Here is a 57,318-nt window from a genome sequence, read left to right as displayed (position 1 = left end):
CGAAGCCGTCTTCGAGTCGTGGCACAGTCCGCGCGCCAAGACCTACCGGGAACGGGAGGGCATCGACCCCACGCTCGGCACGGCGGTCACGGTGCAGGCGATGGTCTTCGGCAACCGCGGTGAGCGATCGGGCACCGGTGTGGTGTTCAGCCGCAATCCCTCGACCGGCGCCGACGAGCTCTACGGCGACTATCTGCCGATGGCGCAGGGTGAGGACGTGGTAGCCGGCACCGCCACGACGCTGTGCATCAGCAAGCTCGCCGAACTGCATCCGGAGATCGATGCCGAGCTGCGAGAGACATTGCGCCGTTTAGAGATTCGATTCCGCGACATGTGCGATGTCGAGTTCACCATCGAAGAGGGCCGGTTGTGGCTGCTGCAGACCCGGCCCGGCAAACGCGGAGCCGCCGCCGCGGTGCGCATCGCGGCGGCTCTGGCCCAGGACCCGGAGATCTCGCTGACTCCCGCCGAGATCGCTGACCGGGTACCGGAGGAACTCCGCGAGCGGGCCCGCACCGAGGCGCTGGTCCATACGGCCGACGAGACCGGCATGCCACCGGTGGTGACCACAGCGCTCGGCGCCTCCCCCGGACGTGCGGTCGGACGCGCGGTGCTGACCACCGACGCCGCCGCCGACGCCGAGGACGACGTGATCCTGGTGCGCCCGGAAACCAGCCCCGAGGACGTCGCCGGCATGGCCGCTTCGGTCGGCCTGCTCACCACCAAGGGTGGGCTGGTCAGCCACGCCGCCGTGGTGGCCCGCGGGTGGGGGATCCCCGCGGTGGTCGGCGCGCACGACCTGCGCTTCGACTCCGATGGCGTGATCAGCACCGACGGGACGCGCATCCGCGCCGGTGACCTGATCACGATCGACGGCAGCACCGGTTGCGTATGGCTCGGCGCCGCCACTCCTCCCTCGGCGGACGCGGCGAACCGCGCCGTCGAACACGACCTTCCCGAACTCTTGCTGATCGAGCGACTGCTCGAGGAGTACACAACGAATGGAGAGAACTGATGCGAGTTTCGGTCGACATGGACAAGTGCACCGCGCTGGGCAATTGCGAGGCGATGGCTCCGGACTTTTTCGAGGTCGGCGACGACGGTGAGCTGGAACTGCTGCGGTCGGACGTCGGCGCCGACGAACTGGCCGAGGTGAAGCAGGCCATCGCGTCCTGCCCCACCGCCGCGCTGAAACTGATCGACGGCTGAGCATGGACAGGAACCGAATGGACGTCAACAGAACAGGCGTTGACCGAGTGGTGATAGCCGGCGCGTCCCTGGCCGGCATGAAGGCGGCGCAGGCCGCCCGCGCCGCCGGCTACGCCGGTCGGATCACGATGATCGGCGACGAGAAGCTCGCCCCCTACGACCGGCCGCCGCTGTCCAAGGAGTTCCTCACCGACCCCGGCTCGGGACAGCCGCCACATTTCGACGGTGCGCTGAGCCTGGCCACCGACCTGGATCTGGAACTACTGCTCGGCGAACCCGCGACCGGGGTGGACACCACGATGCAGCGCGTGACCGTCGGCGAGCGCGAGATCGCCTACGACGCATTGGTCGTGGCCACCGGGGCGGTGCCCCGGCGGTTGCCGACCACCCTGACCGGGGTGACCACCCTGCGCACCGCCGACGACGCCCGGCAGGTGGCGGCCGGTCTACGCCGTGGCGCCCGGATCGTCGTCGTCGGCGGCGGATTCATCGGCTCGGAAGTGGCCTCGGCCGCCCGTGCCCACGGACTGCCGGTGACGATCGTCGAAGCCGCACCGGTACCGCTGGTACGTGCCGTCGGCGCGGTCGCCGGCGAGTGGCTCGGCGAGCTGCACGGGCGTCACGGCACCGAACTGATCCGCGGCGTGGGTGTGGAATCGCTTGACGGCGACGGTCATGTCCGGGAGGTACGCCTGACCGACGGCCGGATACTCCCGGCCGACCTCGTGGTGGTGGGCATCGGCGCCGACCCGGCCACCGGTTGGCTGGCCGACTCCGGGCTCAACGTGTCCGACGGCGTGGCCTGCGATGCGACGTTGCACGCCGGCCACAATGTGTGGGCGGCCGGCGACGTGGCCCGATGGTGGAGTCAGGATTTCGATCGTTCACTGCGCATCGAACACTGGACCAACGCCGCCGAGCAGGGGACACTCGCGATGCGCAACCTGCTCGGCGGATCAGATGCGTTGGCGTACCGGCACATTCCCTACGTCTGGTCGGACTGGTATGGCTCCCGGATTCAGCTGGTGGGCCTGGCCGGTGGCGCACCGGAAGTCGTCACCGGTTCCCCGGACAGCGACAGGTTCGTGGCCCTGTTCCGAGAGGGGGACAGGTTGATCGGCGCGCTGGCACTCAATCGTCGTTCCGACATCATGAAATACCGCGCGCTCATCGCCCGCGGGAGTTCCTGGTCGGATGGCTTGGCCCTGGCCGAACAGCGCAACCGGCGCACGGTCGCGGTCTGAGGCGGTAGCGGTGTTCACCGAGCTGACCCGTTTCCAGATCGACCACTCCCCCGCCGAGCTCGATGATCTGCATCGGCGGATCTGCGGGGGCCGCTGGCCCGAGCGCGCCACCGACGATTCGCAGGGTATCTCCGTCGAGTTCCTCCGCGAGGTCACCGAGTACTGGTCACAGTCCTACGACTGGATGGCCACACAGCAGCGGCTCAACGACCTGCCGCAGTACACCGCGATGGTCGACGATCTACGAATCCACTTCGTCCACAAGCGTTCTGATCGTTCTGATGCGATCCCAATGATCCTCACCCATGGATGGCCGGGCTCGTTCGTCGAGTTCGAAGGTGTCATCGGCCCACTCACTGACCCGCCGCCCGGACAGCCGGCTTTCCATGTGGTCATCCCGTCGCTGCCCGGCTACGGCTACTCGGCCAAACCGGCCGAGGCCGGGTGGGACTTCGAACGGACCGCTCATGCCTGGGGCAACCTGATGCGCGGCCTCGGCTACTCCGAATATGTTGCCCAGGGCGGTGACTGGGGAGCGTTGGTGACGAGCGCGATGGCCTCGGCCGGAGCCGAAGGGCTGCGCGCGATTCACCTGAATCTGCCACTGGTGTTCCCCGCGGAGCCACCCGCCGAGCCGACCGATTCCGAGAAGCGAGCCATGACGGCCGCAGCCCAGTACTCCGCCAAAGGCACCGGCTACTACGCGATCCAGGCGACGCGGCCTCAGACCATCGGTTACGGGTTGGCCGACTCGCCGATCGGTCAGGCAGCCTGGATCCTGGACAAGGTGCTGGAATGGACCGATCATCGCGGTGACCCGTGGGGATACCTCGATCTCGACCGGATGCTCGACATCGTCACCATCTACTGGCTGACCAACAGCGCGGCGTCGTCGGCCCGTTACTACTGGGAGAACGCCCGCGGTCGCGGGTTTCGCGGGCCGGTGCTCGATCTACCGGTGGGGGTGTCGGTGTTCCCCAAAGAGCTCTACACGCCACCTCGAGAGTGGGCAGATGCGTACTACCGCAGGATCATCCACTGGGGCGAGCCGGATCGGGGTGGCCACTTCGCCGCATTCGAACAGCCGTCGATCTTCGTCGACGAGCTGCGCTCTTGCTTCGGCTGACGCCGAAGTCCTTGTGCGCAAGAACTGATGATCCTGGCAGGAAGTGGCGATCCTGCGAAGAAACGTCGGGCGCTCAGCGCGGACCCCACGGCAGACGCCAGGTCGACGGCTGGAGGAGGTTCGGCGCCGGACGCTCGACCTTCATGGCCGGCGCTTCCTTGGTGACCGGAGTCTTCGGCGCACCAACGGATTTGGGCGCAGGAGCCGACTGCGGCTCAGCAGCGGTCTTCGACGACGGCTGACCCGATTCGAGCGCCCGCTCGACCTCGCGCGCATCGTCTTCCGACTCGGCGCCCCAGGCGTACCAGTTGTGTCCGCCGTTGCGGTACTTGAACTTGATGGGCAGCCCGAGCTGATCGACGGTCGACTGGAGAAGACCCGTCGAAGCGAACGCGCCGGCCTCCAAGCCGATGCCCAGCGCCAGAGCGGTCACGGCCTTCTGGACCAGCTCCGGCCCGGCAGTCGGGTCGGCGTCGAGCTCGCGCTGGAAGAGGGCGCCGGCTTCCTGGAGTTCGAATGCCGTGGGGATGCCGGTACCGGTCGAGACGATCACCGTCTGGCCGGTCTCCCCGACCTCGCCGATCCGGTTCATCACGTCGTTGTCGGCCCAGCGATTACCGGGGCTCTGAGGCTTGCCCCACATCGCGGTCTCGCCGTTCTCGATGTCGGCGCGCTGCTTCTGGATGGACGGAATCGCCATCCAGCCCAACGGATTGTCCGTGGGGAAGTAACCCGAGTAGGAACGCACGACCCGGAAGACCTCCGGGTTGTCGAACGCGATGATCATCGCCGGGCCCGCCGACATCGACACGCCGACGATCGCGTTGTTCGACGTCTCGACGTCGAAATTGCTTTTCAGGTAGGTCGGGAGTTCCTCACCGACGAAACTCCCCCACTTCGGCGCCACGGACTGACCGGTGGGCGGCTTCTGCCAATCGGTCGACCACTCGCCCGCACCGCCGACCGGCAGGACGAGGTTGCTCCCCGGGCCGTAGGCGTCGATGCCGGCCTCGGGCTGGGTCCACGTGCTGAACTCGGGGTTCGAGCCGAGACCGTCCAGGAAGTAGATGCCGTGCTCGTCCTCGCCGGCCTTCTTGTCCGACGGACGCACCTGGACGGACACCTCACGTCCCAGCGACTCCGAGTCGAAGGTGCACGTCTGGATCTGCTTTGCACGGTCCTATTCGGTCCGCCAGACGCAGCCAGCGTCCGAGCGCAACCGGTCGGGATCGACCGCCTGCGCGGGTGCCGCACCCAGCAGACCGGCGGAGGTCGCACACACGACCGCCGCAGAAACAGTGGCGAAGCGGCGCCTGGGCGCGCTTCGGTCCAGAACCAGACCCATGAACAAGCCTCCGAAAGGGGGTTGGATCGACGAGGGACACCCAGAACAGGCCCCTGGTGTTTCGCAAACCACACATAGTGGTTGAGGCAACACACTCTGCCGCTCGGTAGCCGACCCGCATGTCGGACGTCGTCGGCGCCGGTGGGCGCGTTGCCTGCTGCTGACCACTTGTCCGGAAAAGCCGGTTCGCCGGACGGATGGTTCGGTGTAATCCGAGGTGGCCGGAAGGTGGCGTCCGCCACAACCCTAGAATTGTCGCCATGAGCGATACCGCAACCGCACCCATCACCCTGCCCGCCGACCTGCTGCCGTCGGACGGCCGCTTCGGTTGCGGACCGTCGAAGGTGCGCCCCGAGCAGTTGCAGTCCCTCGTCGACACCGGCGCATCGGTGTTCGGCACCAGCCACCGCCAGGCACCGGTCAAGAACGTGGTCGGCTCGATCCGCGAGGGTCTGGGCGATCTGTTCTCACTGCCCGAGGGCTACGAGGTCGTCATCTCCAACGGTGGCACCACCGCGTTCTGGGACGCCGCCGCCTTCGGCCTGATCAAGCAGCGCTCGCTGCATCTCACCTACGGCGAGTTCTCGTCGAAGTTCGCGACCGTCGCCAAGAAGGCGCCGTTCCTGGACTCGCCCGCGGTCATCTCCACCGACCCCGGCACGGCCCCCGACCCGGCCGCACTGACCTCTGACGACTTCGGCGGCGTCGACCTCATCGGCTGGGCCCACAACGAGACCTCGACCGGCGTCTCCGTGCCGGTCGTGCGCCCCGCCGGCTCCGACGACGCGCTCATCGCCATCGACGCCACCTCGGGCGCAGGCGGCCTGCCCGTCAACATCGCCGACTCTGACGTCTACTACTTCGCGCCGCAGAAGTGCTTCGCCTCGGACGGCGGCCTGTGGGTCGCCCTGATGAGCCCGCGCGCACTCGCCCGGGTCGCCGAGATCGCCGAGACCGACCGCTGGTGCCCCGAGTTCCTGTCGCTGCCGACCGCCGTCGACAACAGCAGCAAGAACCAGACCTACAACACCCCGGCCGTCGGCTCGCTGCTGCTGTTCGCCAACCAGATCGAGTGGATGAACAACAACGGCGGCCTCGACTGGTGCGTCTCGCGTACAGCCGACTCGAGCTCGCGCCTGTACCAGTGGGCCGAGGCCAGCGAGTACGCGACGCCGTTCGTGACCGAGGCAGCCAACCGCAGCCAGGTCGTCGGCACCATCGACTTCAACGACGACGTCGACGCCGCGGCGGTTGCCAAGACCCTGCGTGCCAACGGTGTCGTCGACACCGAGCCGTACCGCAAGCTGGGCCGCAACCAGCTGCGTATCGGCATGTTCCCGGCCATCGATCCCGAGGACATCACCAAGCTCACCAGCTGCATCGACTACATCGTCGAGCGTCTCTGAGCTCGGCCAGAACCAACCGGCACCGGCGCGTCGCACCCTCGGGTCGACGCGCCGGTCGCGTTCGGGCGGACGGGTAGCCTGGACAACACAGACCACATACGACGCACCCATCGCTGGTGTCGCAACGACCCCACGCGTTCTGAACTGCGGTTTTACCGCGTGTCCCACAGTGAACCGGCAGATCGGTGAGTTAATGTGACCCCAATGCATGAACCCACCGGAGGAGGAGCAGATGCGTGAGCTCCGCGTCGTCGGAGTGGAAACCGATGGTTCCCACGTCATCTGCCAAGACCCTCAATCGGGTGAGAAATTCCGGATCGCCTCCGATGAACGCCTTCGCGCCGCGGCCCGCGGCGACATCACCAGGCTGGGACAGATCGAGATCGAGATGGAAAGTGCATTGAGGCCACGAGAGATCCAGGCACGCATCCGCGCGGGTGCCTCCGTCGCCGAGGTCGCCGCCGCGGCCGGGGTGGGTGTCGACAAGATCGAACGATTCGCCCACCCGGTGCTCCTGGAGCGCAGCCGCGCCACCGAGCTCGCCGGTGCGGCCCACCCGATCCGGCACGACGGCCCGGCCGTCGCGACCCTCGTCGAATCCGTGGCGGAAGGTCTTGTCGCGTACGGCCACAACCCGGCCGACGCCGACTGGGACGCCTGGAAGGACGACGGCGGCTACTGGGTCGTGCAGGTCGCCTGGAGCGTCGGACGCACCGACAACCTCGCGCACTGGCGCTACCAGCCCGGCACCCACGGCGGCACAGTCGACCCACTCGACGACCTCGCCGACGAACTGACCCACCCCGAGACCATCGCGCCGCGGCGTCGACTCACTCCGGTCGCCGCACCGGAGGTCGCCGTGGAGACGACGTCCGACGGGCGTGAGGAAGTCACCATCGACGCCAACTCCCTCATCGGAGCGCAGCGTGCACGGCAGGAACGTCGCACGGCGCACGACGACCACGGCACCGTCCCCCTCGATTTCGGATTCGACGACGACGAGAACGCCGAGGGCACACCGCCGGCACCGGTCACCCCGATCTCTGCTCCCGTCGCACAGGCACCCGCCGAAACCGCCCCCGTCGTCGACGACGCGGAGCCTGCCGAATCCACAGTCCGGCAGACCACCGAAGCCGACGCCGAGCCGTCGGCCGCCCAGGACAGCACTCCCGATTCGGCGGAGTCCCCGGCGACCCGCGAAGCCGGCCCGGCGCACGCCGACCGCCCGCGCAAGAAGAAGACCCGTAAGCCCGCCGTGCCCGCCTGGGAGGACGTCCTGCTCGGCGTACGCAGCAACGGGAACAGCTGAGCGATGTCGGCACGTGCCGCCACCGTCTGGTTCATCGATTCCCCCGCCCCGGCCGACGAGCTGCGAACCGTCGTGCGCGCACCGGCGCACGACCATCAGCACGCCCAACAACTCGCATCGAAGATCTACGGCGACAGCGTGCTCGTCCCGCTCGTCGACACCGACCTCGCGACCGCGGCCGCCGCGAAGGATCACCACGTCTACGCCGGGTTCTACGGTTCGCTCGCGGTGATCTCCTGCTCGCTGTTCGAGACCGCGACCCCCTCGATGCTGACCCGGACGCTGACCGCGATCCGACCGAGCGCGGTCACGACATTGCTCTACACCGAGCCAGAGACATCGTTCGGTGCGTTCGCGCGATGGGAGTCGGGCTCACTCCGACGCTCGTTCTCCGCCGACCCGGTGACCATCCACGAGGACGACGGCCTCCCGTTCACCTTCGAGAAGCCGTTCTGGGGCGGCGAATTCCCGCTCACCTACGCCGAGGGTGTCCCGAATCAGGGGATGGCACTGCCGTTCCATCCGGCGCAGCTCGCCGAGGAAGCCAACCGGTCCTGGCTCGGGTTCCGGTACACGCACCCGCTCGCGCCGACGGACCTCGACCCGGCCGACATCACCGTCACCTGCTTCGCGCTTCACCCTGCGGAATACGAACCCACCGCCGACGATTTCGAGAACTATCGCAGGGCCACCGCCGCCCGCGCCGGGGAACGCGCTGCGCCAGAGGGCACTCCACGCAAGCGCGGACGGTTCCGGGAGTACTTCGGGTTCTAGTCGGTCCAGACGGTCACCCCCGGATGCCGTAGTAAAAACAGATGTTCTTGTGTACCCGCTATTCCGTTGTCGCGCAACGGGTATCACAACTCGCCGGACCGCCGGAACTGGCAGTGGTGTTCTGGTCAAGGGACGTTTCAACGTTACCGAAGCGATGTGCCCCGCAGCGGGTCTCGCGGCCGGCGAGTCAAAGCGTCCCCCTGATGGGCTTCGGAGGGCAACATGCCCTCGGAGGGTGCTCACGGGGACGACAGTTTCAGCGGTTCTCCGAACTAGGTAGGACGGCGAAAGAAGCCCTCCCCGTTGAGGTTCGTGCGCAGCGACAGGGAGCCTCGGTTGGCCATTTCGGAGCAGGCGGCGATGGGCGCGTCTCGTTGTGGCGGACCGGGCAGCGATGCGCACGCCGCGTACGGCAAGGAGCCACGAGTGTTCAGCGACCCATGATCAGCAACGCGACCGACGACGTGCCACCGGCGAGGAAGCCGATCAGCAGACCCCAGACGATCCAGCGCCACACGTAGCGATAGCGGAATTCCCAGAGTGTCCAGCCGAGGCCGCCGGCGACGATCAGCACCGCCGCGATGCCGAGGAACTTGAGGATGCCGCCGATGAGTTCGTAGATCCCGACGAGCACGAAGGCGCCGAAGAGCGCACACACCGCGGACACGATGATCCCAAGCGCCCAGGGCGTGGGCTCCGCGGCCCGATCGAACGGTTCGGGGGTGTTCACTCCCCCATCGTGCCCGACCGGACGCGTTCGTAGAACGCAACGGCCGCGGCTGTCGCGACGTTGAGCGAATCGGTTCCGCGACTCATCGGGATGCGGGCCTTCACGTCCGTCGCCGCCATCGCCGACGCGGTGAGCCCCGGACCCTCGGCGCCCACGAGGAAACCGACCTTCGCGGCATCGACCGCCTCGGCGAGCGTGACGGCGTCGGGATCGGGGGTCATCGAGACGAGACGGAAGTCGCGCGAACGCAGTTCGTCGAGTCCGCGCGGCCACTCGTCGAACTTCGCGAAGGGCACCAGCAGTGCGTGGCCCATCGAGACTCGCACGCAGCGCCGGTACAGCGGGTCGGCGCAGCCCTGGCCGAAAAGGACAGCGTCGACGCCGAGGCCGGCGGCGTTGCGGAAGATCGAGCCGATGTTCTCGTGGTCGTTGACGCCTTCGAGGATCGCGACGGTGCGCGCGGTCTCCAGGATGTCGGGCACCGACAACACCTCGGGGCGTCGCGCGACGGCGAGGACACCGCGGTTGAGGTGGAACCCGACGATCTCGGCCATCACCTCGGCCGACGCCCGGAAGAACGGGACGCCCGACAGCGACGGGTCGCGCAGATCGTCGTCGAGTTCCTTGAGGCGCTTGTCGACGCCTAGGAAGGCGTGGGCGGAGAACCGCGAGGCGATCATGCGCTGCGCGACGAGCACGCCCTCTGCGATCACCAGGCCGCGTCCCGGTCGGCCGCCGGGCAGAACCGGGAGGTCGGGTCGGCGGTCCACCGAGTTGAGGTCCCGAAAGTCCTCGACCCGGGGATCCTGCGGGTCGTCGATGTCGATCACTTCCACTGCGAGCCCGGGCACCGCAACAGTGTGCCACCCGCTACCGCCGTGACCTGCGACACCCGGTACAAGACCCGATGACTGCCCGAGGCGCGACGATGTGAAAATGTTGAGGACGTGACCAACAGCGGCTCGACACCTCAGTCACGTCTGTCCCTCAAGCGCGCCACCGATGCCGACTGGGACGACATCATCACCACGGATGCCCGCGCATTCGCGATGCGCAATCCGCTGCCCGACGACGAGCGCGCCGACCTTCGCGGCAAGGTCGCCGACGACGACATCGTCCTGGTGCGCGACACCGGCCTGCCGTCGAAGCCCCTTGTCGGGGTGTCGATGTTCTACCGGATGTCGATGTCGCTGCCCGGCGCGGGTGTCGCCGACGCCGCCGGCCTGTCGTGGGTCTCGGTGGCCTCGACGCATCGTCGTCGTGGAATCCTGCGCACGATGCTGACCGAGCTCTTCGAGCAGTGGGAGGCCGAGAACTACACGTTCGCGATCCTGACCGCGAGCGAGGGCACCATCTACGAGCGCTTCGGGTTCGGTCCGGCCTGCTTCTCCAACACCGTGTCGATCACGCCCGGCCAGGCACCGCTCCGCGGCGATCAGCCGAAGGATGCGACCGTGCGCTTCGCGGACCCCGCCGAGATCGCCGCGGCCGTCCCCGATCTCCACGCACGCTGGACGCTCACCACTCCCGGTGCACTCACCCGCACCCCCGCCTGGTGGGCCCCCATCCTCGCCGACCGTCCGTCCGAACGCCCGCTGCCCGCCAGCGGACTGCACTACCTGCTGCACGACGACGGATACGCCAGCTACCGCATCTACAAGAACGAGAACGGCGGCGTCCGCGGCGAGGTCAACGAGGTCTTCGCCGTCACCGACGACGCCCACACCGACCTCTGGCGCGTACTGACCAACCTCGACCTGATCCCGTCGCTCACCGCGACCATCCCGGTCGACGATCCGTTGCGGCACAAGCTCATCAACGCCCGCGCGGTGTCGATCACCGGTCTGCGTGACGAGATGTGGCTGCGCATCCTCGACATCCCGGCGGCGCTGGGATCGCGGAAGTACGCCGCCGACCTCGACGCCGTCATCGAGGTCACCGACGAGTTCCGCGGTCGCGGTGGGATCTTCACGGTTTCAGCGCGCGGTGGCGACGCGATCGTCGCCCCGGCACCCGAAACCGCCACGCCCACGGTGTCCATGGACACCTCGGTGCTGTCGAGCATCTACCTCGGCGGTACCCGTCCCTCGGCTTTTGCGGCGGCCGGCCGGCTCCGCGTTGACTCCCCGACAACGCTTCGAGCTCTGGACCGGGCCTTCACCACCGATCGAGCACCGTTCTCCGGCACCTTCTTCTAGCCCTTCGAGACGCCCCTTCCCAAGCTCCGGGACTCCGCAGGGAGCGACTACACCGCCCGAGGTCGAGGGAGCTCGGTGTCGGGCTTGGTGAGTATCTTGTTGAAGATCCTCACGCCCTCCCGGAGGGCGTCGCGTTCGCTTGGCGTGAGTTCGCGCAGACGGTTGCTCAGCCAGGCCTCGCGTGCCGCCAGCTCCTCTTTGATGACCTCCACGCCGGCCGGCGAGAGCGTCACGATCGCCTGACGGCCGTCCGTCGGGTGCGGTTCACGCTTGATCATCCCGAGGTCCGACAGCGAGGCGATCACCCTCGTCATGGACGGCGGCCGGACCCGCTCGGCCTGGGCGAGGGCGCCGGGGGTCATCGGGCCTTCGTGATGCAGCGTGTAGAGCGCCGAGAGCTGCGTCAGAGAGACCAACTTGTTCTCGCGCCGCCCTCTCAGACGGCGCGCGAGTCGTACCACGGCGAGGGACAAGTCCCCGGAGAGACTTCCGTCGTCACCATACGGTGAATGCATTGCCCCAGCGTAAGGTATGTAAATCGCCGCCGAACCCTAAGCATTGCAAATTGACCCGGGTGGATGACAAAACCGGTCGCAAATTTTGACTACAAGCGTTAGCCGATGAGGTCGGAGATCGGTCCACGCGCGAAGTAGGCGACGAATACGGCAGCCACCAGCCACAGCAACGGATGGACGGAGCGGGCCTTGCCTGCCGCGGTGGCCATGACAACCCAACTGATGAAGCCGATACCGATGCCGTTCGCGATGGAGTAGGTGAAGGGCATCGTCACGACGGTGAGGAAGGCCGGCAACGCGAAGTCGAAACGGCGGAAGTCCACGGCCGTCAACTGCCCGATCATCATCGCGCCCACCACCACGAGAGCCGGCGCGATCGCCTCGAGCGGGATCACCTCGTAGATCGGGGTGAGGAACATGGCGACCAGGAACAGCACGCCGGTGACGACGTTCGCCAGACCAGTTCGCGCACCCTCGGCGATGCCCGAGGCCGATTCGACGAACACTGTGTTCGACGACGCCGACGCGGCACCGCCGGCGATGGCTCCGGTCCCCTCGACCACCAGCGCACGGCCAATGCCGGGGAGGTTGCCCTTCTCATCGGCCAGGCCGGCTTCCTTGCCGAGGCCGGTCATCGTCCCCATCGCGTCGAAGAAGTTCGACAGGACTAGGGCGAACACGAAGACCGATGCCGCCAGTACACCGATGCGGGTGAACGCGCCGAACAGGTCGACGTCGCCGACGAGGCTCAGGTCGGGCAATCCGCCCAGCGCGGTGGGGATGTCGGGCACGGTGAGACCCCAGCCCGACGGGTTGTCCATGCTCGAGCCGTAGTCGAAGACGCGCTCGAGCACGACCGACAGGACAGTGGTGATCGCGATGCCGATCAGCAGACCGCCGGGGACCTTTCGCACCACCAGAACACCCATGATCAGCACACCGAGCGCGAAGATGAGCGTCGGAATGGTGGCGATCGAGTTGTCGCTGCCCAGCTGCACCGGCACCGTGGTGCCGGCGGCGTCCGGGATGCGTTTGACGAAACCGGCGTCGACGAAGCCGATGAAGGCGATGAACGCGCCGATACCGGCGGCGATGGCCGCCTTGAGTTCGCTCGGGACCGCGTTGAACACCGCCGTGCGGAAGCCTGTCACCGCCAGCAGCACGATGATGATGCCGTCGACCACGACGAGGCCCATCGCCTCCGGCCAGGTCACCTCTGGTGCGATCGAGACCGCGAGAAGACTGTTGATCCCGAGACCGGCGGCGATCGCGAACGGATAGTTGGCGACGAGGCCGAACAGGATCGACATCACGCCCGCGACGAGTGCGGTGACCGCGGCGACCTGCGCCAGTGGCAGCACGTTGCCGAGCACGTCGGCGTTCTTCTCGCCGCCGGGTATGCCGCCGATGATGATCGGGTTGAGCACCACGATGTAGGCCATCGTGAAGAACGTGACCAGGCCTCCGCGGAACTCGCGGTTGAGCGTCGAGCCGCGCTCGGAGATCTTGAAGAAGCGGTCGATCGCGCCGTTCGGCGTCGCCGTCCTAGCTCCCCTGGTGGTCGAGGGGCCGGTGTCCTCGGGTGGCGCCTCGGCAGCACCCGTGTCGGCCGCGTCGGTCGTCGTCTCGGACGAGTTGTCAGCGGGGTCGTCGGCGGGTGTCAGATCGCGGGACTCACTCGGGACATCTTTTGGCACCTGTCGAAAGCTACTCTTTGTCTCATGCCGGATACAGTCGACGTCCCCGAACTGCCCCGCGCGCTGCGTGCGCCCGAGCCGGTGATCGTGGTCGGGATGGTCGCCTGGCTGGTCGCGACGGTGGTCGTCGCGGTCACCGATCTCGGCGGCGGCCACGCGCTGACGATCTGTCTGGTCGGGCTGGGCGTGGGACTGCTGGGTACCACGATCGTGCTGGTCCAGCGGGCGGGAGTCCGACGCGGGGCCCGCGGCGCACAGGAGGGTCTGGACTAGAACGGGCCGTCGACCGCGTCAGTCCGCCGAGAAGAGAATCCACCCGACGTGTTCGCGTCCCCACGCACCCACCTCGGCGCGGTTCGCGAACGGACGTGTCTCGAGCGTGGTCAGCAGGAGCGAATGTGTGATGCGGACCATGACCTCGGCGACCCGCCGCGCCTCGTCGTCGCCGAGCGGGGCATCCCCGGTCGTCAGGCCCACCACTCGGGCGGCCAGATAATCGACGGCGCGGTCGAAGACCGGCGCCGACGACACCGTCAGCACCCGCAGCGTCGTCGCCGGGTCCGCCGCGTACTCGCGGGCCAGTAGTGGGTGGTCGTAGAACGACCAGAAGATCGCCGCGAATCCCTCGATGAGCCGCTCCCGCGGATCCCCTGTTCCCGCCAGTTCCCGGTCGACGCGGGCGAACAACTCGTCGGCCTCACGCGAGAGCAGGTCGGAGAAGAGATCCTCCTTATGCGGCCAGCGACGGTAGACGGTCATGTGGGACACGCCGGCCAGCGCGGCGATCGCCTCGATCGACGTCCGTTTGAGCCCCTTCGCGAGCAACGACGACATCGCCGCATCGAGGATCTTCTGCCCCGTCCGCTCGGCCCGGGACGCGCTCGGCGTCTTCACACCGCCATCATTGCAATGTTAGTGTTCGGCCGAACTACTAACATTGGAGTTTCATGAGCCTCACCGAGAACCCGGACGCGTGCGCCGCCGGCCCCCCGGCACCGCCCGCAGTCGACCTTGCCGACCTGCCGCCGGCCGTCGAGCAGTTCCGGTGGCATCTGGGCAGTGTCCTGTTCGGGTTCTTCGGCGCCTCCTTCTTCGACCAGGTGGCGCTCGTCCCGGTGGCCGCGGCCGTCGACCGTACCGGCCGCTTCGCCGAGAACTTCGTCGATCGTGGACTCCGCAGCTTCAGTGCCGAACAACTCGTACTGTGGGGCGACGAGAGGACGCGGCACGCGTTCGCCGACCGGTTGAAGTTCCTGCATCGTGAGGTCCGGGGCACCGGACGCGACGACTTTGCCGAGATCCGTTACAGCGCACTCGATCCCACGCTGTGGAATTGGATCGCGATGAGCGCGATCATGGGCTACCTCAACACGTTCACGGCGTGCACGGGCATCGAACTGTCGCCGGAGGAGGAAGAACTCGCCTACGCGGTCGCACTCGAACGCCTGGGCATCCTCTCGCTGCTAGGGAAGTCTGCCCAGCTCCCACCGACGCTCGCCGATGCACGCCGCTGGTACGACGGCGTCGTCGGCGAACACCTGCAAGCCAATCCGTTCCTCGACGCCGTCACCGACCAGCTGACCCGCCTCCCCCTCCCGACGATCGGCCTGCCGCCCCTGGCGCGCATCGCGCTCACGCCGCCCTGGTTTGTCATCCGCCCATTTGCCGGCCACGTCGTCAAGGTTGCTCGTTCAGCGTCATGCACCCCGGCGTCCGAGAACTGACGTCGGTTCGCCTCGGCCGCCGCGAACAGTGGGAGTTCCGGATCTACACGCGACTGCTGCAGACCGCGTGGCGCCGGCTCCCCCGTCGGATCGTGCTCACGCCGATGGCGTATCAACGAGTACCGCCGCGAACAGCTGGCACGTACGTACCATTCGATCCAGCTGGACTCGTTCGCACCGACGTGCCCGGTGTAGTTCTCAGCCGCCGACGATCTCGTTCAGCCGCTTTCCGATGATCCCCACCGCGAAGCCCAGCCGTTCGAAGTCCTTGTTGGTGGTCTGCCCGTGGTAGAAGCGGTAATAGATCTGCTGGGCGATGACCACGGCCCGGAAGAGCCCGAACGCCTCGTACCACCGCCACCGCTCCGGTGACATCTCGAAACCCATACGCTTGCAGTACCGTTCGACGAACTCGGCGCGGGTGATCATCCCCGGCATGTTCGTCGGGACGCGCCGCATCAGTTGTAGCTCGTCAGTGTCGTCGGCCTGAATCCAGTAGGCCATCGAGCCGGCGAGGTCCATGAGCGGATCACCGAGGGTGGCCATCTCCCAGTCCAGGATGCCGACGACCTTGGTCGGGTCATCTCTGTCCAGCACCACGTTGTCGAGTTTGAAGTCGTTGTGGATGATGCAGTTCGCGACATCGTCGGGCTGGTTCTCGGCCAGCCAGGCCATCGCCTCCTCGAAATCGGGGACGTCGTCGGTGTGCGCATTGCGGAATCGGGTGGTCCAGCCGTCGACCTGCCTGCGGACATAACCGAGCCCCTTGCCGAGGTCACCGAGCCCGGTCTTCGACGGGTCGACCGAGTGCACCTCGACGAGGGTGTCGATGAAGTTGAAGCAGAGCTGCCGCGCCTGGTCGGCATCGAGCGGGACGTCGGCCGGCCATTCCTTGCGCGGAATGACGCCGTCGATGCGGCCCATGACGTAGAAATCGGCGCCGAGGACCGAGTCGTCGTCGCAGAAGGCGATCATCGGTGCGATGTAGCGGATCACCCCGGCGAGCTCGGACTGGATGCGGTATTCGCGGCGCATGTCGTGCGCCCCGCGGGCCTTGGTGCCGCGCGGTGCCCGACGCAGGATCAGGTCCCGCGTCGGATACCGCAGCAGGAAGGTGAGATTGGATGCGCCACCGGCGAATTGCCGTACCTCGGGCACCGCGTCGAGCCCCTCGACATCCGGCGCCGCGGTGCGCAGCCACGATGCCACCGCCTCGACGTCGAACGCGTCCTCTTCCCGAACCTCGCGCGCCTCGGTCACCTGGTCAGCCATTGCGGGAGTTCACCCTTCTCATTCGTGGATGTGTGGACGCAACCGCGGTCAGCGGTACTTGCCGAGTTCGAGACGCGCAACGACGTTGCGGTGCACCTCATCCGGGCCGTCGGCCAGGCGGAGCGAGCGCGCCCCGACCCACGCCTGGGCGAGCGGGAAGTCGTCGGTCATACCGGCACCGCCGTGCAGCTGGATGGCCATGTCGATCACCGCCAGGGCCATGTTGGGCACCTCGACCTTGATCTCGCTGACCGCCGACAACGCCTCCCGCGACATGCCCTGGTCGAGCAGCCAGGCGGCGTGGTGGACGAGAAGTCGTGAGCGGTTAATCGCGATGCGGGCGTCGGCGATGCGTTCGCTGTTGCCGCCGAGGCGGGCCAGCTGCTTGCCGAACGCCTCCCGCGAGAGTGCGCGCTTCACACCGAGTTCCAACGCACGCTCGGCCAGGCCGATGGCGCGCATGCAGTGGTGGACGCGTCCCGGCCCGAGGCGGCCCTGGGCGATCTCGAAGGCGCGGCCGGGTCCGAGGAGGATGTTCGACGCCGGAACACGCACGTCGGTGAAGGACACCTCGCCGTGGCCGAACGGCTCGTCGAAATAACCCATGGTGGTGAGCATCCGGTCGACCTTGACCCCGGGGGTGTCGATCGGGATGAGCACCATGGTGTGCCGCGACTTGCGGTCGGCCTCGGCGTCGGTGACGCCCATGAAGATCAGGACCTTGCAGTCGGGGTGCCCGACGCCGGTGGAGAACCACTTGGTGCCGTTGATGACGACGTCGTCGCCGTCGAGGACCGCGGTCGCGGCCATGTTGGTGGCATCCGACGACGCGACGGCCGGCTCGGTCATGCAGAACGCGCTGCGGATGTCGGCGCGCAGCAACGGTTCCAGCCATTGCTCGCGCTGCTCCTCGGAGCCGTAGCGCAGCAGGACCTCCATGTTGCCGGTGTCGGGGGCGTTGCAGTTGAAGATGACCGGCGACAGCGCCGACGATCCCATCGCCTCGGCGATCGGGGCGTAGTCGACGTTGGACAGGCCCTCTCCCCCGTCGGTGCCGAAGTCCGCGGCGTATCGGCCGGCGTGCGCGGCCGGCAGGAAGAGATTCCAGAGACCTTCCGACCGTGCTTTCGCCTGCAGTTCGGCGATGATCGGCGACGGCGTCCAGGGATTGCCGTCCCCGTCGCGCCGTTCCTTGATGTCCCGATGGATCTCGGGTTCGACGGGTTCGATCTCGTTGGTGACGAACGCCCGCACGCGCTCGGTGAGTTCGGCGGACCGCGGTGACGGAGAGAAATCCATTCCCCGACCGTATCGTGGAGCCCTCTTCCCGGGGGCTACTTCCAGTACAGCGTCGAGCCGTCCGGACCGGCCGTGGTGCTCACCAGTTTGGCGAAGCAGTGGTCAGGGTCGAAGCCCTGGGTTCGGCACCAGTTGTTCGCCTCGACCGGGCCCGGGAACGTCGCCGCGGCGACCGTTACCCACCAGCCCTGATAGGAGAACACCGGCCACTCGTCACTGTATAGGAGACGAACGTCGTTGAACCGCAACCGAAGTGCGAGGAACTCGTCGAGAATGGCCTGGTCGTTCCAGGTGCGGCCATCCGCCACGAGTCCTGGCCGCTTCGAACTCAACTGCGCGACCCACCGATTGTTCAGATTCGCCAGAATGAACGCGCGGTCCGAGTCAGCTTGGACTCGCAGCGCGTTCACGCTGGTCCCGATGATGTTCGTCCCCGCCGGGAAGGCCGCCCCCGTGGCGACCGAAGACGTCGACATGCCGGAGTCCGGCACGCTCAGCGACGGTGCCGGGCCCGATGTAGGGCCTTTCTCGCAGTCGACGAGGACCTGTCCGCCACCGGCACCCGAACCGCCAGAACCCGACCCCGCGGAACCCGCCCCAGCGGACGTTCCGTCGTTCAGCGTGTCCGGAAGCCGAAAGAAGCTGCCCGGCGGGTAGGTCAGTTCCAGGGTGAGGTCCGAACCGTCGTCGGAGGGAACCGCGACCGGCGCTTGCTGAAAATCGAAATTGCCCGACGCGATGAGACCGTTGCCGTCGGAGATCGTGATCCGGGTCTGCGGCCCGTACAGGACGTCGCCGCCGGGGCATTTCGCCGTGACCTTCATCGTCACGACGAGACCGCCCGCAGCGGTGCGGAAGATCTGCGGCGTGAAGATCGGCGGGGATCCGCATGGGGTGACGTATTCGGTTCCGCCGCTGCGCGAGTCGCGTTCGCTCCCCCGGGTGGTTCCCGGGACGATCGCCCGCGGACCCGTCGGCGCGAAACCGGTGATCGTGGTCGAGGTCAAGGTAACCAGGCGATTGCCGATGGCGAAGGTGCGCGCAGGTTTGGGCGACCCGCCATCCGTTCCGGTGTTTCCGATCGACATTGCGGGTAACGACCACTGCGGCGAACCGTCGGTCAGGTCGACGGCGGCCACGCCGTCATCCGACGGGAAGATCAGACGTTCGCCATCAGTTACTCCGTAGCCCGTACGTCCGCCGTAACCGGCTGACTCCGCGGTCCACCGCTGTTCCCCGGTGGCGCTGTCCGCCGCCACGACATCCCCGCTCCGCACGTAGACGAACTCGCGGTCGTCCGCGACAAGCGCGGCGACCGCGAGATTGTCGGTACCCGGCACCGACCACAGGGACCGACCATCGCTGAGATCGACATAGGTGCCGCCGACCATCGTCCGGTCGCGTTGCTCGGCGGTCGCCACCACGGGGACCTGGACGTCGACACCCGCGTACCGGGCGGTGGTGCCGTCGGCCCGCAGGTGCACCACGGGCCCGTTCTGCGGCTGTCCGCCGTTCAGGCTGCCGCTCAGCAACATCAGCGAGCCGTCCGGGAGACGGCCTATGCCGGTCCGGCCAGGGCTCGTGTAGACCACACGTCCGTCGTCGGCGGACACCACCCCGATGACTCCGTCGGCGCTTGCGACGAACTTGTCCGTCGCCGTGAACTGCGACGAGTCCCCACTCGGTAATGCCTCGGGGAGGGTCACTGTCTTCTGCCACTCGGTGCCCCGTGGCGTCAGCTTGATCAGCGTCATCTGGCCTTGCGCGCCACCGAACTGCCGCACGAAAGCCGCGCTGCCGTTGAATGCGATACCGAAGGCGGACTGCGGCACCCCCACGCTGCCGACGGAGCGTCCGGTTCGCGTGTCGATGAATTGGGCGCTCGCGCTGCCGAGGCACGCAATGGTGTGATCGACGATCTGATCGGAGCATGACGACACCGGTTGGTCGAATATCCATCGCTTTCCCGATGCGACATCGATACCCAGCACACGGTGTCCGAAGGTAGAGCTACCGGGGTCCGCTCGGAGCAGAGTCACGAGTGTCTGGTCGTCGTGTACCGCGCCCAAGGTTCGGTAGGACGATTCCGCCGTCAGCGGTGACACGTACGAATTCGCCCCCATCGACGCCGCACCGATCGTCCATTCCGCACTCGGAGCCGTCGGGTACGACCCGGTGAGCTGTCCGGCAAGCAGGTCGGACTCCTCCGAGGACCGCGTCGACTTCCACCACACGACGCCGCCGGCGACGAGGGCGAGTACGCATGCCAGTGCGATCCCGGTGATGACATACGCCTTGGTCTTCGACCGGCGCCGGGACGGCGGTTGCCAGCCGGGCGGCGGATACCCGGGAGGTGGATACCCGAGCGGTTGCTGCCAGCCGGGCGGTGGGTATCCCGGCGATGGGTGGCCGGGCGGCGGGTAACCGGGCGGTCCCACCGGCGGCGCCATGCCGGTGGGCGGAAAGGGACTCTGGCCGAACTGTGTCGACGCGTACGGGTCGGGTTGCGCCCGCCAGGTTCCGGTCGGCGTCGTGGCGTTCGGGTCCGGGCGACTGTCCTTGTTCAGCGACACCCCGGGCACCACCGTCGGACGTGCGGGTTGGATCGTCGTCGGCGTCTCTTCGGGCGGGGACGCGTCGGAATCACCATCGGACGGAGGCCCCGGATGCGACATACCCCAGTCAATCCCAGTCGCACACGCCCGAACTATCCCCCGCCCGGACGATTTTCATCGGTCAGCCGGCGTCGGCAGCGGAAGCGCTTGCACGCCGCCGTGATTCGTACCGTGCCAGCACCCCAGGTACACAGCGCGACCCACAAGACGCCGAACACCCACCCGGACACCACATCCGTGGTCCAGTGCACCGCGAGCTGAATACGGGTGAGCCCCACCAGGATCGACATCAGCGGCGCGAGCAGCAGGATCCATCGGTGGTCGCGCACCCACGCGAAGCAGCGGTAGGCGGCGACCGCGAACAAGCCGAAGACGACCATCGTCATCATCGCGTGTCCCGACGGATACGAGAACGAGTCGATGTTGAGCAGCCGGTCCTCGATTGGCGGGCGGTTGCGCGCGAACCCGAACTTGAGGCTCTGCATCAGGACGTAACCGAAGATCGTGCCGAGCGCGACGTACGCGGCGTCGACGCGACGTCCGGCGTACGCCAGCCAGACGACGGCCAGGACAGCGAGCGTGGTGATCACCAGAGTGTTGCCGAAGGTCGTGATCACCCGGGCGATCGTGATCCATGGCTCGGAGCGATTCTGGACGACCCAGTCCCACGCGTTCTCGTCGATCGTCGTCGGTGATATGAACATCCGCTGTCGGCCTCTCTCCACCGCGGTCGCGCCGCCCTCGGGCGACCGGTCCCACTTGTCAGCCAGCCTATCCGGGCCTTCACAGACGTTCGTCCGACGGATACCCGACCGGCGGTGACCTGCATGAATCCGACGATCAAGCCGTCCTCAAGTCCGCTGCAAGAGGCCAGACCGACAGTGGTCATCGTCAGCCCGAACCCCAACCTTCAGATGAGGACCCACCCGATGACGACCCATCCCGCCGCCACCGCGTTCCCGATCCAGCTCCGCCTGCCCGGTCAGGCCGCCGCACCCGAGGGGCCGATCGACCCGTTCATGATGTACGTCCTCCACCACGCGTTCCGCCGGGACCTCGCCGACTTCGCCGCGGCCGTCCCGCGTACCAAGCTCGACGACCCCGGCACCTGGCGCGCCCTCGCCGACCGGTGGACGATGTTCGCCACGGCCCTGCATCACCACCACAACGGGGAGGACCTCGAGCTGTGGCCGCTGCTCGAGGAACGCTGCGACGAGACCGAGCAGCGCGTGCTCGAGGCGATGGACGCCGAACACGACCAGATCGACCCGATCCTCGAGGAGTGCACCGCCGGTTTCACAGCGATGGTCGCCCACCCGAACGAACAGACCCGCGCGGAGCTGACCGACGCCCTCGTGCGCGCCCGGCCGGTCCTCGGCGATCACCTCGCCCATGAGGAGACCGACGCGATCGCCATCGTGCAGCGTCGGATGACGTTGCGCGACTGGGAGGACTTCGAAGCGAAGATGAGCAAGCAGTCGGGCCTCGGCGAGATGCTGAAGATGAGCCCGATGATGGTCAAGGGACTGTCCGACGCCGACCGCGAGGTGGTGTTCGCCCGCATCCCCGGGATCCTCAAGCTGCTCGTCAAGCTCGGCGGACCGCGTTTCCGTCGCCTCGACGGCCGCGCGTTCTACTACCTGAACCGATGAGCGTGTGCTTTCCGGGCGGCCCCGGCCGCCGGCAGGATCGCCACCTCGGCCCAGAAGCGCCGGCTGGAAGCAGCGCTATTGAGCGGAGGTCGCAATCCTGCAGCGGGGCCGGGTTCCGCCGAGACGTCACTTCGCGAGCGCGCGCCCGATCACGAGACGCTGGATCTGGTTGGTTCCCTCGAAGATCTGCGTGATCTTGGCCTCGCGCATGTAGCGCTCGACCGGGAAGTCGCGGGTGTAGCCGTAGCCGCCGAAGACCTGCACCGCATCGGTGGTGACCTTCATGGCGGCGTCGGTCGCGACGAGCTTCGCGGTCGCCGCGGCCCGCGAGTACTCCATGCCCGCATCCCGACGACGCGCCGCGTCGAGGTAGGTGGCACGTGCCGAGTCGACGGCGGCGGCCATGTCGGCCAGCACGAACGACAACCCCTGGTGGTCGATGATCTTGCGGCCGAACGCGGCTCGCTCCTGCGCGTAGTCGACGGCCGCGTCGAGAGCGGCCTGCGCCAGACCGGTCGCCACCGCGGCGATGCCCAGTCGTCCGGAATCCAGTGCGGAGAACGCGATCTGCAAACCCTGGCCCTCGGCGCCGAGGCGACGATCCTCCTCGATGAAAGCGTCGTCGTACGACGCGCCGGTGGTCGGGACCGCGTGCAGACCCATCTTGTCCTCGGGCTTGCCGAAGGTCAGACCCTCGGTGTCGCGGGCGACGAACAGGCACGAGATGCCCTTCGAGCCCTCGCCGGTGCGCGCGAAGACGTTGTAGACATCGGCGATGCCGCCATGTGTGATCCACGCCTTGGAGCCGGTCATCGTGTAACCGCCCTCGGTCGGGGTCGCGCGGCACGCGAGGGCCGCGGCGTCGGAACCGGCCTGCGGTTCACTCAGGCTGTAGGCGCCGATCAGCTTGCCGTTCAACAGGTCCGGGAGCCAGCGCTGCTTCTGCTCCTCGGTGCCGAAGTTGAACAGCGGATGGCAGGCGAGGCCATGCACGCTGACGGCGACCGCGACCGACGCCCATCGTGCGCCGAGCTCCTCGAGCACCTGCAGGTACACCTCGTAGGGCTGGCCGCCGCCGTCCCACTCGGTCGGGTACGGCAGGCCGAGGAGGCCGGCCTCACCGAGCTCGGCGAACAGGCCTTCCGGGTACTTCCGCTCCTTCTCGTACTCGCTCGCTATCGGCGCCATCCGCTTGTCGGCGATGTCGCGGACCAGCGCGATCAGGTCGCGAGCCTCGTCGTTGGGGAGCAAGCGGTCGACCGGCATCGGTACCTCCATGTCAAAGAGATCAGGTAACTGAACTAGTACCCAAGTCCTCTGCACAGTACTATCTGAGCAGCGGTCAGTACAGCTGACGTGATCGGTGAGGAGTCCTATGCCACGCGAGGGTTTCGCAACGCGGCGTCGTGCCGCCCTGTTCGACGCCCTGCTCGAACTCATCCTGCGCGACGGCTTCGCCCACCTGTCGATCGCCGACCTCGCCGCCGAGCTGCGCTGCTCCAAGTCGACCCTGTACACCCTTGCGGCGAGCAAGGAACAGCTGGTCACCGCCACCGTCACCCACTTCTTCCGCACCGCGACCGAGCAGGTCGAGGCGAGGGTCGAGGCGTCGGAGACTCCCCGCGAGCGGGTCATCGCCTACCTGGTCGCGGTCGGCGAGGCGCTGGCACCGGCGTCCGAGGCGTTCATGCGCGACCTCGACGCCTTCACCCCGACCCGTTCGCTCTACGAACTCAACACCGCCGCAGCCGCCACCCGGGTTCAGAAACTGATCGCCGACGGAGTCGCTGCCGGGGACTTCCGCAATGTCGACGCCGCCTTCGCCGCTGACCTCGCCGCCTCGATGATGAGCCGCATCCAGCGCCGCGAGGTGTGGGCGGCCACCGGGCTCGACGACGCCGCCGCGTACCGCCAGCTCGCCAGCATCCTCACGGCAGGGATCGACGCGGGATAGAACCTCGCTGCCTCATCCGACGGACACAGTCGATCCGCTACCTGAGGTGTGAGGAGCGCAAGCGACGAACCACGAAGGCCTGGTGACAGGAGACCCGGGCCAGGCACGAAATGCCGTCCCCCTCAGTGCGATTCGAGGGTACATTACCCTCCGCGGGCGCTCAGGGGGACGAGAATTTCGTGAATCAGGCTGCTCCGGGCCAGCTGGAGCCCGACCGACGTCGCGCGTGACATCAGTCTGACGTCAGGACGCGGGGTTTGCGCTGCGTTCGAGGTGTGCCACCCCGGCGTCGACCCACCATCGCACCCGGATCTCGCGATCGGAAGCGTCACCGCGCACGATGATCCACAGCTCGTCGTGCAACCGCACCTGGCCGCGAGGTACCTCGACCCCGCGTTCGGCGCCGAAACGCACCGCTTCGGGGTGGGCCCAGGTCGCGGCGTCACCGGGATCGCGGACGGTCGTGGTGTACTCCTCCGACGCCAGCGGCAGGTCGAGCAGTGTCGCGAGCACTTCGGCGTCGGCCTCGGTGACCGTCGGTCCGGCCAGGACCGCCCCGCCGTCGGGTAGCGCTTGGACGAACCACGCCTGGTCGACGACCACCGCGCGGTCGGTGACGGTGCCCGCTATCGTCCGAACCTGTTCGGGCACCTCGACATCGGCCGGATCGATAACACCGCGACGGCAGGCCGCGACGACCGCTGCGTGCACCATGACGGCGGCACCGGCGGAGACGTCCCGATCGGGATCGCCGAGGCGGGTCAACAGGAGTGCGGCGTCGTCGGCGGTGTCGGGATCGAGTCGCGCGAGCGCACCGCGGAGCGCATCGGCGTGCGGATGATCGAGGGGATCGATGATCCCGGCCAGGATCTCATCCGACGGTGCGCGGTACTCCCCCAGCAACAGCCCGTCGACCTCGGCATGTCGTCGCAACCACCAGGCGGTGTAGCCGTCGCGGTCGACGAGCAGCGGTGCGATGTCGTCGTCGGTCGCCATCATGGTCAGCACCTCGGGCCAGGACCGGTCGTCGATCAGGTCGAGATCGCGGACCGCCGTGAGCCTTTCGGGTGCGTCGGCCAACGTGTCCCACCAGTCCTCCTCGTCGGGGAGGTCATGGTCGGGACCGACAGGGAGCTCGTCGACGACCACAAGGAACCCCCACCCGACGCCCAGACGACGCAATTCGTCTGCACCACAGTCGGACACGACCCCGTCGTCGACGACGCCGAACGGGTGGTCGTCGACGAGAACCGACAGCAGCGGGCTGTCGGGGAGCAGCAGCTCGTCGGCGGGACGGAGCTCGCCGTCGGCATCGAGCAGCGGCAGCTCGGCCAGCCACGCCGGCGCCGCGGCGTCCGGATCGGCGCGCAACACCGCGCAGATCTCGGCGGCCAGTCCGTCGTCGCCGGCACCGTCGAGGTCAACGTCCTCGATCAGCACCCTGAGCCGCGGGTCGGCCAGCGCATCGGTGACCGAGAGTTCCTGAACGCCGAGACGTTCCAGGAGCGGGTGACGGGCATCGGGATGGACGGTGGGAATCCAGCGCATCGGCGTGCCGATGCGATCACTGACGAACAGGCCACGTACCCCGACCGACATCCGTCCGTCGGATCGCGGGATGGGTAGCGCGCCCAGTTCCTCGACCTCGCGTCCCGTGGACACGAGCGGCGCGAGCGCCTCGTACAGGTCGTGCCACCACGACGGCTCGTGGTGCAGTCCGCCGAGCCGCTCCACCAGCCCCGCCAGCCCGAGTTCCTCGACGCCCAGCCGCCCCAGGGTCGGAAGATGTTGGGCGAGAGAGATGTCGGGGTGGACGAGATCCGCGAAGTGTTCGGACAACATCTCGGCCAGGCGATCGGTCAACCCGATCAGGACCACGGCCCGCGACGGCAGAAGCGGCTCGCCGTCCGCACCCGGCAGCCACGCGGTGTCGCGCAGTTGCACGCGCACGGCCTCGATCAGCCTGGCGTCGTCGCGATTTCGCGCGAGGTGCAGCTCCGGCACGAGCTGTAGCCGGCGGACCGGGTCGACCAGCAGCAGGAGGTCCACGTATCCGGCTGCGGCATCGCCGATCTCGGCCCCCGGATGAAGGTGCCGGCGGTCCGGGGTGAGCGCGAGGTCGGTGATGCACCGGCACGGCAGGCTCAGTTCGATGTCGGTGGGCGTGGGCGCGCGCAGCACATCGTGCTCGGGTGCGCGACCGCCGTCGGCGTCGACCAGCCAGCGCGTCCCGCCGCGCGTGACCTCCAGCCAGCGCTGCGTCGACGACGACCCGGGACCGTCCACGTACACGGTGACGACGGCCGAGGAGGCCTCGGCGTCGTCGACCTCGGGTCCGGCCGACCGGTCGACCGAAATCTCCACGTCGCCGACCGTGATCCGTTGCAATGCAGCCAGTTCCACCACGAGGTCGGGCGCTTGGACGAGCATCGCGTCGATGAGCGGACCGGACGGCTCACGCAGACTCAGGACCACCTCGGTGTCGTAGCCCGCTGTGCTGGAACCCACCCCTGCCCCCGGCGCGGCATCGGTCGGCCACACCAGGCGCAAGACGGGAACGGTGTCCGCCGGGAGCCCGGCATCGTCGACGGCTTCCACCGTGGCGGCGCGGTCGAAGACGATCGACCCGGTGCGCGAACGGATCTCGACGCGGTCGGCGACCGTCGCGGTGGCGGTGAATCCGACGCCGAACCGTCCGATCTGGCCGTCGGTGGGCGCCTTCGCCGACACCCGCAGTGCGGCGAGCGACCGAACACCATCGACAGTCAGCGGTTCACCGGTGTTCGCGACATGTAGCTCGCCGTCGGACACCCACACCGCGAGCTCCCCCGCGATCCCCGCCGCGGCTGCGGCGTCGGCGGCATTGGCGGCGAGTTCGGTGAGGAGACGGTCTCGGTAACCGACCGTGACCAGATCCGACTCGGCGGCAGCATCCTCGGCGAGACGCGTCGGCGAGGCCACCCAGGCGTCGAGCGTCGACGACCGCAGTGCGGCGGTGTCAAACGGGTCCGGGCCGAACGGATCGGCGCTCATGGCCGGTGGTGCGTCGCTCAGGAGTTCGCCGGTTCGGCGTCCCGGGTGATGGAGATGACCTCGAGCGCGCCGTCGTCGTAGGCGTCGTAGGCGGGTGAGCCGCCACCCTTGGGCGCCTCGACGTCGGAGTGCGCACCGCAGCCGTACTCGGCGGAGACCACCCGACCGTCGGCCGCGTATTCGTTGGCGCAGACACCGAATCCGGCGCGCAGCGCGCCCGCGAGGGGCACGTAGAAACCACAGGTCCAACACGTGAACGGGGCCGCCTGCGCCATCTCCGACGACGGCCCGAAGTCGCCGTCGTACCAGCGCTGCGCGGCGTCGGCGCGACCGTCGTAGCTCAGCAGTCGGCGGCGGCCGAGGCCGATCTCGCCGGCGATCTGACCGATGTCGTCCGGATCCTCGGACTCGGAGTCGAAACGGAACTCGTCTCCGGTGTCGATCTGGTTGGGTACCAGCCGGGGATCGTCGGGCTCGGCGGCCAGCAGATCGCCGGGCGCGAGGTCGCCGGAGGCGACACGCTCGGCCCACGGCACCCACGGCGGCGCGAGCAACGAGCCCTCGCCCGGCAGCAACACGACCTCACTGAGGGTGATCTCGTCGCTGCCCGGGGATCCGGCCAGCACCACGCACCACTGCCAGCCGCGATAGCCTGCGAGCTCGGCGTCGAAGTAATGCGCAGCGGCCCATTCGCCCTCGGCGACGCTGCGCCGATGCGCGCCGGGCTGCTGTCCTTCGTCGACCAGCGCGGCTCGTGCGATGTCGACGGCCGCCAGCAGTCGTCCGCCCTCACTTACGTCAGTCACGCATCCAGTGTGCAATATCGCCGACGTGTGCCACACAACGACCCGGTTCAAGCGGCACCGGCCCGAGATGAGGAACAATCGTGGGCGTGATCCCACGGAGTTCCCGACACGACGATGGGCGCGGGGCCCCCAGGGGTCCGGCGAGCCGACATCCTCGACCGCCGACAGACGATCGCGGCCAGCGCGCCGCGCAGCACCCCGGGTCGGCCAACTACCCGGCCGACGAGACCCGCCAGATGCGCGGCCGCCGGCCCGCACCCGGCTGGGGACCGCCACCCGGGCCTGGCCCCGGCCGCAATGCCTACCTACCCCCACCCACCCACAATCCCCATCTGCCGCCGCTCGACGAACGCGGGCAGCCGCAGTACGACGAGTCGGCGACCCGCGCGATGCCCACCGACCACGGGCCGCGCACGCCCAAGAAACTCACCGTGATGCGTGTGGCCGCGATGCGCAGCCGCGAACTGACGGGTAAGGGCATCGGCAAGATCCATCGGGCCGCGACCGCCGACGGTGCCGACCAATCCGGCCTCACCGCGCTCACCCTGCCGGTGATCGCGAACTTCGCCGCCGATGCCGCGATGGCCGTCGCGCTGGCCAACACCCTGTTCTTCGCGGCGGCGACGGGTGAATCCAAGACCAATGTCGCGCTGTACCTGGCGCTGACGATCGCTCCGTTCGCACTCATCGCTCCCCTGATCGGCCCGTTGCTCGACCGGCTCCAGCGCGGTCGTCGTATCGCGATGGCCACGACCTTCGGTCTGCGCGTCATCCTGGCGCTGCTGATCATGGCGAACGTCCAGTGGAACGACGCCACGCAGCAACTCGAGTACGACCCGTGGGTGCTCTATCCGTGTGCGTTGGGCCTGCTGGTGCTGTCGAAATCCTTCGGCGTGCTCAAATCGGCGGTCACCCCACGTGTGGTGCCCCCGACCATCGACCTGCCGCGGGTGAACTCCCGCCTGACCACCTTCGGTCTGATCGGCGGCACGATCGTCGGCGGCGCAGTGGCCGCACTGATCGAGATGTTGCTCGGCAAACTGCTGCCGCTGCACCTGCCGGGGGCAATGGTGTGGCTGGCGATCGTCGCCGCGGCCGGGGCCTACCTGTGCATGCGTATCCCGTCGTGGGTCGAGTCGACCGAGGGCGAGATCCCCACGACCCTGACCTATCACGGCGAACCGGCCCGCTCGACCGTGTCCGAACACGAGCCGACCAGTGCCCGCGAGGGCGCCAAGATGCTCGCCGCCAAGATGCGTCAGCCGCTCGGCCGCACGGTCGTGGCCGGCCTGTGGGGCAACGGCACCATCCGCATCCTCACCGGCTTTCTCACGCTGTTCGTGGCCTTCTACGCCAAGGCGCAGCAGGGCGACGCCTCGGACTGGACGCAGCTGCTGCTGCTCGGCGCCGTCGGTGCCGCGGCCGGTATCGGCAACATGATCGGCAACGGCGTCGGCACCCGACTGGAGCTGAAGAACCCGCCGGCCGTCATCGTGTGGGCCACCGCGGCCTGCTTCGCCGTCGCGGTCCTGGCGGCGATCTTCGGCAACATCCTCTTCGCGACGGTCGCCGCCCTGGTGGCCTCGGGTACCAGCGCCATCGGCAAGGTATGCCTCGACTCGTCGATCCAGGACGATCTGCCCGACGAGTCGCGCGCTTCGGCCTTCGGTCGGTCGGAGACGGTCCTGCAGCTGTCGTGGGTGTTCGGCGCCTCGCTCGGCGTGCTGCTGCCCCCGACCCTGTGGATCGGTTTCACCGTCGTCGCCGTGCTGCTCGGGCTGGGCCTGATCCAGACCGTGATGACGACCCGCGGGTCGTCGCTGGTGCCGGGCCTGGGCGGTCGACGCCCCGACCACGCCGCACCGACCGTCGCGTTCCGGGCCGCGCCCTCGGAGGACACCGCGCGCCGGACCGGACCGGGATCGGCACCGACCCGGGCGCATACCCAGCGGCCGACGACCACGCGGATGCCGTCGACGGCACCGTTCCCGAACTCCGGTGACCGGGCCCCCGGTGACCGCCCCACCCCCGACCAGACAGGACATCGCCGACCGTGATCAGCAGTGGTGAGAAGAAGGCTCTTTCGATCATCGCGGTCGTCGTGGTGGCGTTCGTCGCAGTCGTCGGCGTCTCGGTGTTCCTGCTGACCCGCAACTCCACGCACGACGACCGGCCGTACGTCCACATAGCTGTCGGCAAGAACCTCTACACCGTCGAGCCGGTGCGATGGTGCGACCTGCTGCTCGACGAGTGCGACCCGCCGCTCGGCACGTCGCAGCGCGAAGCGCCCCGGGTTCCGGTGGCGGTCGGCGACACGGTGATGCTGTCGGTCTCCGGCGACATCGCGAAGGGACCGTGGAACCTCGCCGCCGTCTACTGGACGCCGAAGGGACTCGTCGAGGACGAGCAGCCGCAGGCGTCGGGTGAGACCTACACGGTCACACTGAAGACGGCACCCGAATACGTCCTGCTGGGCGTCACCGTCTACCCGGCGTCGGCCCGGTTGACACAGAACGACGAGATCATCCCGCGCGGAGTGCTGGCAGCACAGACCGCACCGGAGAACTTCCTGCAGTACCTCGGCTGACGCCTCGGCGACGTCGGGCCCCGCGCGACGAGGCGGAGCTCAGCTCTCGAGTTCGCGGGCGACCGCGCGCACGACCTCGGAGATCCGCTGGGCGGTCTTGCGGTCGGGGTAACGCCCCTTGCGCAGATCCGGCTGCACCTTGCCCTCGAGCAGGGTGATCAGGTCGGCGACCATGCCGTGCAGTTCGTCGGGGGTGTGCCGCTTGGTGTCCTTGCGGGCGGCCTCGCGCACGTTCTTCGACACGCTCGGCGCGGGATCGAGAACCTTCACGCTCAGTGCCTGCGGCCCGCGGCGACCGGCCGCCATGCCGAACTCCACGCGCTGCCCCGGCTTGAGGGCCTCCACCCCTTCGGGCAGGGCGGACGAACGGACGTAGACGTCCTCACCGCTCTCCTGAGCGAGGAAGCCGAAGCCCTTGTCCGCGTCGTACCACTTCACCTTGCCGGTCGGCACTGTGCTCACCCTCATCTGTACGTCGTAGATCTCTTGCGGATCTGCCTGTCACAACAAAAGACGCCGTCACCCATCACACGACCCACGGCGGAAAGTCCGTATGGGCCCAGACGGATGCAAGGCGCCTGCTGCGCCCCATGGTAGCCAACACCCCACCCCGCGGTCACACCATTACCTCGGCGCAACCCGTCAGACCCTCGTGCGGCGTCACCCGCCCGGAGAGTGCATTACCGTGGATGACATGCAGAAGACGACGTCTCCGCGGTTGCTGCATGCGGCCATGGTGATCTTCGCGATCGGACTGATCGCCCTCGTGGCCCTGTTCGTGACCCCGCTGGTCACCGACGGCGACACCGCTCCGACCTTCGTCTACCTGTTGACCATGTGCGCACCCCTGGGTTTTCTCCTCGGCCTGGTGTACGCACTCCGTGCCGGACGCCGAGCCAGGTGAGGACCCGTGACCGCGACCATCGACACCACCCCAGAACTCGCCCCCGTCTCCGACGCCAAGGCCCTCCGGGCGGCGTTCAGCTGCTTCCCCACCGGCGTCGTCGCGGTGTGCTGCCTGCAGGGTGAGGGAGATTCGACCACGCTGATCGGAATGGCGGCGAGTTCCTTCACCACCGTCTCCCTCGACCCTCCGCTGGTGTCCGTGTGCGTCCAGAACACATCGACGACGTGGCCGCAGATCCGTACCGCACCGGCCATCGGCGTCAGCGTCTTCGCCGGCGACCAGACCGATGTCTGCCAGCAGCTCGCCGGTCCGTCGGAGCGCCGGTTCGACGGCATCACGCCGCTGCGTACCGATGCCGGTGCGGTCTTCGTCCCCGACGCCGCCGCCCACCTGTCGTGCACCATCCACAACGAGATCCAGGCCGGCGACCACACCGTCGTGCTGCTGAAGATCAACACCCTGCGCGCCGACCCCGACGTCGAGCCGCTGGTGTTCCACGCCAGCACCTTCCGTGCTCTCGAGGCCCGCAAAGACCCGAACGCCACGTGATCTGTAGGACAGCATGAGCACGGTCGGCCTCGGAATCCCCACGCCACGGTCGATGACGGCCGCGGCACCATCGGACGTGCCCACGCAGGGACCCCTGCGCGACACGTTCGGGCGGGTCGCGAAGGACCTGCGGGTCTCGGTGACCGACCGATGCAATCTGCGCTGTACCTACTGCATGCCGGCCGAGGGACTCGACTGGATGCCCAACGACGCGGTACTCAGCGCCGGCGAGCTCATCCGCGTGCTGACGGTCGCGGTCCGGGACCTGGGGATCGAACGCATCCGCTTCACCGGCGGTGAGCCCCTGCTGCGGCGCGATCTCGAGCAGGTCATCGGCGCCGTCTCCGCCCTGCCCCAGCGGCCCGAGATCGCGATGACCACCAACGGTCTCGGTCTGACGCGGCGGATCGACGGTCTCGTCGCCGCCGGGCTCAGCCGCATCAACATCTCCCTCGACACCGTCGACCGGGAACGGTTCGCCGAGATCACCCGGCGCGACCGGCTCGACGACGTGTTGGCCGGTCTCGCCGCCGCCAAACGCGCGGGTCTCGACCCCGTCAAGGTCAACGCCGTGCTCCCCGACCGCGCCGACCTCGACACCATCCCCGATCTGCTCGCCTACTGCCTGGAACAGGGCTACGAACTCCGCATCATCGAACAGATGCCCCTCGACGCCGACCACGCCTGGCAACGGGCCCGGATGGTGACCGCCGACGAGATCCTCGCGACGCTTCGCACACGGTTCGATCTGCTGCCCGATCCGGCACCGCGCGGCAGCGCCCCGGCCGCCACCTGGATCGTCGACGGCCATCGGACGTCGCGGGGCCCGGCCAAGGTCGGGGTGATCGCCTCGGTCACCCGCCCGTTCTGCGGCGACTGCGACCGCACCCGGCTCACCGCCGACGGGTCGCTGCGCAACTGCCTGTTCGCGTCGTCGGAGACCGATCTGCGCGCGGTGCTGCGCACGCTGCCCGACGACGAGGTCGACGCCGCCATCGCGGCGCTGTGGCGCACCGACATGTGGCAGAAGGCTCCCGGACACGAGGTGAACGCGGCCGGCTTCGTGCAGCCGACGCGGCCCATGTCCGCCATCGGCGGATAGGCTCGGCCCCGATGAACCTCACCGTCCGCTTCTTCGCCGCTGCTCGCGCCGCCGCCGGCACCGAGTCGCGCGTCGTCGACATCGAGCCCGCGGCCACCCTCGGGGACCTCGAGTCGACGCTGTCCGCCGGCAACCCCGAATTGGCGACGGTCCTCGAGCGGTGTTCCTATCTCCGCGACGAAACGGCCTTCACTGACCGTTCACTACCGCTCGGCATCTGCTCGACACTCGACGTCCTCCCCCCGTTCGCCGGTGGTTGACACCACAGCCGCCCTGTGACCTTTCTCACATAACGGAGCGGTAACGAGATGGCCACGGGACCGCATCCGGCGCGATGAACTGCGAGGACGCCGAAAGTTGGTCGGCAGACCAGGTTCTGGAGAAAAAATGAGTTGCGGACAAGCAGGTGAATCGGTCGATCGAAGGACGTACTGTACGAAGCGACCTTCTCGAAGGTCACGGTAAGGAAACAGAACATACGTCCCGCCGGCCGCGCCGAGCCTCGCTCCGCCGGTGGGAACGACCGCACGAAATCTAGGAGCGAGGACGGGGGACCCAACCTCATCCCCTGAGACCGGGCACCACACACGGTGTCCTCGGGGTTAAGTCCCAGGCGCAGAACCGTGGTTAACAAATCATGGTGACGCACTGGGGCCGAGCAGCCTCTCGCTCGAACCCGACAGCTGACTTCGTAGGCGCGTGGAGAGAGGAAATCGATCTATGTCCGGACGTCACCGCAAGCAGACGACCAACTCGACCACCAAGACCATCACCAAGGTCGCCCTCACCGGCGCCGTCCTCGGTGGCGGAGCCGCACTCCTGGGCACCGGTACCGCGAATGCCGCGACCGACGCCGAGTGGAACCAGGTCGCCCAGTGCGAGTCCGGCGGTAACTGGGCCATCAACACCGGCAACGGCTACCACGGCGGCCTGCAGTTCTCGCCGAGCACCTGGAGCGGCCACGGCGGCGGCGAGTTCGCCCCGACCGCCGAGCAGGCCACCCGCGAGGAGCAGATCGTCGTCGCCGAGCGCGTGCTCGCCTCGCAGGGCAAGGGCGCATGGCCCACCTGTGGCGTCGGCCTGTCGGGCCACACCCCGCGCACCGCGCCGAGCGATGTCCCGGCCCCGATCGTCAAGAAGCTCCAGGACGGCAACGGCAGCTTCAGCCTCGTCAAGGCCCCTGAGGCCAAGACCACCGACGACGTCGCCAAGCAGGTCACCTCGGTTCTCACCGACGCCGGTGTGAGCCCCGAGGTCAAGAACCTCTGGAACGCGGCCAAGAACAGCGGTGTCTCGCTGAGCCCCGATCAGATCAAGATGTTCAACGACAACAAGCACCTGCTGCCCAACCCCTGACGAGTAGCAACCCTTACCTGTAGCAGCTCGGACACAATCCGCAGCGCACAGAGGGACCCAGACGAAGGGCCCCGCACGATGACTGATCCGTGCGGGGCCCTTTTCCAATTCTCAGCTGGTTTCCGACAGCCCCGCAGCGTCGGAACCGAGAACCTGCAGTAGGGCGAGCGCCTCGGCGTCCGCCGAACCCGCCGGTGCACTGTAGAGAACCAGATGCTGATCCCGCTCGGCGAGCTCCAGCGAATCGCAGTCGACCGTGATCTTTCCGACGACGGGATGCTGCAGACTCTTCCGGAGCGTCGGTGCAGCTGCGACGTCGTGCTGATCCCACAGCCGGGCGAACTGTGCGCTGCCTTCCCGGAGATCCTCGATGAGACCGGCGACCGTCGGGTCGGAGGGATAGCGGGTCGCCGCGAGCCGCAACCTGGCGACGACGTGGTGACGGAACTCCGCGCCGTCGGAGATCCCGTACAGCGGCGCGGCGTCGTCGGTGAGGAACGCCCGACGCGCGAGATTGCGTTCGGCCGGGCCGAGTTCGCCGAAGTCCTCCAGAAGCGCGGCCGCCAGATCGTTCCACGCGAGAACCTCGAAGATCGCCGACATCACGAACCCTGCAGTCTGCGGCATGCGGCCCAGTAGGGCGACGATGCTCGGACGCACGTCCCGCCGATGAAGGGCGGTGCGGAGTGGGGCTGTCCCGGCGAGCATGTGCAGGTGATCGGACTCCTCATCGGTGAGCAGCAGCGCACCGGCGATGCCGACGAGCACCTCCGCCGACGGCCGGGGTGCGCGACCCTGCTCGAGGCGGATGTAGTACTCGGTCGAGATGTGTGCGAGCACGGCGACCTCTTCCCGCCTCAGCCCGGGAGTCCGACGCCGGGTACCGGCCGGCAGACCGACGTCCTCGGGCTGCAAACGCTCGCGTCGACTCCGCAGAAAGGAGGCGAGCCCGTGTTTGTCCATACCTCGAGTGTGCGTCCGGTCGGCCGGCGGAGAGTAGTACAGCCTGTGCCTGAATGAGGTCGTCTGTCGCGGCCACGCTGAACGGCATGACACAGAACACCGACATCCGGTCCACCCCGTCCATCGGCCTGCTCCGCGGCAAGGTCGTCTTCATCAGTGGCGCCAGCCGCGGAATCGGCGCCGCCGCAGCTCATCTGTTCGCCCACGAGGGCGCCTCGGTCGTCCTCGGTGCGCGCGGCCTCGATGCCCTCGAGCAGATCGTCGACGACATCCGGTCGACCGGCGGCACCGCCGACGCGGTGGCCCTCGACCTGGCCGACGACGCGAGTGTCCACGCCGCGATCGCCCGCGTCGAGGAGCTGTACGGCCGCCTCGACGGCGCGTTCAACAACGGTGCCGTCGTCCAGGAGGTACCCGGTCCGCTGCAGGACACCACGGCAACCGACATCGACCGGCAGTTCGCGGTGAACTTCCGCGCGCACTGGATCGCGATGAACGCCGAAGCGGCGCTGATGCGGCGCAGTGGCGGCGGCGCGATCGTGAACACCTCGAGCATCGGGTCACGACGCGCCAACCCCGACCTTCCCGCCTACGGCGCGATGAAGCGCGCGCTGAACAGCATCACCGAGACCGCGGCCGTCAGCTGGGCCCGCGACGGCATCCGCGTCAACGGGCTCACACCCGGTGGCACCGCCACCGAGATGATCGATGAGTGGGAGGCGGCCAGCCCGGGCGTCTCCCGATGGATCAGCGACTCCACACCGCTCGGCCGGATGGCCGAACCGCGGGAGATCGCCGAGGTCGCCGCGTTCCTGCTCAGCGACCGCGCCTCGTTCGTCACCGGCGCGATCGTGCCCGTCGACGGTGGCGCCGGGGCCTAGGCCGAGTTGATCCACTCCTCGGTGCCGTCGTCGTAGTACTGGTGCTTCCACACCGGGATACGTGCCTTGACCTCGTCGACGAGCCGTGCGCACGTCTCGAACGCGGCGCGGCGATGGTCGGCGGCCACGGCCACCACGAAGGCGACGTCGCCGATCTCGAGTTCGCCGACGCGGTGCGAGACGGCGACCGCGCGGACACCCTCGACCGCCGACACCTCTTCGACGACCTCGGCGAGCACCTTCGGCGCCGTCGGATGGGCGGAATAGTCCAGTTCGGCGACGGTCCGGCCGCCGTCGTGATCGCGGACCGCCCCGACGAAGCCGACGATCGCGCCGGCCTTGCCGTCCGAGGCGTCGGCGACCATCGCCTCGTGATCGGCGAGCCCGATCGGGGTGTCCGACACCGCGGTGAGTACAACCACTGCCATTTCGAGAGTCCTGTCCTGTCGCGGCGATCGGGGGACGATCAGTGATCCCCGCCGCGGATCTGGTCGAGAGCATGGTGCACGACGCCGGTGAGCACGGTCAGGCCGTCCCGCACACCGCCGGTCGAGCCGGGCAGGTTCACCACCAGTGTGGTCCCGGCGATGCCGGCGAGGCCGCGGGAGAGCACGGCCGTCGGCACCTTCGGCAATCCCGCTGCGCGGATGGCGTCGGCGAGGCCGGGGATCTCGACGTCGAGCAGCGGCCGTGTCTCCTCGGGGGTGCGGTCGGTGGGTGACAGACCTGTTCCGCCGGTGGTGAGCACGAGGTCGACGCCGGCGTAGACCGCGGCGCGGATCGCGGCGCCCACCGGTGGACCGTCGGCCACCACATCGCGTTCGGCGACCTGGAAACCCTGCTCCACGAGCCAGTCCTCGATGATCGGGCCGGTGCGATCGGGGTAGACCCCGGTGCTCGCCCGCGTCGACGCGACGACGATCTGCGCGACGCGTCGCCGTGCGGGGTCGGGCGGGGTGGTCTCAGCCATCGGACGGGTCGTCCCGCAGCCAGTCGCCGGATTTGCCGCCGGTCTTCTCGAGCAGACGGATGCCGTCCATGCGGGCGCGCTTGTCCACGGCCTTGACCATGTCGTGCAGGGTCAGCCCGGTGACGGCGACCGCGGTCAGGGCCTCCATCTCGACGCCCGTCTGGCCGGAGGTGGCTACGGTCGCGGTCACATCGATGGAGTCGGTGCCGATGGTGAAGTCGACCTCGACCGACGACAACGCCAGCTGATGGCACAGCGGGATCAACTCGTCGGTGCGCTTGGCCGCCATGATCCCGGCGATGCGGGCCGTCGCCAGCACATCGCCCTTGGGCAGCTTCGACTCACTGAGGAGGCCGATCACCTCGGCCGTGGTGTGAAAGGTGCCACCGGCGGTCGCGCGGCGCTTCGTCGGCGCCTTGTGCCCGACATCGACCATGCGTGCCGTGCCGGCACCGTCGATGTGCGACAGCCGGCCGGCACCGTGATCAGGAGAGTCCGACCCGCCGCTGGGAGTTCCGGTGGTCGGCATCGACGTCAGCGGTTGACGACCGTCTTCGACTGCACGAAGGGCAGGTCGTCGGTCGGGAGCGGGAACTCGGTGTCACCGAACGGAGACAATGCGCCCGAGATGTGAGTCGCGAGTTCGGAGACCGCGTGGTCGGGATGGCTGCCGTCCGCGTCCTTCGGCCAGCCATTGTCGACGTAGTGCTTCTTGCCGGCTTTGTCACCACTGTTGTTTGCCACGGGAGCATTGTGCCACGCCATTCGGATGAAAGAAGTGCGGTGTCCGGGCATGGCGACCGTCCCGGCGCTATCGTCGTCGCATCACAGGTCACGCCACCAGGAGGCGATGATGGCCCACCAGCCCGACCAGGTCGCCGGTTACCGCGTGATCAGTCGCCTGGGCACCGGCGGCATGGGCACCGTCTACCTGGTGGAGAACCCGCAACTCCGACGCCGCGAGGCCCTCAAGGTCATCTCGATCGCCGAGACCGTGGACGAGGAATTCGTCCGACGGTTCAGCCGGGAGGCCCAGACCGCGGCATCTCTCGACCACCCGAACATCGTCACGATCTACCACTACGGTGTCACCGACGACGACCCGTGGTTCACCATGGCCTACCTCGACGGACGGGACCTCCGGAGCAGCTCGTTCCGGCCGGACGAGATCCTCACGGTCGTCGACCGCGTTGCCGACGCCCTCGACTACGCCCACGCCCACGGGGTCGTCCACCGCGACATCAAGCCGGGCAACATCCTCGTCACCCGACGGGCGATGGACGACGCGCTCGACCGGGTGGTCGTGCTCGACTTCGGGATCGCGAAACTCGCCACCGCGACCACGCTGACCGCACCGTCGTCGTTCGTGGGCACGCTGGTCTACGCCGCTCCGGAGATCCTCGACGGCAAACCGGCCGGCCCGGCGTCGGATCAGTACGCCCTCGCCTGCACCGCCTACGAGCTGCTGTCCGGCGCGACACCGTTCGAGGCGGACACCCAGACCCGGCACATCGTCGCGAAGCTGACCTCACCGCCGGAGCGGATCAGCCGGTACCGTCCCGACCTCGCCGCGCTCGACCCCGTCTTCGACCGCGCCCTGGCCCGCGGCCCGCTGGACCGCTATCCCACCTGCACCGACTTCGCCCTCGATCTGCGACGGGCGCTCGCCGCGGCCGGCACCGACACCGCGGCGACGCAGATCGTCCCGCCGCCGGCCGGTCCGAAGACCCTGCCCCCGCCTCCGCAGCGCCCGTACAACGGACCGCAGACACCTCGGTTTTCGCCGGGGCCGCCGCCGGAAACCCAGCATCTCTCCGCGCCGGGCTTCACTCCCCCGCTGCCCGCCCACTCCGCACCCACCCGGGCAGCACCGCCGGGCCGACGGCGCCGCCGGCTGCTCATCGCGGGTGTGATCGGGGTGATCGCGCTGCTGGCGGTGGGCTCGACCGTCGTTCTGCTCACGCGCGGCGACGACCACGGCGGCGCCGGCGGTTCGGCCCCCCAGACAGCCGCGGCCGAAGAGGTTCAACTCAGCGCCGGCCTCGGTACCACCTGTTCGATCCGCGACGGCGCCGGCTGGTGCTGGGGTGACAACCAGGCCGGACAGCTCGGCGACGGCACCACGACGAACCGCTGGACCCCCACTCGCGTCGCCGATCTCACCGGCGTCACCTCGATCACCACCGGCGGCCCCAACACCTGCGCCATCGCCGCCGGCGTCGCCTACTGCTGGGGCAACAACGACTACGGACAGATCGGCGACGGCACGACGACCAGTCGGTGGAAGCCGACCCGGGTGGCCGACCTCGCCGACGTCACCGCGATCTCGACCGCCAACTGGGCGACCTGCGCCATCGCCGCCGGAGCCGCTTACTGTTGGGGCTCCAACGATTTCGATCAGGTCGGTGATGGATCGACGGCCAACCAGTACCGTCCGGTGCGCGTCGCCGGGCTCGAGGACGTGACCTCGATCAGCGTCGGTGTCAACTTCGCGTGCGCGGTGGCCGGCGGCGACGCGTACTGCTGGGGGCTCAACGACAACGGGCAGATCGGCGACGGCACCACCGACAACCGGTCCGATCCCACCCGCGTGGCCGATCTCGACGCCGCGACCTCGGTGTCGGCGGGCGATCAGGCGGCCTGCGCCATCGCCGGCGGCAGCGCATATTGCTGGGGCAACAACGCTTTCGGGCAACTCGGCGACGGCACCAAGGACCCGCACACCACCGCGACCCTCGTCACCGGCGTCGACGACGTGACCGCGATCAGCACCGGAACCGGGCACACCACCTGCGCGATCGCCGGCGGTGTCGGCTGGTGCTGGGGCGCCAACGCCTGGGGGTCGGTCGGCGACGGCACCCTCGAGGATCGCCCTAACCCCACCCGGCTCAACGGGTTGTCCGATGTCACCGCGATCTCGACGGGTGAACGGACGACGTGCGCACTCGCGTCGTCGAACGTGTGGTGCTGGGGTTTCAACGCGACGGGTCAGCTCGGCATCGGCAACACCGACGACAAGCTGACACCCACCCGGATCGGGTACTAGACATGGCCGTCATCCACTCGTCGGTCATCCGGTTGAAGGGTGCCCCAGGCCGGTGCCGCGTGGGTATCGTCCCAGCGTACGTCCGCCATGAGTCCGAGTTCTCCACCAAGAAAGAGGTGTCGCCGTGCCGCTGAGTCCGGGCACCCACATCGCCGGCTACCGAGTAATCTCCCAGCTGGGTGCCGGTGGCATGGGCGAGGTGTATCTCGTCGAGAACCTGCAACTCGAGCGGCGTGAGGCGTTGAAGGTCATCTCGACCGCCGTCAGCGCACAGCCCGGGTTCAACCAGCGCTTCACCAACGAGGCGAAGACCACCGCGAAACTCGACCACCGCAGCATCATCACGATCCACCAGTACGGGATCGAGGACGGTTCGCCGTGGTTCTCGATGAGCTACGTGGAGGGCAAGGACCTCACCGAAGAGCGACTGAGGCCGGCCGAGGTGTCGACGGTCGTCACCCAGGTCGCCGACGCCCTCGACTACGCACACCGTCATCAGGTGGTGCACCGGGACATCAAGCCCGCCAACATCCTCGTCACCCGCGACCCCGCCTCGGGGGTGATCGATCGCGCCCTCGTCCTCGACTTCGGCATCGCGAAGCTCGCCGGTTCGGCCAACCTGACCGGCACCCACTCGTTCATCGGGACCGTCGCGTTCTCCGCACCGGAAACCCTCGAAGGTGCCGACGCGACAGCACGTTCCGATCAGTACTCGCTGGCCTGCACCGCCTACGCACTGCTCGCCGGACAACCCCCGTTCGTCGGGCAGTCCGAGCCGTCGGTGATGCTCGGTCACATCCAGCGGCCGGTCCCCCACATCGGCCAGTTGCGCGGCGACCTCGCACATCTCGACCCGGTCTTCCAGCGTGCGCTCGCCAAGGACCCGGCGGCCCGCTACCCCGACTGCCGCAGTTTTGCCGCCGCCCTCAAGTCGGCGATCGAATCGCCTTCGGCGCAGGGGAATACGATCGCGGCCGCATCGGTTCCCCCGCCCACGCTGGTCGGCGGCAGCACCGGCGCACCGTCGGCCCCGCAACAGCCGTTCGGCCAACCCTTCGGGCAGTACACCCCGCCGCCGCAACCGACGATGACCGGCCCGTCCGGCCCGCAGCCGGTGATGAACCACCCCTCGGGGCCCGGCACGACCGCGAACATATCACGGCCGAATGCTTCTGGGCCGCAACCTCTTTACAGTTCACAACCGCAGGGTTCGATGCCGTACGCGCAGGCCGGTTACCCGGGGACACCGCCGAAGAAGAAGCGCACCGGCCTGATCGTCGCCGGCGTCCTGGGTGCCGTGCTGGTCGTCGTCATCGGTGCGATCGCCGGGCTGGTCCTGCTGAGCGGCACCGCCGACGATTCCGAGAAGGCCACCGTCGCCCAGCCTTTGGTGAGCACCAACTTCGGCACCAGCTGCGCGATCGTCAACGAAACCGTGAACTGCTGGGGAGACAACACGACCGGCCAGCTCGGAGACGGGACGACCACTCCCCACAGTCGTCCGGCCACGGTCGGCGGTGTCACCGACGCGGCGTCGGTCTCCGTCGGCGGTTACCTCACCGGTGAGAACAAGTACGTCGGCACGGCGTGCGCGGTCGCCGCCGGCGAGGCGTGGTGCTGGGGCAACAACCACTACGGCGAGGTCGGCAACGGCTCCGACGGCAACACCGTCGACACCGCGACCAAGGTCGGCACGCTCTCCGAGGTGAAGGCGATCACCACCGGCTGGGGCACCAGTTGCGCGGTCGCCGGCACCGACGCCTACTGCTGGGGGAACAACGAGTACGGCCAGCTGGGCACCGGCGGCACCGACGCCGTCTCGGTCCCGACCAAGGTCCCGGGCCTCGGCGCCGTCACCGACATCACCACCGCCTACGGCACCACCTGCGCCGTGTCCGACGGTTCGGCATTCTGCTGGGGCAACAACGACAGCGGTCAGATCGGCGACGGCAGCACCACCCAACGGTCGGCGCCGGTGAAGGTCGGCGGGCTCGGCGAGGTCACCGACATCACCCTCGGCGGCTACCACGAGTCGGCCCCCGACGACGACAACGACCCGGCCACCAACACCAGCACGTACTTCCAGACGGCCTGCGCGATCGCCGGCGGAGACGCGTACTGCTGGGGTGCCAACGCCTACGGCCAGATCGGCAACGGCACCGCCGAACCGCGCACGACGCCCACCAAGGTGAACACCATCTCCAAGGCGTCGGCCATCTCCACCGACTGGGGAACCACCTGTGCGGTCGCCGACGGGAAGGCCTGGTGCTGGGGCGACAACGACCGCAGCCAGCTCGGCTCCAGCGGCGGCTCGGTGAAGATCCCCCGCGAGGTCAGCAGCCTGACCGAAGCCACCTCGATCTCGACCGGCAACGGCACGTCGTGCGCGATGGCCTCGGGGTCGGTGTGGTGCTGGGGCTTCAACAACGACGGCCAGATCGGTGACGGCTCGAGCGGCGACTCGGCCAACCGCACCTCACCGACGAAGCTCACCATCTGACGTCACCGCACGATCGAGAGCGCCTACGACTCCTTCGCACCGATGAGGGCCTCGGAGATGGTGTCGGCCGCCGCCCGCAGAGCGCCGACCGCCCGCGCGCGCAGACCCTCGTCGAACCTGGCCACCGGGCCCGAGATGCCGACCGCCATCGGCGTCGGCGCACCGGGTACGGCGACGGCCATGCCGCAGACCCCGACCTCGTACTCCTGCTCGTCGGTGGCGACGCCCTCTGCGCGCACCCGCTCGACGGCCGCGAAGACACCGGACAACGAGGTGACGCTCCACTCGGTGGCGGGTGTGAGTCCGGCCTGGGTGACGTGCTTGAGGATGCGCGCGTCGTCGAGTTCGGCAAGGACCGCCTTGCCGACCGCGGTGTTGTGCATGGTCACCCGACGCCCGACCTCGTTGTTGGTGCGCATGCTGTGCGGTGACGGAACCTGCGCCACGTAGATGACCATGTCGCCGTCGAGCACGGCAAGGCTCGCGGTCTCACTGAGTTCGGCGACGAGCGAACCCAGTACCGGTGCGGCCACCGCGCCCAGTTGACGGTTGGCCACCTCGCCGAGGCGGATGAGCCGCGGGCCCAGCGCATACGACCGGTTCGGCAGTTGCCGGACGTATCCGATGCCCACGAGCGTGCGCAGCAACCGATGAATGGTCGGCGGCGGCAGCGGCGACTCCGACGACAGATGACTCAGGGAGCACTCACCACCGGCGCGTCCGATGAGTTCGAGCAGCTCGAAAGCGCGCTCGACCGACTGGACGCCACCCGAGTTACCCGCCATTGCCACCTCCACAGTTCGGCCCAAGATTACGTTCCATGATGTGAAACCACAATTGGTGTCCATGCCCACCTGCGACTGGCGACGTGGACTCTTTCAGGTAAACTCCACTCTGCGGAATTATTTTTCCATCGGATCGACGGAGGACTCCTCATGAGCGTGCAGCCCGGCCGCCTCGGTGCGGCCTTCCTGGCCGAGGTCGAGACAGCTCTCGCCCCCGCGGACGCCCTCCTGTCCGAGAGGTACCCCGGTGACGACGGCAGCCGGCAGCCGGTCCACACCGTCTACGTTCCCGCCGACCGGTATTCCGCAGACCTCGCCCGGGAGTGGGGCCGCACGGCGCTGGAGACGGCCGCCGAACACGGTGGCCTCGACGCGATCGCCCGCGCGACCGTCGCCCGAACCGATTCGACCGCAACCGAACTCGCGACCCTCGTCGAGTCGAAGCTGCGCACCGAGCCCATCGAGGATCTGCGCGTCGACTTCGAGGACGGCTACGGCGTCCGTTCCGACGACGAGGAGGACGCGGCCGTGGCGGCTGCCGTCGCCGCGATCCGCGACGCCGGCGACACCGCACCGCCGTTCATCGGCATCCGCTTCAAGTGCTTCGAGGCCGATGTACGGGCTCGTGGCCTGCGCACCCTCGACCTGTTCATCTCCGGACTCGCCGACACCGGCGACCTCCCGGCCGGCCTGACTCTGACCCTGCCGAAGGTGACCTCGACCGATCAGGTGGCCGCGATGGTCGCCGTCACCCGCGAGCTCGAGCGCGTCCACGGGCTGCCGGACGGACGGGTCGGCTTCGAGATCCAGGTGGAGACCCCGCAATCGGTGATGGGTGTCGACGGTTCGGCGCCGGTCGCGAAGATGATCCACGCCGGCGAGGGGCGGGTGACCGCGCTGCACTACGGGACCTACGACTACTCCGCGTCCCTCGGCATCGCCGCCGCCTACCAGTCGATGGAACATCCGGCCGCCGATCACGCGAAGGCCGTGATGCAGCTGGCCGCAGCCGGCACCGGTGTGCGCCTGTCGGACGGGTCGACCAACATCCTCCCGGTCGGCGACCGCGAGGCCGTCGAAGCCGGTTGGGCCTTGCACTCGCGACTGGTCCGCCGCCACCTCGAGCGAGGTTTCTATCAGGGCTGGGATCTCCACCCGGCCCAGCTGGTCACCCGCTTCCTGGCGACGTACGCCTTCTACCGCGATGGATTCGACTCCGCCGCAGAGCGTCTGCGCAACTATGCGCACAAGGTCTCCTCGTCGGTGCTCGACGAACCCGCGACCGCCCGCGCCCTCGCCGGCTTCATCCGCCGCGGTGAGGTGTGCGGCGCGCTGACCGTCGACGAGGTCGAAGCCGCAACGGATCTGCCCATCGCGAAGGTGCGTGACCTCGCACTCCACCGGCCGCCCGCCGCCTGAGACCGCAAGCCCCCACGACCATCCATCCGCCGAAGAGGACACCACGATGACCGTCTCCCCGTACTACACCCCCGCCGGTGGACTCCCGCCGCAGACCGATCTGCTCTCCGACCGCGCCATCGTCACCGAGGCCTACACGGTGATCCCGCGCGGCGTGCTCCGCGACATCGTCACCTCGGTCTTCCCCGAATGGACCGGCACCCGCGCCTGGGTGATCAACAGCCCGGTTCCCGGTGGCGCGCAGACCTTCTCGCAGTCGATCGTCGAAGTCGCGCCGGGCGGCGGATCGGAGGCACCGGAACCGCAGCCGGAGGTCGAGGGATTCCTCTTCGTCACCGCGGGCACGCTGGCGGTCACCGTCGCCGGTGAGGAGCACACGCTGACCGAGGGCGGGTTCGCCTTCCTGCCCGCAGGCACCGCATGGTCGGCGCACAACCGCAGCGACGCCACCACGACGTTCCATTGGATCCGCAAGCGCTACCAGCCGATCGCGGGTCACACCCCGACCCCGAAGTTCGGCAACGAGCGCGACATCGAGCCCTCCCCCATGCCCGACACCGACGCGTGGAGCACCACCCGGATGCTCGACCCGCAGGACCTGGCCTACGACATGCACGTCAACGTCGTCACCTTCAAGCCGGGCGGGTCGATCCCCTTCGCCGAGACCCACGTGATGGAACACGGCCTCTACGTCCTCGAGGGCAAGGCCGTCTACCGCCTCAACGGCGACTGGGTCGAGGTCCAGGAAGGCGACTACATGTCGCTGCGCGCCTTCTGCCCCCAGGCCTGCTACGCCGGCGGACCGTCGGACTTCCGGTACCTGCTCTACAAGGACGTGAACCGGCAGATCGTGCTCTGACGCAAGTGATTACAGAACGACGAGGCGCCCCGGTGTGGGAACACACGGGGGCGCCTCGTCATCGGAGGACCGGCTTCTCGCCGCGGCCGCGTCATGTCCCGACGCCGACTATGGTGTGGCCGACTCCGGCCGGCCGCCTGCGCCGAGCGCCAGTCCTGCCTGCCAACCCGGCGCCGAACCGCCGGCAGGCGGGACCACCGTCGACGTCGGGATACCCGCGGTGACAAGGAGCCAGGACACCACCGAGTTCGAGTTCCACATGTCGTCTGCGGGCTCGACGTTTCGCCCCCAGGTCAACGGCGGCACGTCGCGAACGTTGCCGACAATGGTCCGCGCCGTCGCACGGTCGGTCGTGAGGATCACCGGCCCGCCCACAGCCCAGCGCAGGTCAGGGATCGTTCCGTCGGGCCAGCACCTGACCTCATATCGAAAGAGGCGCCAGTGCCCCAGAGCTCGCACTCCTACCGGGCCGGTTACTGCCACACCGCGGTCCGTCCCCTGGGGTCCACTCCACGCCGGCGCCATCTCGATGACGAACCGCGTGCCATCGACCGCGATCTCGAGAGCGGCATGAAAGAGCTGATGAGGCGCACGGCGGGCCAGTCGTGCGCGTGCCAGTTCCCACCACCGGCTGGTACGGCGCGCAACCTGCCCGCCCGCGCCCACGGGTATCCACCACAGAAGGACCGTCGTCGGGGAACCCTGATCGAGTCTCTCCACCGGACCAGCCTCCCACCGCACGGGCGACGCCGCTCGGCGTGGCCGTCATCCCACGCACCGCGTTCGCACGATGGATTGTCTTCGACGTCCTCGAGGGCAAGGCCGTCTACCGGCTCAACGAGGACGTGAACCGGCAGATCGCCCTCTGACCCTGTTCGTCACAGTCCACCCGCGAGGTGGCGCCGGTTCTCCGGTCACCCGCTGTCGTACCGTGGGCCGATGCGTATCGCGGTGGTAGAGGACGACGACGGGGTCGGTGATGCCCTCGTCGATGCCCTGATCGAGGTCGGACACGAGCCCCGCCGGATGCGTCGAGGGGCCGACCTCCTGCTCGGTCACCGCGACTTCGACCTCGCCCTTCTGGATCTGGGGTTACCGGACGAGGACGGCCTGACCGTGTTGCGCCGGTTGCGGTCGGTCAGCCGGCTGCCGGTCGTGGTTCTCACTGCGCGGGACGACGAACGTTCGGTGGTCCGGGCACTACGCGGGGGCGCCGACGACTATGTGGTCAAACCGGCCCGGCTCGGCGAGCTGATGGCGCGTCTGGAGGTGGCCGCCCGGCGGCGGGTCGCCGACGCGCCGGCCGCCGCGGGCCGACAGATATCGACCGGCGCCATCACGGTCGACCTCGACGCGCGACGGGTCACCGTGGCCGGCGCCGACGTGGCCCTGACTCCGAAGGAGTTCGAACTCCTCGCGCACCTCGTCGCACGCCGAGGCGAGGCGGTGAGCCGCGAACAGTTGATGGATGCGATCTGGGGCGACGCCTACGTCGCGATCTCCCGCAGCCTCGACGTCCATATGACCGCACTGCGAGCGAAGCTCGGCAGACCCGGCGTGATCGAGACGATCCGCGGGTACGGCTACCGCTGGGGCTCCTGAGCGATGTGGCGGCGTGTGCTGCTCGTCCTCGTCGCCTATTCGGCGATCGTGGTCCTGGGATTGGCCGTCCCCCTGGCGACGACGGTGAGTCGTGAACGGCTGCAACGGTTCACCGAAAGCCGAATCGCGTCCGCGACCTACTTCGCCGACCTCGCCGATCGCGAACCGGAGATCCGGGGTACCGAGCTGCAGCAGGCTGTCGAGCGCTACAGCGCCCTCTACGGCGAGGACGTCGTGGTGGTCGATCGAGCCGGCGCGACGCGTGCCTCGGCCGGCCTCTCGGCCCGGTCGCCGGAGGTCGCCGAGGCGGTGTCCGAGGCACTGCGCAACCAGCGCACCCGGATCTCGTCGGGACTGACGCCCTGGTCGCCCGCATCGGTGCTGGTTTCTCAGCCGATCGGTACGGGCAGCCAGGTCGACGGTGCGGTTGTCATCGCGGCATCGACGTCGGCGGCGAAACGGGATGTCGCCAGGTACTGGGCGATGATCGCCGGTGGGGCCCTCACCATGCTGCTGGTGGGGTCGCTGATCGCGGTTGCACTGTCGCGGTGGACGGTTCGCCCCCTCACCGCGTTGACGACCCGGGTGCGATCTCTGCGCGCGTCCATCGGCGGCCACGTTCCGGACGCGACCGAACCGAGGCCGGACGGACTCGGTGATCCCCGGCGCAGCGGCCCGCCGGAGGTCCGTGAGCTGGCCCGCATCTTCGGCGCGATGGCCGACGACGTCGAGAACGCCACCGCGGCCCAACGCCGCCTGGTGGCCGACACCGCTCACGCACTGCGTAATCCGCTCGCCGCGGTCCGATTTCGGCTCGACACGCTCGGCCTCGGCCTGACCGGCCGATCGCTCGCGTCACACGAGAAGACGCTCGTGGAGATCGATCGGCTGGACCGCATCGTCGAGGACCTGCTTGCCCTGGCCACCGCCGAGTCCCGGCTCGCAGTCTCCGCCACCGGCGTCTGCGACGTCGCCACGGTGTTGGTCGATCGTCACGACTTCTGGGCGGGTGCGTTCGCGGATGCGGGACTGTCGGCGTCGATCGCCTTACCGTCGGCTCGACCCCGGTCGATGATCGCCGCGCTCGACGAGGACGACCTCATCCGGGTGCTGGACGTCCTGATGAGCAATGCGGTCAATCATGCGGGCCCGGGCGCATCCGTCGAACTGGGCTGCCGGTCCGAGGCGACGCGGATCCGGGTCTGGGTCGCCGACACCGGTCGCGGTGTACCGGACGACGAGCTGCCCCGCGTCACGGAACGGTTCTTCCGCGCGGCGGCCGGCAGCGCACCGGGTTCCGGACTCGGATTGTCCATCGCCCGGGCCCTGATCGAGGGCGCCGGCGGCGAACTGACGGTGCGCGCCGGATGCCCTACGGGACTCCGGATCGACCTCTGGATCCCGGCGGCGGATCTCGCGCCGGACGTCGAGTCCTAAGGGAGTGTTAGGAAACCGAGATCGGCTTTCATCGAGCCTGTGACTGCCTTCACAGTGTTAAGGGCACCGACGCCGGACTCGTGTCGGGTGCACGTTCGACGACTGGAGGACTGATGACCGACTCGACCACCGGGCTCGCCGCGGATGCGCGCAGCGCACCACCGACATCCTCGGCCGCGGCCACTCGCCGCGCCGTCTACAACACCCTGCGCGGCTCCTCGGGCAATCTCGTCGAGTGGTACGACGTCTACGTCTACACGGTGTTCGCGACGTACTTCGAGAGCCAGTTCTTCGACTCGGCCGACAAGAACTCCACCGTCTACGTGTACGCCATCTTCGCCGTCACGTTCCTGATGCGGCCGGTGGGTTCCTGGTTCTTCGGCCGGTACGCCGACCGACGGGGCCGGCGCGCGGCGCTGACCTTCAGCGTGTCGTTGATGGCCGCGTGCTCGCTGGTCATCGCACTGACACCGGGCCGCGAATCGATCGGCGTGTGGGCGGCGGTCGTCCTGGTCCTCTGTCGTCTGGTGCAGGGCTTCGCGACCGGCGGCGAGTACGGTGCGTCGGCGACGTACATGTCCGAGGCGGCCACGCGTGAGCGTCGAGGGTTCTTCTCGTCGTTCCAGTACGTCACGCTGATCGGCGGACACGTGCTGGCGCAGCTCACGCTGCTCGTGATGCAGGGTTTCCTCGACAAGGACCAGATCTCCGACTTCGGTTGGCGCATCGCCTTCCTCATCGGCGGTGTGGCCGCGGTCGTGGTCTTCTGGCTGCGCCGCAGCATGGACGAGTCGCTCACCCCGGAGCAGTTGGAGGCCGTGCGCACCGGCGCCGATTCCGAGTCCGGATCGATTCGCGAACTCCTCCTTCACCACTGGCGCTCGCTGGTGGTCTGCTTCCTGGTCACCATCGGTGGCACCATCGCCTTCTACACCTACAGCGTGAACGCCCCGGCCATCGTCAAGACCGCCTACGAGGACCACGGCCGCGTCGGCACGTGGATCAACCTGATCGGACTGGTGTTCCTGATGGCACTGCAGCCGATCGGCGGGATGATCAGCGACAAGGTCGGACGCAAGCCGGTGCTCGTCTTCTTCGGTGTCGGCGGCGTCATCTACACCTACGTCCTGATCACCTACCTGCCCCAGACCACCTCGGTGGCCGCGTCGTTGACGCTGCTCGGCATCGGCTACATCATCCTCACCGGCTACACCTCCATCAACGCGATCGTGAAGGCCGAACTGTTCCCGTCGCACGTCCGTGCTCTCGGCGTGGGCCTCGGTTACGCCCTCGCCAACTCGGCGTTCGGCGGCACCGCACCGCTGATCTACCAGGCGGCGAAGAACGGCGGTCACGTCCCGTGGTTCATCGCCTACGTCACCGTCGTGATCGCGGTGTCGCTGCTGGTCTACATCTTCGTGCTGCGCAACAAGGCGGAGACGCCACTCGACCGCGAGCAGGGGCGGGCCTTCGTCGACGCCGAGGTCGGTGCGCGGCGGGCCTAAGGTGACACCATGTCGTACGCGCGCGGGTCGGTCGATCGTCGGACCGTGCTCCGCGGGTGCTCCGGCCTGGGTGCGCTGCTCCTGCTGTCCGCGTGCGGCGACGAGCGCGGCTCACCGGTCCGCCTCGCGGCGGGTGAGACCGGCGGCTTCTTCTGGGAGTTCGCCGGTCTCCTCGCGGCGGCTGCTGACCGGTCGGGTGCACCGCCGATCCGGCCCCTGCGGTCCAACGGCTCCGCCGAGAACCTCGACGCCCTCTCCGCGGGTTCGGCGGAGCTCGCCCTCAGCCTCCGCGACGCTGCCGTGGAACGTGCTGACCCGCAGCTGACCGCGCTCGGGTGCGTGTACGAAAACTATTTCCAGGTGGCGGTCCGCGCCGGTTCGGGCATCGCAACGGTCGCCGATCTCCGTGGGCGGGTGGTGAGTGTCGGCGCACCGGGTTCCGGGGCCGCGGAACTCTCGCAGCGGGTTCTCGTCGCAGCCGGACTCGGTCCGGAACGCGACATCCGGCCGGTTCGCCAGACGATGCGGGAGGCCCGCGCCGCGCTCGCCGCCGGAGAGGTCGACGCGGTCATGTGGGCGGGTGGTCTGCCGACCCCGGCATTCGCCGACCCACAGGTACCGATCGCTCTAGTCGACCTCGGCGGAATCGTCCCGGCGCTACGACAGCGGCACGGCCTCGCGTACGAGCCCGTGCGCATCCCGGCCGACATCTACGGTCGGCATCCGGCGGTCACCACCGTCGGGGTCGCGAACCTACTGCTCGCTCGCCGGGACGTGCCGGACGCGACCGCCGCGGCAGTCGTCGACCTGCTGCTCGACGAGTCGGCCCAGCTCGTCCCGGCTCAGGCGATCGGCAGTCAGTTCCTCGACGCACAGTCGTTGATCGTCACCGGGCCCATCCCCCTGCACCCGGGAGCCGCCCGCGAATATCGCCGACGGCACGGGTGAGGTGGGCGCACGCCCGCGAACGTGACCGATAGACTCGAGCGTCATCCGTCCGATTCGGGCGTTTTGGATCGGCTGTACGTCGAGAGTCCGGGAGACACCCATGAAGCAGACGGCTTCCCGTCGCGCCGCGTTCGTCGCCGGGTTGTTCGTGATCACGCTTGCCGCCGCCGGGTGCGGAAGCGTTGAGGCCGACCGCACTTCGTCCACCTCGAACCGTGCGGCCGCCGCTGATGCCGGGGCCCACCCCACCGAGTTGACGGTGATGGGTGAGGACGACGTGACGGTGACGCTCGCCGGCCCCCTTGCGGCCAGGTACGCCTCGGCGACGCCGGCACAACGAGAAGCTCTGGGCAGACCGCTGACCGGAGATCACAACGCCGGCACGCGCGAGAGCGGCGTTGTGTACCAACAGTTCCGCGGCGGTGTGATCATCGCGAAGAACAGCAACCCCGGAACGCCCGCTTACATCGTCACCTCCGGCAAGATCCGAGACGCGTGGAACACCGAGCGCGCGCCGGACGGCACCCCGATGCTCCTCGGCACCAACGGCTCGGCCGGACCTCTCGGCGTGCCCACCAGCGACGTGACAGTCGACGGGCCTCTGGAGACGGTGACCTTCGAACACGGCACGATCTCCGAGAACAAGACGACCGGCGAGGTCACCGTGACGGTCGACGGCAACACCGTGCCATCCGGCCTGAAGTAGGACCGCCGACCGGCCGAAGCCGCGCCGCATCCACAACCGTCTCGTGCGACCGATGAGAAATCGGCGGCCGGCGAGTCAGTCCCGGTGAGCACTCAGACACGAGGAGAAGGACTCGGATGCCCACCGACACCAACCAGGCGCGACTGATAGCTGCGGCCGCCGATCACATGCTGGCTTTCGCCGCCACGATCCCCGAATCCGAACTGGACCGTCCGACCCCTTGCCGCGACACACGTCTCGCCGCACTGCTGGCCCACGTCGACGGACTCGCGCAGGCGTTCGCGGCCGCCGCGCGCAAAGACTTCGGCCCGTTGACCTCGACGCCGCCGAACCCGGCGGAGAGCCGACTGTCGCCGGAGTGGCGAGACCAACTGGACCGTCACGTGCGCGAGCTCGCCGACTCATGGAACGACACCGCGGCGTGGGAGGGCATGACCCAGGCAGGCGGCGTCGAGCTACCCGCCGAGATCATGGGCCTGGTGGCACTGTCGGAACTGGTCCTGCACGGCTGGGACGTCGCCCGCGCCGCGGACATCGAATTCGACATCCCCGACGAGATCCTGCAGGTCGTGTTCGACTTCCACTACCCGCCCCAGCCGCAGGACGAGCGCGCCGGCATGTTCGGGCCGGTGGTCGAGGTGCCCGACGACGCGCCCCTCATCGACCGACTCGCCGGCCTCACCGGCCGGGACCCGCGGTGGCCCCAGGCCTCGACGCAGGACTAGATCCTGAACGGCCAGCCGGTGACCTTCTTCTCCCGCGGCTTCGCGTAGGTGCGGACCTTCGACGTCGAGAGTCCCATGCGGACAAGGCCTTCGGCGATGGTGACCGCGGAACGCACACCGTCGACGATCGGGACGCCGGTCGCAGCACGCACCTGCTCCTCGAGCTCGGCCATCCCGCCGCAGCCGAGGCAGATCACCTCGGCGTGGTCGTCGTGCACCGCTTTCGTGGACTGTTCGACGATGGCCTTCACCGCCCGCTCCGGGTCCGATTCCAGTTCCAGCACACCGAGTCCCGATGCCCGGACCGATGCGCAGCGCTGGTCGAGGCCGGCGAGTTTGAGCCGATCCTCGATCAGCGGGACCGTCCGGTCCAGCGTCGTCACAACCGAGAACTTGTGTCCCAGATACATCGCCGTCGACGCCGCGGCCTCGGTGATGTCGACGACCGGGACCTCGAGGAGTTCCTGCAAACCTTCCCGGCCGTGTTCGCCGTACCCGGCCTGGATGACGGCGTCGTACGGTTCGGGATAGGCGAGGATCGCGTCCATCACCGCGATGGCGGCGAGGTAGGACTCGAAGTTGCCCTCGCACGAGTCGGCGCCGAATCGCGGTGTGATGCCGACGATCTCAGTACCCGGTGAAGCGACCGACCGAGCCGAGTCGGCGATCGCCTCGGTCATCGACTCGGTCGTGTTGACGTTGGCGACGAGGATGCGCATCGGATCTACCTCCTGGCGATCAGTGGGTGCTGGCGACGGAGATCGGCTCGCCCGACACCTCGGCGAACGGTCCGCGACGGTCGGCCACCAGCAGGTAGACCACCGCACCGAGACCGGCACCGATGAACCAGGAGAACTCCGAGACCACTTCGAAGGCCGGGACGAAGGCCATCACCAGGGCGAAGGCCGCCGTCGGGACCAGTGCGACGATGGCCCGCAGGTTCACGCCGTTGCGGTAATGGTAGGCGGCGTCGGGTGCCTCGGAGAACAACGCGGGCACATCGATCCGCGAACGGCGGACCAGCCAGTAGTCGGCCATGACGATGCCGAACAGCGGTCCGAGCAGCGCACCCAGCCCACCGAGGAAGTAGTTGATCACCGCAGGCGAGTTGTACAGGTTCCACGGCAGGATGACCAGGCCGATGATCGCGGTCACGAGGGCCGCGCGGCGGAAGTTCAGGTAGCGCGGGAACAGGTTGGACAGCGCGTAGATCGGTGCGACGAAGTTGGCCATCAGGTTCACCGCGACCGTGAGAATCAGCAGTGCCAGGCAGGCCAGCACCAACAGGAAGGTATTGGGCACGGTCTGGACGATGTCCGACGGCGACTCGATGACCCGGCCGTCGATCCGGAACTGCGCACCGGCCAGCACGACCACGATGCCGCCGAAGAGCAGCATGTTGAGCGGGATGCCCCAGAAGTTGCCGCGCACGATGGCTTTTCGCGATTCCGCGTTGCGGGTGAAGTCGCAGAAGTTCAGGACGAAGGTGCCGTAGATGGCGACCCAGAGGCTCGCACCGCCGATGATCTTCAGCCACATGTCGACGCCGGTCAGCGAGTCGGGGGTGGTCCACGCGATGGTCCAGTCGGCGTTGCTGAGCATCCAGATCGCGAGCGCCACCATGGTGAACAGGATGACCGGGCCGGCGAAGGCCTCGTAGCGGCGGATCATCTCCATGCCGTAGCTGACGATGATCACCTGGATGACCCACAGCGAGACAAAGGAGATCCAGCCGAGGGTCGAGAGGCCGAGGAATCGGTTGGCGTCCAGGTCCTCCGCGCCGGGGAACAGCGCGACCAGCATGATCCGGAGGACGACCGACGCGAGGTAGGTCTGGATGCCGAACCACGCGATCGCCACGCCACCGCGGATGAGGGCGGGGATCTGCGCACCGCGGATGCCGAACGAGATGCGGCTCATGACCGGGAACGGGACGCCCGTCTTCTCGCCCATGAAGCCGGACAGGTTGAGCAGCAGGAAGAGGAAGACACCGCCGAGCACCAGCGCGGTCAGGATCTGCCAGCCGCCCAGCCCGAGCGCGAAGAGTCCGATGGCGAAGGCGTAGTTGCCCAGGCTGTGTACGTCGTTGGCCCACAGCGTGAAGATGTTGTAGCTCTTCCACCGACGGCCGACGCGACTCGTGGGCGCCAGGTCGTCGTTGTAAAGCTTGGGACTCAATCCGGCCGGGACGGTTCCGGTCACGCCGCGGGTCTCCTCGCCGGCGAGAACGCCGGTCGTGGACGTCATCGGCGTCGCCTCGTCACGCTGGATCGTGGGCGGTTCAGTGCTCATCTCTGCACTTTCGTCGGACGGTCATCGATGACCGCGCTCCTACACTCGTGGAACTTCCGTGATGTGGAATCGGGGTTCCGCGTCGGTGAAGATTAGCGTCCTCGTGCGGGGCGCTGTCAATAGCATCGCCAAGCGCTACTCGCGAGTCACGTTTCCGAAATCACGACCCGATATTCCACGATGAGGAATCTGCTGGGTTAGTCTCTGGATCGAACCCAGGCCACGGCGATCAGCAAGGAGTCCCGCCCCATGACCTCAGACACCGGTGCCCCGACCCCTACCTCCGCCGATGCCGCGACCCCTACCTCCGCCGATTCCGCGGGCGCGCCCGCTGCGCCGTTCGACCTGGTCGTGCGTGGTGAACAAACCTTGACGACCGCCGGCATCGTGGCGCGCGAGATCGGCATCCGCGACGGCCGCGTGGTCGCGATCGAACCGCTCGGCAGCGGGCTCGTCGGCACCGAGGTCATCGAGCTCGCCGACGACCAGGTGATGATCCCCGGTCTGGTGGACACCCACGTCCACGTCAACGAGCCGGGCCGCACCGAATGGGAGGGTTTCGACTCGGCCACCCGAGCGGCCGCCGCCGGTGGCGTCACCACGCTCATCGACATGCCGCTCAACTCGATCCCACCGACCGTCAACGTCGACGCCCTGGCCGAGAAGCGTGCCGCCGCGCAGGGCAAGACGCACATCGACGTCGGCTTCTGGGGCGGCGCCATCCCCGGCAACGAGGACGACCTGCGCGGCCTGCACGACGCTGGCGTATTCGGTTTCAAATGCTTCCTGCTGCATTCGGGGGTCGACGAGTTCCCGCATCTCACGGCCGACGAGATGGAAGCCGACATGGCCAAGCTCGCCGAGTTCGACTCGCTGATGATCGTCCACGCCGAGGACTCCCGCGCCATCGACCACGCGCCGTCCCCCGAGGGTGACGAGTACGCCCGCTTCCTCGCCTCGCGCCCACGCGGTGCCGAGAACCTGGCGATCGCCGAGGTCATCGAGCGCGCACGCTGGACCGGAGTCCGCGCCCACGTGCTGCACCTGTCGTCGTCGGATGCCCTGCCGATGCTCGCCAGCGCGAAGAAGGACGGGGTGAAGATCACGGTCGAGACCTGCCCGCACTACCTCACCCTGCTGGCCGAAGAGGTCCCCAACGGCGCAACCGCCTTCAAGTGCTGCCCGCCCATCCGCGAGGCCGGCAACCGTGAGTTGCTGTGGGAGGGACTGCTCGACGGCACGATCGACTGCATCGTCTCCGACCACTCCCCCTCGACCATCGACCTCAAGGACCCCGAGAACGGGGACTTCGGCGTCGCCTGGGGCGGAGTCGCCTCGCTACAGCTCGGACTGTCGCTCATCTGGTCGGAGGCGAAGAAGCGCGGCATCGGCCTGCCACAGGTCATCGAGTGGATGGCGGCGAAGCCCGCCGAACTCGCCGGCCTGCCGGCCAAGGGCCGCATCGCCCTCGGTTGCGACGCCGACTTCGCCATCTTCGAACCGGAGTCCGCGCAGATCGTCGACGTCAACCGACTGCACCACAAGAACGCGATCAGCCCGTACGACGGCCGCGCCCTCGCCGGCGTCGTCAAGGGCACCTGGGTTCGCGGGCAGAAGGTGGACTTCGAGACCGCCCGCGGCCGGATGCTGCGCCGCGGCGACGTCTGAGGGCTACTGCACCGGAGGTGGCGATCACACACCGACCGGTAAAGTCGATCGAATGAGTTCGGATGACCAGCACGCCGGCCTGGCCCAGGAGTTGGCCGCGCGTTCCGACGACGAGCTCACCGAGCTGCTGGTCGAACGCCCCGACCTCGCCTCCCCCACCCCTCAGGGCACCCGGGTGCTGGCGCAGCGCGCGCTGTCCGCGGCGTCGTTGGCGCTGGCCGGTGAGGATCTCGACGTCTTGTCGGTCGCCGTCCTGGAGCAGGCCATCGCTCTGGGGAGCCGCACGGCCACGAAGACCAAGCGCCCGTCGGAGACCAAGATCGTCCAGTCACTGGCCGGGCGGGCCGCCGCCGCGGACGTCCGCGCCCGCATCGATCTCCTTCGACGCCGCGCGATCCTGTGGGGCAACAAGTCCTCCCTCTGCTCCGGCGAGCACGTCGACTCCGCGATGCCCTGGCGGTCACCACATCTCACCGGACCGCTCGCGGGCCGGAGCGGCGAGGAGATCGCCGCGATGGTCGCCGCCCTCGACGAGCGGCCGAAAGAACTCCTGGAGACCCTCGCCCGCGGCCCCGCCCTGGGCCGCAGCCGCGACGCCGACCC

At 68.4% G+C, this 57,318-nt stretch carries 53 protein-coding genes, 2 pseudogenes and 1 riboswitch (2 of these 56 only partly in view); of the genes and pseudogenes, 32 read left to right on the top strand and 23 right to left on the bottom strand.

The features are described from left to right. The 4 genes in view from RVF83_RS11475 to RVF83_RS11460 are tightly spaced (at most 22 nt apart) and all read left to right on the top strand, a layout consistent with a single transcriptional unit that may run on beyond the window. A protein-coding gene (locus RVF83_RS11475) for a PEP/pyruvate-binding domain-containing protein (RefSeq protein ID WP_005196841.1) crosses the window boundary here: on the top strand, positions 1-1,015 show its 3' portion. The gene continues 647 nt to the left of window position 1, outside the view; only the last 1,015 of its 1,662 coding nucleotides appear in the window; the start codon falls outside the window, past its left edge; its stop codon occupies positions 1,013-1,015. Next, complete coding sequence (locus RVF83_RS11470; RefSeq protein ID WP_005196829.1) at positions 1,015-1,209, top strand: ferredoxin; 195 nt, start codon at positions 1,015-1,017, stop codon at positions 1,207-1,209. Before RVF83_RS11475 ends, RVF83_RS11470 begins: the two co-directional genes overlap by 1 nt. A gap of 17 nt (positions 1,210-1,226) precedes the next feature. Continuing rightward, positions 1,227-2,453 (top strand): NAD(P)/FAD-dependent oxidoreductase, encoded by a 1,227-nt coding sequence (locus RVF83_RS11465; protein ID WP_005196820.1) that lies wholly within the window; start codon positions 1,227-1,229, stop codon positions 2,451-2,453. Positions 2,454-2,475: 22 nt separating this feature from the next. Further along, complete coding sequence (locus RVF83_RS11460) at positions 2,476-3,579, top strand: epoxide hydrolase family protein (RefSeq protein WP_210735683.1); 1,104 nt, start codon at positions 2,476-2,478, stop codon at positions 3,577-3,579. Positions 3,580-3,652: 73 nt separating this feature from the next. Here RVF83_RS11460 and RVF83_RS11455 read toward each other — a convergent pair whose 3' ends face one another. Then, positions 3,653-4,690, bottom strand: a complete 1,038-nt coding sequence (locus RVF83_RS11455) for an alpha/beta hydrolase (RefSeq protein WP_341262020.1) — start codon at positions 4,688-4,690, stop codon at positions 3,653-3,655. Between the two features lie 494 nt (positions 4,691-5,184). Here RVF83_RS11455 and serC point away from each other — a divergent pair, with 494 nt between their 5' ends. The 3 genes from serC (at position 5,185) to RVF83_RS11440 (ending at position 8,413) form a co-directional block, all read left to right on the top strand. Next, a complete protein-coding gene (gene serC / locus RVF83_RS11450; protein ID WP_005196809.1) occupies positions 5,185-6,330 on the top strand; it encodes a phosphoserine transaminase in 1,146 nt (381 codons plus the stop codon). Between the two features lie 232 nt (positions 6,331-6,562). Next, a complete protein-coding gene (gene sepH / locus RVF83_RS11445) occupies positions 6,563-7,639 on the top strand; it encodes a septation protein SepH (RefSeq protein WP_039880219.1) in 1,077 nt (358 codons plus the stop codon). Positions 7,640-7,642: 3 nt separating this feature from the next. Further along, positions 7,643-8,413, top strand: a complete 771-nt coding sequence (locus tag RVF83_RS11440; RefSeq protein WP_005196806.1) for a DUF6928 family protein — start codon at positions 7,643-7,645, stop codon at positions 8,411-8,413. 430 nt (positions 8,414-8,843) lie between these two features. On the opposite strand, the gene RVF83_RS11435 is transcribed toward RVF83_RS11440, so the two are convergent. Both RVF83_RS11435 and RVF83_RS11430 read right to left on the bottom strand, forming a co-directional pair. Beyond that, positions 8,844-9,143: a DUF2537 domain-containing protein gene (locus RVF83_RS11435; RefSeq protein WP_005196805.1), complete on the bottom strand. Its 300-nt coding sequence runs from the start codon at positions 9,141-9,143 to the stop codon at positions 8,844-8,846. Then, a complete protein-coding gene (locus RVF83_RS11430; protein ID WP_005196803.1) occupies positions 9,140-9,994 on the bottom strand; it encodes a TrmH family RNA methyltransferase in 855 nt (284 codons plus the stop codon). Before RVF83_RS11430 ends, RVF83_RS11435 begins: the two co-directional genes overlap by 4 nt. Before the next feature lie 96 nt (positions 9,995-10,090). On the opposite strand from RVF83_RS11430, the gene RVF83_RS11425 reads away from it, so the two are divergent. Then, positions 10,091-11,341: a GNAT family N-acetyltransferase gene (locus RVF83_RS11425; RefSeq protein WP_005196802.1), complete on the top strand. Its 1,251-nt coding sequence runs from the start codon at positions 10,091-10,093 to the stop codon at positions 11,339-11,341. Positions 11,342-11,388: 47 nt separating this feature from the next. Here the strand turns inward: RVF83_RS11425 and RVF83_RS11420 are convergent, their stop codons facing one another. Then, positions 11,389-11,856: a MarR family winged helix-turn-helix transcriptional regulator gene (locus RVF83_RS11420; protein WP_039880206.1), complete on the bottom strand. Its 468-nt coding sequence runs from the start codon at positions 11,854-11,856 to the stop codon at positions 11,389-11,391. Between the two features lie 98 nt (positions 11,857-11,954). Beyond that, a complete protein-coding gene (locus tag RVF83_RS11415; protein ID WP_005196800.1) occupies positions 11,955-13,553 on the bottom strand; it encodes an NCS2 family permease in 1,599 nt (532 codons plus the stop codon). 24 nt (positions 13,554-13,577) lie between these two features. Between RVF83_RS11415 and RVF83_RS11410 the strand changes: the two genes are divergently transcribed. After that, a complete protein-coding gene (locus tag RVF83_RS11410) occupies positions 13,578-13,826 on the top strand; it encodes a DUF2530 domain-containing protein (RefSeq protein WP_005196799.1) in 249 nt (82 codons plus the stop codon). Positions 13,827-13,844: 18 nt separating this feature from the next. On the opposite strand, the gene RVF83_RS11405 is transcribed toward RVF83_RS11410, so the two are convergent. Next, the gene (locus RVF83_RS11405; protein WP_005196798.1) at positions 13,845-14,447 is read right to left on the bottom strand and encodes a TetR/AcrR family transcriptional regulator; all 603 of its coding nucleotides are present in this window, start codon (positions 14,445-14,447) and stop codon (positions 13,845-13,847) included. Between the two features lie 53 nt (positions 14,448-14,500). Between RVF83_RS11405 and RVF83_RS11400 the strand changes: the two are divergent. Continuing rightward, positions 14,501-15,472, top strand: a pseudogene (locus RVF83_RS11400) (oxygenase MpaB family protein). Positions 15,473-15,475: 3 nt separating this feature from the next. Here RVF83_RS11400 and RVF83_RS11395 read toward each other — a convergent pair. The 4 genes and pseudogenes from RVF83_RS11395 to RVF83_RS11380 all read right to left on the bottom strand — a co-directional run bounded on the left by RVF83_RS11395 (position 15,476) and on the right by RVF83_RS11380 (position 21,167). Then, entirely contained in the window at positions 15,476-16,549 is a 1,074-nt protein-coding gene (locus RVF83_RS11395) for a phosphotransferase family protein (RefSeq protein WP_005196796.1), read from the bottom strand. 48 nt (positions 16,550-16,597) lie between these two features. Beyond that, positions 16,598-17,848 (bottom strand): acyl-CoA dehydrogenase family protein, encoded by a 1,251-nt coding sequence (locus RVF83_RS11390; protein ID WP_005196795.1) that lies wholly within the window; start codon positions 17,846-17,848, stop codon positions 16,598-16,600. A gap of 35 nt (positions 17,849-17,883) precedes the next feature. Then, positions 17,884-20,421 (bottom strand): PQQ-binding-like beta-propeller repeat protein, encoded by a 2,538-nt coding sequence (locus RVF83_RS11385; RefSeq protein ID WP_306302377.1) that lies wholly within the window; start codon positions 20,419-20,421, stop codon positions 17,884-17,886. A 163-nt stretch (positions 20,422-20,584) separates the two neighbouring features. Continuing rightward, a pseudogene (locus RVF83_RS11380) lies at positions 20,585-21,167 on the bottom strand (phosphatase PAP2 family protein). A gap of 225 nt (positions 21,168-21,392) precedes the next feature. On the opposite strand from RVF83_RS11380, the gene RVF83_RS11375 reads away from it, so the two are divergent. Then, positions 21,393-22,115 carry a hemerythrin domain-containing protein gene (locus tag RVF83_RS11375; protein ID WP_005196792.1) on the top strand — a complete coding sequence of 241 codons (723 nt, stop codon included), beginning with the start codon at positions 21,393-21,395 and terminating at the stop codon, positions 22,113-22,115. Between the two features lie 126 nt (positions 22,116-22,241). On the opposite strand, the gene RVF83_RS11370 is transcribed toward RVF83_RS11375, so the two are convergent. Then, entirely contained in the window at positions 22,242-23,381 is a 1,140-nt protein-coding gene (locus tag RVF83_RS11370) for an acyl-CoA dehydrogenase family protein (RefSeq protein WP_005196789.1), read from the bottom strand. A gap of 109 nt (positions 23,382-23,490) precedes the next feature. Between RVF83_RS11370 and RVF83_RS11365 the strand changes: the two genes are divergently transcribed. Then, entirely contained in the window at positions 23,491-24,069 is a 579-nt protein-coding gene (locus RVF83_RS11365) for a TetR/AcrR family transcriptional regulator (RefSeq protein WP_005196787.1), read from the top strand. A 243-nt stretch (positions 24,070-24,312) separates the two neighbouring features. Here RVF83_RS11365 and RVF83_RS11360 read toward each other — a convergent pair whose 3' ends face one another. Together RVF83_RS11360 and RVF83_RS11355 are read right to left on the bottom strand one after the other, a co-directional pair. Next, a complete protein-coding gene (locus RVF83_RS11360) occupies positions 24,313-27,102 on the bottom strand; it encodes a sacsin N-terminal ATP-binding-like domain-containing protein (protein ID WP_005196784.1) in 2,790 nt (929 codons plus the stop codon). A 17-nt stretch (positions 27,103-27,119) separates the two neighbouring features. Beyond that, entirely contained in the window at positions 27,120-27,908 is a 789-nt protein-coding gene (locus RVF83_RS11355; RefSeq protein ID WP_005196782.1) for a DUF3027 domain-containing protein, read from the bottom strand. 86 nt (positions 27,909-27,994) lie between these two features. Between RVF83_RS11355 and RVF83_RS11350 the strand changes: the two genes are divergently transcribed. Together RVF83_RS11350 and RVF83_RS11345 are read left to right on the top strand one after the other, a co-directional pair. Continuing rightward, the gene (locus RVF83_RS11350) at positions 27,995-29,965 is read left to right on the top strand and encodes an MFS transporter (RefSeq protein WP_039880216.1); all 1,971 of its coding nucleotides are present in this window, start codon (positions 27,995-27,997) and stop codon (positions 29,963-29,965) included. After that, a complete protein-coding gene (locus tag RVF83_RS11345) occupies positions 29,962-30,495 on the top strand; it encodes a DUF2771 family protein (protein ID WP_005196780.1) in 534 nt (177 codons plus the stop codon). Before RVF83_RS11350 ends, RVF83_RS11345 begins: the two co-directional genes overlap by 4 nt. Positions 30,496-30,534: 39 nt before the next feature. Here the strand turns inward: RVF83_RS11345 and RVF83_RS11340 are convergent, their stop codons facing one another. After that, entirely contained in the window at positions 30,535-30,948 is a 414-nt protein-coding gene (locus tag RVF83_RS11340; RefSeq protein WP_005196770.1) for a cold-shock protein, read from the bottom strand. Between the two features lie 241 nt (positions 30,949-31,189). On the opposite strand from RVF83_RS11340, the gene RVF83_RS11335 reads away from it, so the two are divergent. The 5 genes from RVF83_RS11335 to RVF83_RS11315 all read left to right on the top strand — a co-directional run bounded on the left by RVF83_RS11335 (position 31,190) and on the right by RVF83_RS11315 (position 34,409). Next, positions 31,190-31,399: a hypothetical protein gene (locus RVF83_RS11335; RefSeq protein ID WP_039880203.1), complete on the top strand. Its 210-nt coding sequence runs from the start codon at positions 31,190-31,192 to the stop codon at positions 31,397-31,399. Between the two features lie 6 nt (positions 31,400-31,405). Then, entirely contained in the window at positions 31,406-31,951 is a 546-nt protein-coding gene (locus RVF83_RS11330; protein WP_005196762.1) for a flavin reductase family protein, read from the top strand. A gap of 13 nt (positions 31,952-31,964) precedes the next feature. Next, on the top strand, positions 31,965-33,053 hold the full coding sequence (gene moaA / locus RVF83_RS11325; RefSeq protein WP_005196761.1) for a GTP 3',8-cyclase MoaA: 1,089 nt from the start codon (positions 31,965-31,967) through the stop codon (positions 33,051-33,053). A gap of 11 nt (positions 33,054-33,064) precedes the next feature. Beyond that, entirely contained in the window at positions 33,065-33,313 is a 249-nt protein-coding gene (locus RVF83_RS11320) for a MoaD/ThiS family protein (RefSeq protein WP_005196760.1), read from the top strand. A gap of 254 nt (positions 33,314-33,567) precedes the next feature. Then, positions 33,568-33,767, top strand: a riboswitch (cyclic di-AMP (ydaO/yuaA leader). A 6-nt stretch (positions 33,768-33,773) separates the two neighbouring features. Beyond that, positions 33,774-34,409 carry a transglycosylase family protein gene (locus RVF83_RS11315; protein WP_005196759.1) on the top strand — a complete coding sequence of 212 codons (636 nt, stop codon included), beginning with the start codon at positions 33,774-33,776 and terminating at the stop codon, positions 34,407-34,409. Between the two features lie 111 nt (positions 34,410-34,520). Here RVF83_RS11315 and RVF83_RS11310 read toward each other — a convergent pair whose 3' ends face one another. Then, entirely contained in the window at positions 34,521-35,372 is an 852-nt protein-coding gene (locus RVF83_RS11310) for a helix-turn-helix domain-containing protein (RefSeq protein WP_005196758.1), read from the bottom strand. 86 nt (positions 35,373-35,458) lie between these two features. Between RVF83_RS11310 and RVF83_RS11305 the strand changes: the two genes are divergently transcribed. Beyond that, positions 35,459-36,253, top strand: a complete 795-nt coding sequence (locus RVF83_RS11305) for an SDR family NAD(P)-dependent oxidoreductase (protein WP_039880201.1) — start codon at positions 35,459-35,461, stop codon at positions 36,251-36,253. Here the strand turns inward: RVF83_RS11305 and RVF83_RS11300 are convergent. The 4 genes from RVF83_RS11300 to RVF83_RS11285 are packed head-to-tail and all read right to left on the bottom strand — an operon-like array spanning position 36,250 to position 37,988. Continuing rightward, positions 36,250-36,681, bottom strand: coding sequence for a molybdenum cofactor biosynthesis protein MoaE (locus RVF83_RS11300; protein WP_005196751.1), 432 nt, complete (start codon positions 36,679-36,681; stop codon positions 36,250-36,252). The genes RVF83_RS11305 and RVF83_RS11300 overlap by 4 nt on opposite strands. A 38-nt stretch (positions 36,682-36,719) precedes the next feature. After that, positions 36,720-37,223: a MogA/MoaB family molybdenum cofactor biosynthesis protein gene (locus RVF83_RS11295; protein WP_005196749.1), complete on the bottom strand. Its 504-nt coding sequence runs from the start codon at positions 37,221-37,223 to the stop codon at positions 36,720-36,722. Further along, positions 37,216-37,752 carry a cyclic pyranopterin monophosphate synthase MoaC gene (moaC, locus tag RVF83_RS11290; protein ID WP_005196746.1) on the bottom strand — a complete coding sequence of 179 codons (537 nt, stop codon included), beginning with the start codon at positions 37,750-37,752 and terminating at the stop codon, positions 37,216-37,218. Before moaC ends, RVF83_RS11295 begins: the two co-directional genes overlap by 8 nt. A gap of 5 nt (positions 37,753-37,757) precedes the next feature. Next, complete coding sequence (locus RVF83_RS11285) at positions 37,758-37,988, bottom strand: hypothetical protein (protein ID WP_005196744.1); 231 nt, start codon at positions 37,986-37,988, stop codon at positions 37,758-37,760. 88 nt (positions 37,989-38,076) lie between these two features. On the opposite strand from RVF83_RS11285, the gene RVF83_RS11280 reads away from it, so the two are divergent. Together RVF83_RS11280 and RVF83_RS11275 are read left to right on the top strand one after the other, a co-directional pair. Beyond that, positions 38,077-40,269, top strand: coding sequence for a protein kinase domain-containing protein (locus tag RVF83_RS11280; protein WP_005196743.1), 2,193 nt, complete (start codon positions 38,077-38,079; stop codon positions 40,267-40,269). Between the two features lie 124 nt (positions 40,270-40,393). After that, on the top strand, positions 40,394-42,769 hold the full coding sequence (locus tag RVF83_RS11275; RefSeq protein WP_005196742.1) for a protein kinase domain-containing protein: 2,376 nt from the start codon (positions 40,394-40,396) through the stop codon (positions 42,767-42,769). A 23-nt stretch (positions 42,770-42,792) separates the two neighbouring features. Here RVF83_RS11275 and RVF83_RS11270 read toward each other — a convergent pair whose 3' ends face one another. Then, positions 42,793-43,554, bottom strand: a complete 762-nt coding sequence (locus tag RVF83_RS11270) for an IclR family transcriptional regulator (protein ID WP_005196741.1) — start codon at positions 43,552-43,554, stop codon at positions 42,793-42,795. Positions 43,555-43,704: 150 nt separating this feature from the next. Between RVF83_RS11270 and RVF83_RS11265 the strand changes: the two genes are divergently transcribed. Both RVF83_RS11265 and RVF83_RS11260 read left to right on the top strand, forming a co-directional pair. Continuing rightward, the gene (locus RVF83_RS11265; RefSeq protein ID WP_005196740.1) at positions 43,705-44,973 is read left to right on the top strand and encodes a DUF6986 family protein; all 1,269 of its coding nucleotides are present in this window, start codon (positions 43,705-43,707) and stop codon (positions 44,971-44,973) included. 46 nt (positions 44,974-45,019) lie between these two features. Continuing rightward, positions 45,020-45,832 (top strand): bifunctional allantoicase/(S)-ureidoglycine aminohydrolase, encoded by an 813-nt coding sequence (locus RVF83_RS11260; RefSeq protein WP_005196739.1) that lies wholly within the window; start codon positions 45,020-45,022, stop codon positions 45,830-45,832. 108 nt (positions 45,833-45,940) lie between these two features. Here RVF83_RS11260 and RVF83_RS11255 read toward each other — a convergent pair whose 3' ends face one another. Continuing rightward, the gene (locus RVF83_RS11255) at positions 45,941-46,195 is read right to left on the bottom strand and encodes a hypothetical protein (protein WP_204718528.1); all 255 of its coding nucleotides are present in this window, start codon (positions 46,193-46,195) and stop codon (positions 45,941-45,943) included. A 576-nt stretch (positions 46,196-46,771) separates the two neighbouring features. Here RVF83_RS11255 and RVF83_RS11250 point away from each other — a divergent pair. The 6 genes from RVF83_RS11250 to RVF83_RS11225 all read left to right on the top strand — a co-directional run bounded on the left by RVF83_RS11250 (position 46,772) and on the right by RVF83_RS11225 (position 52,755). After that, positions 46,772-47,434 (top strand): response regulator transcription factor, encoded by a 663-nt coding sequence (locus RVF83_RS11250; RefSeq protein WP_005196730.1) that lies wholly within the window; start codon positions 46,772-46,774, stop codon positions 47,432-47,434. 3 nt (positions 47,435-47,437) lie between these two features. Next, positions 47,438-48,871: a sensor histidine kinase gene (locus RVF83_RS11245; protein WP_005196729.1), complete on the top strand. Its 1,434-nt coding sequence runs from the start codon at positions 47,438-47,440 to the stop codon at positions 48,869-48,871. A 113-nt stretch (positions 48,872-48,984) separates the two neighbouring features. Next, on the top strand, positions 48,985-50,376 hold the full coding sequence (locus RVF83_RS11240) for an MFS transporter (protein WP_005196727.1): 1,392 nt from the start codon (positions 48,985-48,987) through the stop codon (positions 50,374-50,376). A gap of 9 nt (positions 50,377-50,385) precedes the next feature. Continuing rightward, entirely contained in the window at positions 50,386-51,324 is a 939-nt protein-coding gene (locus RVF83_RS11235; protein WP_005196725.1) for a TAXI family TRAP transporter solute-binding subunit, read from the top strand. Positions 51,325-51,424: 100 nt separating this feature from the next. Next, entirely contained in the window at positions 51,425-52,030 is a 606-nt protein-coding gene (locus RVF83_RS11230; protein WP_005196723.1) for an LGFP repeat-containing protein, read from the top strand. A gap of 116 nt (positions 52,031-52,146) precedes the next feature. Further along, the gene (locus RVF83_RS11225; protein ID WP_005196722.1) at positions 52,147-52,755 is read left to right on the top strand and encodes a TIGR03086 family metal-binding protein; all 609 of its coding nucleotides are present in this window, start codon (positions 52,147-52,149) and stop codon (positions 52,753-52,755) included. On the opposite strand, the gene RVF83_RS11220 is transcribed toward RVF83_RS11225, so the two are convergent. Then, positions 52,752-53,474 carry an aspartate/glutamate racemase family protein gene (locus RVF83_RS11220; RefSeq protein WP_005196720.1) on the bottom strand — a complete coding sequence of 241 codons (723 nt, stop codon included), beginning with the start codon at positions 53,472-53,474 and terminating at the stop codon, positions 52,752-52,754. The genes RVF83_RS11225 and RVF83_RS11220 overlap by 4 nt on opposite strands. Before the next feature lie 19 nt (positions 53,475-53,493). After that, entirely contained in the window at positions 53,494-55,047 is a 1,554-nt protein-coding gene (locus tag RVF83_RS11215) for an NCS1 family nucleobase:cation symporter-1 (RefSeq protein ID WP_005196719.1), read from the bottom strand. Positions 55,048-55,296: 249 nt separating this feature from the next. Here RVF83_RS11215 and allB point away from each other — a divergent pair, with 249 nt between their 5' ends. Then, a complete protein-coding gene (gene allB / locus RVF83_RS11210; protein ID WP_005196717.1) occupies positions 55,297-56,715 on the top strand; it encodes an allantoinase AllB in 1,419 nt (472 codons plus the stop codon). 52 nt (positions 56,716-56,767) lie between these two features. Continuing rightward, on the top strand, positions 56,768-57,318 hold the start of the coding sequence (locus RVF83_RS11205) for a helicase-associated domain-containing protein (protein WP_005196716.1). It continues 1,801 nt past the right edge of the window; only the first 551 of its 2,352 coding nucleotides appear in the window; it begins with the start codon at positions 56,768-56,770; the stop codon falls past the right edge of the window.

Source organism: Gordonia rubripertincta (assembly GCF_038024875.1).
GTDB classification, from domain to species: Bacteria; Actinomycetota; Actinomycetes; order Mycobacteriales; family Mycobacteriaceae; genus Gordonia; species Gordonia rubripertincta.
The sequence above is the reverse complement of the archived record's forward strand: the minus strand, read 5'-3'. Positions and strand labels throughout refer to the sequence as shown.

Bases quoted from the DNA above. Each gene is read 5' to 3' on its own strand.
- RVF83_RS11470 (WP_005196829.1), top strand. From the start codon at position 1,015: ATGCGAGTTTCGGTCGACATGGACAAGTGCACCGCGCTGGGCAATTGC.
- RVF83_RS11465 (WP_005196820.1), top strand. From the start codon at position 1,227: ATGGACGTCAACAGAACAGGCGTTGACCGAGTGGTGATAGCCGGCGCG.
- serC (WP_005196809.1), top strand. From the start codon at position 5,185: ATGAGCGATACCGCAACCGCACCCATCACCCTGCCCGCCGACCTGCTG.
- sepH (WP_039880219.1), top strand. From the start codon at position 6,563: ATGCGTGAGCTCCGCGTCGTCGGAGTGGAAACCGATGGTTCCCACGTC.
- RVF83_RS11440 (WP_005196806.1), top strand. From the start codon at position 7,643: ATGTCGGCACGTGCCGCCACCGTCTGGTTCATCGATTCCCCCGCCCCG.
- RVF83_RS11420 (WP_039880206.1), bottom strand. From the start codon at position 11,856: ATGCATTCACCGTATGGTGACGACGGAAGTCTCTCCGGGGACTTGTCC.
- RVF83_RS11410 (WP_005196799.1), top strand. From the start codon at position 13,578: ATGCCGGATACAGTCGACGTCCCCGAACTGCCCCGCGCGCTGCGTGCG.
- RVF83_RS11395 (WP_005196796.1), bottom strand. From the start codon at position 16,549: ATGGCTGACCAGGTGACCGAGGCGCGCGAGGTTCGGGAAGAGGACGCG.
- RVF83_RS11390 (WP_005196795.1), bottom strand. From the start codon at position 17,848: ATGGATTTCTCTCCGTCACCGCGGTCCGCCGAACTCACCGAGCGCGTG.
- RVF83_RS11375 (WP_005196792.1), top strand. From the start codon at position 21,393: ATGACGACCCATCCCGCCGCCACCGCGTTCCCGATCCAGCTCCGCCTG.
- RVF83_RS11370 (WP_005196789.1), bottom strand. From the start codon at position 23,381: ATGCCGGTCGACCGCTTGCTCCCCAACGACGAGGCTCGCGACCTGATC.
- RVF83_RS11365 (WP_005196787.1), top strand. From the start codon at position 23,491: ATGCCACGCGAGGGTTTCGCAACGCGGCGTCGTGCCGCCCTGTTCGAC.
- RVF83_RS11360 (WP_005196784.1), bottom strand. From the start codon at position 27,102: ATGAGCGCCGATCCGTTCGGCCCGGACCCGTTTGACACCGCCGCACTG.
- RVF83_RS11335 (WP_039880203.1), top strand. From the start codon at position 31,190: ATGCAGAAGACGACGTCTCCGCGGTTGCTGCATGCGGCCATGGTGATC.
- moaA (WP_005196761.1), top strand. From the start codon at position 31,965: ATGAGCACGGTCGGCCTCGGAATCCCCACGCCACGGTCGATGACGGCC.
- RVF83_RS11320 (WP_005196760.1), top strand. From the start codon at position 33,065: ATGAACCTCACCGTCCGCTTCTTCGCCGCTGCTCGCGCCGCCGCCGGC.
- RVF83_RS11315 (WP_005196759.1), top strand. From the start codon at position 33,774: ATGTCCGGACGTCACCGCAAGCAGACGACCAACTCGACCACCAAGACC.
- RVF83_RS11310 (WP_005196758.1), bottom strand. From the start codon at position 35,372: ATGGACAAACACGGGCTCGCCTCCTTTCTGCGGAGTCGACGCGAGCGT.
- RVF83_RS11305 (WP_039880201.1), top strand. From the start codon at position 35,459: ATGACACAGAACACCGACATCCGGTCCACCCCGTCCATCGGCCTGCTC.
- RVF83_RS11300 (WP_005196751.1), bottom strand. From the start codon at position 36,681: ATGGCAGTGGTTGTACTCACCGCGGTGTCGGACACCCCGATCGGGCTC.
- RVF83_RS11295 (WP_005196749.1), bottom strand. From the start codon at position 37,223: ATGGCTGAGACCACCCCGCCCGACCCCGCACGGCGACGCGTCGCGCAG.
- moaC (WP_005196746.1), bottom strand. From the start codon at position 37,752: ATGCCGACCACCGGAACTCCCAGCGGCGGGTCGGACTCTCCTGATCAC.
- RVF83_RS11285 (WP_005196744.1), bottom strand. From the start codon at position 37,988: ATGGCGTGGCACAATGCTCCCGTGGCAAACAACAGTGGTGACAAAGCC.
- RVF83_RS11280 (WP_005196743.1), top strand. From the start codon at position 38,077: ATGGCCCACCAGCCCGACCAGGTCGCCGGTTACCGCGTGATCAGTCGC.
- RVF83_RS11270 (WP_005196741.1), bottom strand. From the start codon at position 43,554: ATGGCGGGTAACTCGGGTGGCGTCCAGTCGGTCGAGCGCGCTTTCGAG.
- RVF83_RS11265 (WP_005196740.1), top strand. From the start codon at position 43,705: ATGAGCGTGCAGCCCGGCCGCCTCGGTGCGGCCTTCCTGGCCGAGGTC.
- RVF83_RS11260 (WP_005196739.1), top strand. From the start codon at position 45,020: ATGACCGTCTCCCCGTACTACACCCCCGCCGGTGGACTCCCGCCGCAG.
- RVF83_RS11250 (WP_005196730.1), top strand. From the start codon at position 46,772: ATGCGTATCGCGGTGGTAGAGGACGACGACGGGGTCGGTGATGCCCTC.
- RVF83_RS11245 (WP_005196729.1), top strand. From the start codon at position 47,438: ATGTGGCGGCGTGTGCTGCTCGTCCTCGTCGCCTATTCGGCGATCGTG.
- RVF83_RS11240 (WP_005196727.1), top strand. From the start codon at position 48,985: ATGACCGACTCGACCACCGGGCTCGCCGCGGATGCGCGCAGCGCACCA.
- RVF83_RS11235 (WP_005196725.1), top strand. From the start codon at position 50,386: ATGTCGTACGCGCGCGGGTCGGTCGATCGTCGGACCGTGCTCCGCGGG.
- RVF83_RS11230 (WP_005196723.1), top strand. From the start codon at position 51,425: ATGAAGCAGACGGCTTCCCGTCGCGCCGCGTTCGTCGCCGGGTTGTTC.
- RVF83_RS11225 (WP_005196722.1), top strand. From the start codon at position 52,147: ATGCCCACCGACACCAACCAGGCGCGACTGATAGCTGCGGCCGCCGAT.
- RVF83_RS11220 (WP_005196720.1), bottom strand. From the start codon at position 53,474: ATGCGCATCCTCGTCGCCAACGTCAACACGACCGAGTCGATGACCGAG.
- RVF83_RS11215 (WP_005196719.1), bottom strand. From the start codon at position 55,047: ATGAGCACTGAACCGCCCACGATCCAGCGTGACGAGGCGACGCCGATG.
- allB (WP_005196717.1), top strand. From the start codon at position 55,297: ATGACCTCAGACACCGGTGCCCCGACCCCTACCTCCGCCGATGCCGCG.